Raw genomic sequence first — 57,671 nt, 5'->3', positions numbered from 1 at the left:
GCAATGTGCGCGACGTCGAGCGCCTGTGGTTCGACGGAGCCGACGAGCAGCATCTCGTGCAGCTCGGTCGACCAGAGCGAGGCATGCGGGAAACTGTCGAGGAAACTGCGCACGAGCGCGCGGGTGTCCTCGTCGTTCTGGGTGGAGATCGGCAGCCATTGCGCAACAAGACCGTTTGGAGCGAGGCGTTGGCGGGCCAGCCGGTAGAAATCGGACGAATAGAGATTGACGACGCCAGCGGCCGATGGTGGTGGTGGTTCCAGCGTGATGAGATCGTAGCGCTCCGCGCTGCGCATCAGCTCGCGGCGACCGTCTGCAACGCGCACTTCGAGGCGGCTATCCCCTGCCGCGTTGAAATTGCCGGCAAACAATCGAGGCGCGGGCGACCGACGGCAGCAGTTGGGCAGCGACGCGCCGGTCGAGCCCGGGATAGGCGAGCAATGAGCCGGCGGTAATGCCGGTGCCAAGCCCGATGACGAGCGCCGATTTCGGCTCGCCCTTGTGGATCATGAGCGGCAAGAGCGCCTGTAGCCGCATGTAGCGCAGCGACGGCATGGCGTCGCCGGTGTTGGAGACGCCCTGGATATAGAGGCGGCGGAAGCGCCGGTCCGGCTGGCCCTGTTCGATGACGGCGACCGTCGCACCGAGGCCCTCCTCATAGGAGACGATCGTGCCATTGCCGCGTGAGAGATTGAGCAAGGTGGCGAGCCGGTCCGATGGCACCATCACGGCGATCAGCACGGTGACGACGGCGAGCGCTGGCGCCGCAGGCCGCAAACAAATCGCTCTCGGAATGCAGGCAAAGTTTCGAATTTACCGATGCAATCTCCGCGCGAACGCGCCCTCAGGTAAGTACGTAACAGTTACGAAGGCAGGCAGGACGCGTAACGCGCCGCCTCACACGGCTTCAGCGGTTCTGCCGCAAGGCGCTGTCGAACACCGGGTTGAGCTTGGGCAATTCATCAAGCGCTTCGTCGCCGTCGTCGGAGAATTCGTCCAGCCAGCGTCGCCGCGCCGACTTCAATCCACTTCGCAGCCGGGAGAAATCTGGCCGCTCGTGATGGGATTGCGGAGTGCCGTAGCGGCTCTTTCGGTGCCGAGCGAAAGCGACCCTCGTCTCCGGGTCGGCAAATCGCTCAAACCATTTCGCAAGCGGTACATTGCCGGTCTTGCGAGACCAGCGATCGAGTGCCACGTCCAGCCGCGCTCTGTCGTGGTCGCGGCAGGCGTCGAGAACATGGCGGAAGGCCGTCTCCTCCGACTGCGCCTTGCGCGTCATGGCCGCATCGATCCAGGTTTCCAGCCGTCCGAACAGATTGGCGGCGAACTGGATGACAATGGCGACGGCGAGGACAGTGGCCGTCGCAATGCTCCACCAGAGCCAATCTAAGGGTTCTTTTGTCTGCGGAGGAGCGGGTGGCGCGATGGCAACCTTCGTTGCCGGCCCGGCACCGACGACCACTTCCGCGCCATCGGCCTCTGCGGTTTCGGTCTTTCCGGTCTGAGGATTGAACCACTCCAATGTGATTGCCGCCAGAGAGAAGGTGCCCGGCTCGGCAAAGACGTAGGTTGCGGTGTCCTTGCGCAGTCCCGCGGCGATCTCGCCCCGCGGCGTGCGCTCCTCGGAGAGTACCGGATCGTGCTGATAAACCTGCACGCCTTCCGGAGCCTTCAAGCTGGGCTCGGGGATCATCATGGATGCGAGGCCGGCCGCGCGGGTGGTGACCGTGCGCACCAGCGCGTCGCCCGCAAGCAGGCCGGCCGGGTCGCGGTTGAATGTCTGCGTGATGATGATTTCGCCAGCGGTGACGCCGGGCGTGCCGCCGGCACTTCCTGGTACCGCTTCCACGGTAAATTTGAGCCGCGGCACGGTTACCTTACCCTGTGTCACTTGTCCCGGCACGGCGGCATAGCCAAAGGGGATCACGATCGTCGGCAGGGCGTAATTACCTGCCGCCTGTGGTGTGATCACATAGGTTTTGCGGATTCCGGAAAAGGCCTCGCCATCGACAGTCTCGTTGAGGTTCAAGCCGCGGTCGTCGGGCATGGTGACCTCCGCACCCCTAAGATCGAACAGCGGAAACTGCGGCGGCGTCAGGAAGTAGTTCGGCACGAAGACGTCGATGTCGATCTCTATCTGTTGCCCGGCATAGATCGTGCCCTTTGTCGCGAGCGTGGCGCGCGCGAAGGGGTTGGCGGCGAGCGCATCGCCCGCAAGCCAAAGCGACAGGCCGACGAGCCAGACCAGCAGCCGAGGCATTCGGGACAAGGCGCTCACGGCGTCGCCTCCTTTGCCTCGATCGCGAATTTTCGCGCGAGCAGCTCGGCGGGCGAGACCTGGATGTTGCGCATCCACATGTCCGCCGTCTGTGGTCCACCCTGGATCGTCGCCTCCGTGCCTTTCTTGCCCTTGTCGTCGAACTGCACCTGGTCGGGGTCCATGCCCGCCTGTTCCTGCTGTGCGTCCTGTTCCTGCTTGTCCTTGTCGGCCTTGAATTTTTCGGCAGCCGCCAGGTTCCTTTTCGCGTCCGGCCAGTCGGGGCGGCGTTTCAATGCCTGCTTATAGACGGTAATCGCCTCTTCCGCCTTGTCGAGGTGCATCAGGGCGTTGCCCTGGTTGTAGTAGCTCTCGGCCGTATCGGTTTCGGCAAAGGCGTCGATCGCATCCTGGAAACGGCCGGCACGGTAGAGCGCCGCTCCGCGCCAGGTGGGATCGGCGAATTTTTCGGCCGCACCCTGGAAGTCGCCCTGCTCGAAGACGCGACGGCCCTGCTGGTCCGGCGTCAGCCAGAGATCGAGGAAGCGGTTATCGGCCGCCTCCGCCCGCTCGTTGCTCATGAGCAGGCTGATGGCGAGCAGATAGACGGCCCAGCGCACGGTCCAGCCGCGCCGGAACCAGAACAGCCCGAAGACGGCGATCGGGATCGTCAGCCACCAGCCGGCATCGTGCCAGCGGGTCAGCCCCTCGGCGGTCTTTGCGGCAAAATTGGTCTGGATGCGCCTGACGATCCAGCGCACATCCGCATCATCCGATGTGATGGTCGCGACCTCGGCAGTAGATGCGGACTGCAACGCCTTGAGGCTGTCGACATCCAGCTTGGAGCGAACATGACCGCCCGTCGCGTCGGTCAAGAACCCGCCGTCGGCTGTCTTCACCGGGCCGCCTTCTACCGTGCCGATGCCAAGTACCATCACCGCGTTGCGGCCCTGATTCTGGCTGAACGCCTGAAAGGCGGAGCGCTCGACCCCGTCGGTCATGAAGAGGATCGTGCCAGGCGCGGTTTCATTGGCCAGGGCTTTCTCGACCTCCTGCAGGGCCTTTGCCGTATCCTTGCCTTCTACCGGCATGATCTGAGGCGAGAGTGCCGCGAGATAGGTCTTGACCAGTGCCGCATCGTCGCTCAGCGGCAGCACCATATGGGCGGAGCCGGCATAGGCAAAGAGCGCCGTACGCGAACCTTTTCTGAGGCTGAGTATATCCTGGACCTTGAGCTTGGCGCGTTCGAGCCGCGTCGGCGAGATGTCCGTCGCGTTCATGGTCGGGTTGAGGTCGATGGCGATCGCCAGCGGCGCGGTGTCCTCGACGAAGGGCGGGCGCTCGCGCTGCCAGGTCGGACCGGCGGCAGCGATGGCGGCAACGGCGATCAGCGCTGCGGTGATGTGCACGGGCTGGAGGCGCCGCTTGCCACACTTCTCGATCAACAGGTGATCGAGAAGATGCGGCGCGATCATGCCTTGCCATTGCGAGCGGACATCGCCGCGCCGGCTGACGAGGTAGATGAGCAGGGGGACGGCGAGCAGTGCCAGCAGCCAAAGCGGTCTCAGGAAGTGGAAGTCCGAGATCATGGCGCCGTCTCCTGCCGCCGGCGGCGCTCGGCAAGCGAAGAGAGGAACCACATGATGGCGTGGTAGGCGAGGACGATAAGCAGTGCTGCGCCAAGCGGGTAGTGGAACAGTTCGATGCGCGGCCGCCAGGAGAGTGTCTTCTGGTTCGCCGGTGTCAGTTGATCGAGCAGTTCATAGATGTTCTGCAGGCCCGCCTGGTCCTGGCCGAAGAAGTAGCGGCCCTTCGTCGTCTCGGCGATACCCTGAAGGGTTACCGTATCGAGCTTCTGCTCGCCTTGCGCACTGGGGTCACCAATCCCCACGGTGTGGATCACCACGTTCCGGTCGGCGGCGATGCTGGCGGCCTTGTCGGGCGGCATCTTGCTGGCGGTATCGTTGCCGTCGGTCAAAAGGATCATCACCTTGTCGGGCGCGGTGCTGGCGTCGAACATCTTGATCGCGAGCCCGATCGCGTCGCCAACCGCTGTGCGCGGGCCCGCCATGCCGGGCAGGCTGTCGGCCAGCATCAACTTGACCGTCTTGTGGTCGAGCGTGAACGGTACCAGCGGATAGGGCGCGTCACCGAAGGCGATCAGGCCGAGCCGGTCGTCCGGCCGCCGGTCGATGAAGTCGGCGACAACCTTGTGCACCGCCTCGACACGGGTCTGAAGGTTGCCGGAGGGATCGCGAAAATCCCGCGTGTCCATCGACTGCGAAAGATCGATCGCCAGCATCAGATCGCGCTGCGGCTCGGTCTTTTCGATCGGCGGCTCGACATATTGGGGTCGCGCCAGTGCCATAACGATCAGTGCCCAGCAGATGGGCGCAATCACCTTCTGTCCGAGATTGGTCCTTGGGACGACGGAGCCCTCGGTCGGCCCGAGATTGGCGGTGGCCGTAATGTCCTTGAAGAACGGTATTCTGACGGCGGCCGATTGCTCGCGGTAGGGCGGAAGCAGCCACCAGACGACGAAGGGCAGAGGCAGAAAGATCAGCGCCCAGGCGTGGTCAAGCACGTACATGGTGCGCCTCGATCCAGTGACGTGCCGCGGCGGCATAGGCCCGCGCTTCGGGTTCCGGGACGGCGCAAAGCGCCGCGCTGCCACGATATTCGGCTTCCTCGAAGAAACGCGCCGAGGCGATCGGGAACACCGGGCCGCCGGAATGGGCATCGAGGAAGCCGGTCCATCCCGTGCCATGGAGCCCGGCTATCGTTTCGCGCGGCCAGAGCACCAAGGCGGTGCGCTTCAAGAGGACGGGTAAAGCGACGAGCGCCTCGCCGCGGGTACCGGACGCGGCGAGGCGTCCCTCGATTTTCTTGAGGTCGGCGAGCGCTTCGCGACGGTAACGATTGGCCTCCCAGCGCTGGTACCAGCGCCAGCATGCGAAGGCGATCAGCAGGAGTATGACGCAGCCGAGCGCCGTCCAGGCCCAGGTCTGCGGCATCATCGAGACGGGCTGAGGCATGGCAATGTCCGCGAGCTGCCGAAGGGTTGCCTCGAAAAACGGGTCTTTCGCAGGGGCGGCCGTCGCCATCGCTATCGCCTCCGTTGCCGGCTGGCGAGCTGGCCGAGCATGGTGCGCAATTGCGGCGCGACCTCTTCGGCGGCCGAAATCGGCAGCATCGGCAGGCCGAGTTCTTCCTGCCAGGCGCGCAGTGCCCGTCCGCGTTTTCTGGCGAAGCTGTCGATCGCCTCGCGCACATTGCCATGGCCGAGTTGCACTTCGGCCTGAAGCAGGCCGCCGCTGAAGACGATATCGCCCTTGCGCGGCAGCTCGAGCAGGAAGGGATCGTAGATGAGAACGGATATCACATCGTTGTGGGCCGAGAGCTTCAACAGCATGTCGCGGGTTTCGAGGCTGTAGCCGTCGAAATCGCTGATGACGATGACCAGGTGATCGTGCCGGGCAATGTTGGCGACGGTGGTGAGAACGACGTCGAGCTGCTCTGCGCCATGCGGCGCCCGCGAACCCGCCTGCAGTGCAGTATTGTGGCACACGATGCTGTCGGCAAGGCGGATCACCGCTTCGCGGCTCCGGTAAGGGCGCACCTCGGTAACCTCCTCGTCGCCGAAGACGAAGCCGCCGACACGATCGCCGAGCGCCAGCACGCGCCAGGCTGCGAGCGCCGCGACCTCGGCCGCGGCGACCGACTTCATGGCCCGGCGGCTGCCGAAGAACATATTGATGCGCTGGTCGACGAGGATCAGGGCCGGCCGGTCCTTCTCTTCGTCATAGATACGGACGACCGGCTTGCCGGTGCGTGCCGTCACTCGCCAGTCGATCGCGCGGATGTCGTCGCCCGGGAGATAGTTGCGTAGCTCCTCGAAGGAGAGGCCGCGGCCGCGCATGCGTGATTCATGGCGGCCGGCGAGCAGGCGCTGCACCGGCGCCTTGCGCAGGAAGGTCAGGTCTCGGGCCATGGCCTCGAGGCCGACGAGCGTGTCGACCGACGTGTAGACGCCGGTCGTATCGACCTGGCGGGGTTTTACGATGCCGCGGGAGCGGGCGAGAGCCGGCAGGGATATGGCCATCGGCAAACCTCCATCCTCAGGCGACCGCGACGAGTTCGACGATACGGTCGATCACCTGGTTGGCGGTGGTGCCGCCGGCATGTGCTTCGTAGGAAAGCACCAGCCGATGGCGAAAGACGTCGTGCACGGTGGCCTGCACATCGTCGGGGGTCACGAAGTCGCGGCCGTTCAGCCAGGCGTGGGCCCGTGAAACCTTGTCGAGACCGATGACACCGCGCGGGCTGACGCCGACCTGCAGCCATTTGGCGAGATCCTTGTCGACCTTGTCGGGATAGCGGGTCGCCATGACGAGCGCGACGATGTAGTTCTCGATTGCTTCTGAAACCGTGATCGCCGAAATCTCCTGGCGCGCGGTAAACACTGAATTCTGGGCGAGTTTTTCCGTGGCGTGATTGTTGGGTTTCGCGTGAATTTCCTCGGAACGCACGAGCCGCATGATGTCGGCTTCCGAGGTGGCGTCGGGGTAATCCACCTGGATGTGCATGAGGAAGCGGTCAAGCTGTGCCTCGGGCAAGGGATAGGTACCTTCCTGCTCGATCGGATTCTGGGTCGCCATCACCAGGAACAGATCCGGAAGCGTGTGGCTCTTGCCACCGATGGTGACCTGGCGTTCCTCCATCGCTTCGAGCAGGGCCGACTGCACCTTCGCCGGCGCACGGTTCACCTCGTCCGCGAGGATGAGGTTGGCGAAGATAGGGCCTTCCTGAAAACGAAACTCGCCTTTGCCGCCGTCGGAAAAATAGATCTCCGACCCGGTGATGTCGGCGGGCAGGAGGTCGGGCGTGAACTGGATGCGCGACAGCTCCGCGTCGAGGTTCTTTGCCATGCTCTTGATGGCCCGGGTCTTGGCGAGCCCCGGCAGGCCTTCGACGAGCAAGTGGCCGTTGCTGAGCAAGCCCAGCAGCAACCGCTCGATCATGCCCTCCTGGCCGATGATCGCTTCGCCGATGCGCTTGCCGAGTTGCTCGATATCGTCGCGTGCACCCATGAATTCCTGCTCCCTCTGCCTCTCCGGCAGCATCAGTCATCATGAAATTTCGGCAGAGCTTATTGTTAAATCAGGCCAATTGGAAAGAACGTAACAGTAACGAAGACCCCCGCAAGCACCACATTTGGCCGATTTTCATCGTCACCACGAGGTTTTGTTTGCCATCGTAACGGTTACGTACTTTGGGCGGGCGAAAAATGGCGTTAGCTTGGACCGGTTTGGTGGCCGACCCACCCTCGGGAGATGGAAGCCGCATGCACGTGTCGCCGAAGATACCGCTTCTCAACGAAACGCCGGCAGCAATCAGCGCGCGCGAGCCGATCTGGATCGAAGGCGGCACCTTCGTCATGGGCTCGGACAAGCACTATCCGGAGGAAGCGCCGGCGCATCCGGTCAAAGTGGACGGCTTCTGGATCGACGTGGCGCCGGTGACCAACCGGCAGTTCGCCGCATTCGTCGAGGCAACCGGCTACGTCACCGAGGCGGAGAAGACGCCGGACCCCAAGGACTATCCCGGCGCCCTGCCGGAGATGATGCGTGCCGGCTCGGTGATCTTCGATCCGCCGAAGCGGGTTACCAGCAACAGCCCGTCGCAATGGTGGAACTTCAAGTTCGGTGCCGATTGGCGGCGGCCCTATGGGCGGCAGAGCAATATCCGCGGCAAGTTCGATCATCCGGTCGTCCAGGTCTCCTATCTGGATGCCAGGGCCTATGCGGAATGGGCGGGCAAGGACTTGCCGACGGAGGCAGAATGGGAGTTCGCGGCAAAGGGCGGGCTTGAGGGCGCGGAATTTGCCTGGGGTGACGAGCTGGTGCCGGAGGGACGTTTCATGGCGAACACCTGGCACGGCATGTTCCCGACAGAAAATCTCAGACCCGACGGCTTCGAACGGACCTCTCCGGTCGCAAGTTTCCCACCGAACGGCTACGGCCTCTACGATATGATCGGCAATGTCTGGGAATGGACGCGCGACTTCTGGTCGACCAACCATCCGGCGCCGGCGCAAAAGAGCTGCTGTATCCCTTCCAATCCGCGGGGCGGCGACAGGGAAGCAAGCTTCGATCCGAGACAACCGACGATCCACATCGCCCGCCGGGTGGTGAAAGGTGGCTCGCATCTCTGCGCGCCCAACTATTGCCGCCGCTACCGGCCGGCGGCGCGCCATGCGCATGAGGAAAACGCGGCGACCACCCATATCGGGTTCCGCTGTATTCGGCGGCCCTGACCTTGCCCGGGGTTACAATTCGTTCCCGCAAGGAGGATGCGTGATGACTGCAATTGCGATGCGATCCAATTCCTCGCCGAGCCGGCGCCGTTCGCGGCTCGTCGGACTCCTGCTCCTGCTTTCCACGGCGTTCGCCGTTCCGGCCGCCGTCGTCGCGGCCGATGCGCCGGCCGACAATCTTCCGTCCTGGAATGATGGCGAGGCAAAGACGGCCATCGTCGATTTCGTCACGCGCGTGACCAGCGAGAACGGGGCGGACTTCGTGGCGCCGGAGGAACGGATCGCCGTCTTCGACAATGACGGCACGCTCTGGTCTGAGCAGCCGAACTATTTTCAGGGCATGTTCGCTATGGATCGCGTCAAGGCGATGGCGCCGGAACACCCGGAGTGGAAGGACAAGGAGCCATTCGCATCGCTGCTCAAGGGCGATATGACGGGTGTCGCCGCCGCCGGCGAGAAGGGCATCGTTGAACTCGTGATGGCGACCCATGCCGGCATGACGACGAATGCGTTTACCAAGACGGTCAAGGACTGGTTTGCGACCGCCAAACATCCGCGCTTCAACCGTCCCTACAACGAGGTCACCTACCTGCCGATGCGTGAACTGCTCGATTATCTCCGGGCAAACGGCTTCAAGACCTACATCGTCTCCGGCGGCGGCATCGAATTCATGCGGCCGATGACCGAACAGATGTACGGTATCCCGCCTGAACAGGTCGTCGGCAGCAGCATCACGACGAAATATGACCTCGACGGCGATACGCCGGTGCTGACGCGTGAGCCCAAGATCGACTTCATCGACGACGGCCCGGGCAAACCCGTCGGCATCAATACGTTCATCGGCCGGCGGCCGATCTTTGCGGCCGGCAACTCCGACGGCGACTATGAGATGCTGCGCTGGGTAACAGCGGGCTCCGGTCCACGCTTCGGCCTGATCGTGCACCATACGGACGGCGAGCGCGAATGGGCCTATGACCGGCAATCGCCCGTCGGCAAGCTGGACAAGGCGCTGACCGAAGCCGAACAGAGAAACTGGCTGCTGGTCGACATGAAAGAGGACTGGCGCAGGATCTATGCTTTCGACAAGTAGCGTGCGGACTCGCGTTGCGCGCCCATGTCGGTCGAGTTCGCCTGCGATGTTCCGGCCGACGGATTCTAGTCTTTGAGGAGTTCCGGAGACGATGACCTACGGTTCGACAAAGGCGTCCAAACCGGTCTGTCATCGATAGGGATCGCCTTGGCGATACCGGGACCTGCTGAGGCATAAAGCTTGTCGTATCCAAGGACGAACTCGGACGATCATATCGTCGACGTCAAGACTATCGGGGCAAAGTTACTGTTACGTACTTCCGAAACGGAGCGTCTGTTGTCACGTTAACCATCGAGGGAGAGGTCCGGTCCGGCTGCCAGTTTTGGTTGAGCGCTCGGCGGGCTGATGTGTCGTCACGGTCCCGGATAAAATGATCCTTGAGAAATGGTGCGCCAGCGTATCGGGCTGGCGGCAAGGTCATCGATTGTCGATCAGGCGGGTAGAAAACAATGCCCAACGCGGCCGTACAGCGCGGACTTCTGAAGCTCATGCTGAAGCTTCCGGCGTTGCGCGGTCAACTGCAACTGCTGAGCGTCAAGAACCTTTCTCTTTCCAGCCTCTGCGAGGCCTATGAAGAGGCGAGCTCCATGCTCGACCGGCAACGTAAGCTCGATCCTCTGGATCATTCGATGATCTCGGAGTATGAATTGATCTGTCGCGAGATCGAAGAAGAGGTAATTTCCATCTGTATCATCGATTCAGGCCGCGAACCTCGTCCATTGTGATTAACAGATAGCCTTCTTGGGTTCATACATTTCATGTAAATCCCGTGAAAATTCTGTGGGATTTTCGGTTGGTTCTTGCTCTATTTTAAAATGACTCATTTCCTTCGTGAAAATGTTTTGTGATGGCGCAATATTTTTCTTTTCGCCACTGCGGCTCTCGTCTAGAGTTCGTCTCGCGTTTGCACTCTCTTTGGGGTTGTGGGCAGTTGGGAGCGCATCATGGAAGCCAGAAATGCGGGTCAAGCAGCTCATTGTGCCGTTGCCGAATGTGACGCACGCCCTGCACTTGATCGTATTCTTGCCGATAGTCAGTTTCATGCCACTGAGCGCCACCGGAAACTCCTGCGCTACCTGGTCGATGAATTCTTCGCTGGCCGCTCGGGGCAGGTCAAAGCCTATACCATCGCGATCGACGTTTTCGGTCGGCCGGCTTCCTTTGATCCGGCAACCGATCCGATCGTGCGTGTTGAAGCCTCGCGCCTGCGCGCCGCGCTGACGCAATATTACGAGACGGTCGGCGATAAGGCGAGGCTTCGCATCGAGCTTCCCAAGGGCAATTACGTTCCGCATTTCGCGGTGAGCGACCGCTCACCGGACCCGTCGGAAATCGCAACGGCTCCCACGCAGATGGCGAACGAGTCGGAGGAACTGGTCGCCGTCATTCCCGCCATCGTCCAGCCGAAGCGTCGGCCGTTCGGTCTGATCGGCGCCGCTGTCGCAGGGACGGCGGCAATGGCTGGAGCCTTCTATCTCTCCGTCGTCGAGCGCCTCCCGTGGCAACCGGTGCTTTCCGCCAAGCCGACGATCGTCATCGACGTTCCGGCGGCCAGCGGAGCCGGTGCCGAAGAGCAGAGGAGGGCGGGCGATTATCTGGTCCACGCGCTGTCGCAGTTCTCCGCGGTGCGCACTTTGGCGCAGGCGCCGGCGCCGGGCGTCGATGTTGCATCGGTCACCGGCTGGGTCACGTCGGCACCGCCGGTGAAGCTGCAGGGGAGCAAGGAGTACCGGCTCTCGGTCGCTTACAGCGCTGACGTCAAGGAGCATCAGATCTCGTGGCAGGTTGTCGATGCGCAAAGCAACGAGGCGCTCCGAGCGGGTACTGCGAAAGCCGATATCGACAGCGGTGACGCTCGAGCAGTTCAGGAAAAACTGCTGGCTCGGCTTGCCCGATCGCTCGCCGGCGAAGAAGGTGTCATCGTGAGCCTGGAGGCGGCGCGGCAGCTCGTGTCACCGTCGTTCGGTTACGGTTGCGTGCTTCTTGCCGATGTCGCGCTGGCGCGGATCGACCCGGAAGGATTGGCTTCGGCACATGCCTGCCTGGAGCAATCGGTGACCTATCAGGCGACAGACCCTGACGTCCTTGCCAGCCTGGCCACGGTGCTGGTGGCGACCGGCGAGGCAAGCGCCTCGCCGACGGTGGCGGCGCGGGCGGTGAAGCTCGCGGATAAGGCCATAGCTCTCGCACCGCAATCGAGCCAGAGCTACATCGCTCAGATGCAGGCGCGCTTCGCCACCGGCGACACGGAGGCCGCGTTCATGTCCGGTCGCCGCGCCGTTGCGCTCAATCCGCTCGATGATGCCATTCCCGCTCGGCTCGGTCTGCTGCTCTTCGTCAGCGGGCAATATTCGGAGGGCGTGAACCTTGCGCGGGTGGCGGAAGTGGGCTGCGAATATGTGCACCACGACGCGGCGCTCACGCTGGCGCTCGAAGACTACCGAAACGGCAAATACCGCGAAGCGCTGACGCGTGCGCGCCAGCTTGCCAATCCCGCCGACACTGCCGTCAACCTCCTGCGGATGGCGGCGGCAGGTCAACTCGGCCTAACCAGAGAGGCCACGAGTGCCCTTGACGGCTTACAGCGCAACAAGGCTGGCTCGATTGAGAGCGAACTCGCCGCGCGTGGTTATACGCCCGAACTGATCGCGCTTCTCGATGATGGTCTTGGCAAGGCCGGCGTCCGCCTCGCCGGCCTGCACTGATCGCTCGCGAGGCGTGGTTTTCAGTTCTCGGCGGCCACCCGCACGACCAGCTTGCCGAAGTTGCGGCCTTCGAGCAGCCCGATGAAGGCATTCGGGGCGTTCTCGATGCCATCGACAACGTCCTCCTTGTACCGAACCTCGCCGTTGGTGATCCAGCCCGCCATCTCCTGGTAGAAAACCGGACGCTGATCGGCGAATTCGCGCTGGATGAAGCCCCTGATCAGCAGGCTCCTGCTCAGAACCTCCCGCATGACGCCCGGCAGCCTGTCGCCGCCAGCCTGCGGACCGCCGGCCTGGTTGTAGTGCGCGATCAGCCCGCAAATGGGCACGCGGGCGAAATCGTTCAACAGCGGAAACACCGCGTCCCAGACATGGCCGCCGACATTCTCGAAATAGACGTCGATGCCCTTGGGGCACGCCGCGGCGAGTTGCTCGGCGAAATCCGGAGCGCGGTGATCGATCACCGCATCGAAGCCGAGCGTGTCGCGAACGAAAGCGCACTTGTCCGCACCGCCCGCAATGCCGACGGCGCGCGCACCCTTGATGCGGGCGATCTGGCCGACGGCCGAGCCGACGGCGCCGCTTGCGGCGGCCACGGCGACCGTCTCGCCCGGCTTCGGCTTGCCGATCGTCAGCAGACCCGCATAGGCGGTGAAGCCCGGCATGCCCAAAATGCCGAGCGCGGCCGACAGAGGTGCCGCCGACGGATCGAGCTTGCGCAGATCCGCACCGCGCGACAGCGCATAGCTCTGCCAACCGGAATGGGAGAGCACGAAATCACCGTCGCTGAAATCCGGGTGGCGCGAGCGCACGACGCGGGCAACTGTGCCGCCCTCCATAACCGCGCCGATCTCCACCGGCTTGGCATAGGACCGGCCGGTGTTCATGCGCCCGCGCATGTAGGGATCGAGCGAGAGGTAGAGGATTTTGAGCAGAACCTCGCCTTCGGCCGGCTCCGGGATTGCCGTCTCGACGATGCGGAAGTCGCTCGGCGTCGGTCGCCCCGATGGCCGGGCGGCCAGCAGAACCTGGGTGTTCGTGCTCATTGTCTTTCCTCCCTATGCATGGCCGGATCTGCGCCGGGGTGCCATCCGACGGACGCTCGATTAGAGCATGTTGTGGCATGAAACCGAACGGAGGCCTACCGGCGCGTTCGGACGCCAAAATGGCGCCGCGGGCCGGACCCTAAAGGGCGAGCCCGCGGCAACTCCTGCAAAAGCGTTCGATCAGGCGGCGTCAATCGCCTGCTTGATGTCGGCGATAATATCGTCCGGATGCTCGATGCCGATCGAAAGCCGGACATAACCCGGTGTCACGCCGGTCTTGAGCTGATCCTCCTCGGTAAGCTGCGAATGCGTCGTCGTCGCCGGATGGATGGCAAGCGAGCGCGCGTCGCCGATATTGGCGACATGGTAGAGCAGCTTCAGCCCGTCGATGAAACGGCGTCCCGCCTCGCGTCCATCCTTCAGTTCGAAGCCGACCAGGGCTCCAAAGTGTCCATTCCGGAGATACTTCTCGGCGCGAGCCTCCGCTTCGCCCTCCTGGAATTTTGGAAAGATTACGCGCGCCACTTTCGGGTGGGTGCGGAGGAACTCGGCCACCTTGATCGCATTCTCGTTGTGCTGGCGGATTCTGAGCGGCAGCGTCTCCAGGCCCTGGATGAACTGGAAGGCGTTCAACGGACTGATGGCGGCGCCGAGGTCGCGCAAGAGAACCGCGCGGGCACGCAGGATGTAGGGATGGAAGGCGATCGCCTCGGCCTTTTCCAGCCAGGTCTTGCCCTGGTAGCTCGGGTCCGGCTCATGCAGGTTCGGGTGCCGCGCCTCATGGTCGTGCCAGGGGAAGCGGCCGCTGTCGATGATCGCGCCGCCGATCGAGGTGCCGTGACCGCCGATATACTTCGTCGTGGAGTAGACGACCACTGCGGCGCCGTGATCGAAGGGGCGGATCGTCAGCGGTGCGGCCGTGTTGTCGACGATCAGCGGAATGCCGAAGCGCCGGCCCACCTCGGCGACCTCGGCAATCGGGAAGACGTCAAGTTTCGGGTTCGGCAAGGACTCGGCATAGTAGGCGCGTGTCCTATCGTCCGTCGCCCGGGCGAAGGCCTCCGGGTCGGCGGCATCGACGAAACGCACCTCGATGCCGAAGCTTTTGAGCGTCGCGGCAAAGAGCGCCCAGGTTCCGCCATAGAGGCCGGCGGCGCTGACGACGTTGTCGCCGGCGCGCGCAAGGTTCAGCAGGGCGAAGGCGGATGCCGCCTGTCCCGAGCCGAGTGCCAGTGCTGCTGCCCCGCCTTCGATTTCCGCCAGCCGCTGCTCGAAGGCGTCCTGCGTCGGGTTGGAGACACGGGTGTAGAGATGCCCCGGAGCCTCGAGCGCAAAGAGCTTGTCGGCGCCATCCGTGCCCGGCAGCTGATAGGAGGTCGTTTGGTAGATCGGCACGGCGACGGCGCCGCTTGCCGGATCGAAGCGATAGCTGCCGCCATGGAGCGCCAGCGTTTCCGGATGCAGCCGTCCGCCGGTCTCGCGCAGCCCTGTCGGTGCCTTGATCTCGGCTGCTGGTTCCTCCGGCTTCTGATGGATCGTCATGCCATTTCTCCTTGGCTCTCGGGTTGATCGGCGCTGTCCGGTCAATCAGGCGGGCACGGCCGCCTTCTGTTGTTCCAGCAGGTCTGCGTGGTGCTCGGCGGCGACATCGGGATGCGAGCGCAGCCGGGATTTCAGCACGTTGCGGCCGACCTCATGGAAGAGCGGGTTCTGCGGATCCTGGGTGACGCCGCGGACCTCGGCCGCAAGCTCCGGCGGCAGGTCGAGCACCGGGATGGTGGAGGCGAGGTTGGCGCCGAGGAAGAAGGCGACGGAAAGCCGGTCGCCGCCTGCCGGTGGCGTGACCACGCGGTGGATGTTGGCGAGCAGATAACCGTTCGATGCCAGTTCCAGCAGTTCGCCGACATTGATGACGAAGGTGCCGCGTTTCGGCGGCGCGTCGATCCAGCCGCCCTTGCCGTCATCGACCTGCAAACCGCCGACCACGTCCTGCAGCAGGATGGTGACGAAACCGCCGTCCTTGTGGGCGCCCACCCCCTGGTCGCTTTCCGTCTTGTCGCGGCCGGGATAGCGGATGATCTTCAGGAGCTGGTTGGGGCCGTCGCGGTAGATCGGCCCGAAGACATCGGGCTGCTGGCCGAGCGCCTCGGAGAAAATCTCGATCAGGCGGATGCCGAGCCCGGTGACGGCGTCTATGTAGGCGAGGATCGCCGGCTTCAACTCGGGCAGGGCTTGCGGGAACTGGTTGGGGCCGACCAGCCGCTTCCACGGCGCATCCTCCGGCTCGACCTCAAGGCTCTGGCGCTCGGGGCCGAAATCGACCTGTTCGCGCCAGTCCTGGGTGCCGCGGGTATATTCGAGCCCGGCGCGATTGTAGCCGCGGAAATGCGGCGACTTGCGCATCTCGATTGCCAGCTTGTCATCCTCAGGCAGTGCGAAGAAACGCCGCGAAAGCGAAAGGATACCGTCGATCTCTTCCTGCGGAATCCCGTGGCCTTCGAGATAGAAGAAGCCCACCGAGCGGGCAACGCTGCGCAATTCATCGAGCGCCGTCGCCCGCTCGGGGTGGCCCGCCGCAAAGCGCGAAAGGTCGAGGACGGGTAGGGTAGGGGTGGTCTGGCTCAAGATAGTCTCCGTTGTTTCGTTAGGCGTGCCGCTGGCTCCCGAAACCCGCGGATTAAGCGGAGCGAGCAGGGGCACATCGAAGGACTTCAGGTGAGGCCGGCGGATGCGGCAGCCGCCGCAGTGCCTATTGGTCGCAAGAGGGTGCTGCGCGACAAAACGCTGGTCGTTGAACGGCGTTGGCTCATGGCATCCCCGCTTGTGTCGAGTGGTTCAAGCCTAACCGGCGGCGCTAATTATTCAATAATATCTATGGAAATTATGGACTAAATACCGCGCGTCAGGCGAAGCAAACATTCGAACGGGCTGAGGTTCCGGGGAAATTCCGTCCGTCCTCTTCCATCTCGCCCTGGCGAGCGTCGTCGCGTCGAAATTGAAATATCCGACAACTGCACGGTGACGCAGCGGCGGAGCCGCAGTGCCGTCACCTTAAGCCGCGCCGTGCACATCGCAGCAGGCGAACTCGCTTGCAGGCGGAAAATGAAAAGCCCCGTTTTGCATTTCTGCAAAACAGGGCTTTGTAACGATTGGGTTGATCAGATCATTCCATCGTCCCGGAAGACGGAGGACGATCCTTCACGACTGCGCAATTCTGGACGCAGAACGCCCGAACTTGCTGGCCTCAGCAGCGGCCGAGGCTTGGCCGCGTCAGCAGTTCGTTGGTCAGATGTGCGCGCTTGTCTCCGCATTCCTCTGCCTCCTTGAGCAGCGATGCGAGCGCCAGTTCGAGGCAGTATTGCACACCTTCGACATTGAGGGTCTTGGCGGAGTCTCGCGCATAGGTGACAAGGCGAGCCAATGCCAGAAGCTCCTTCTCCTTGTCTTCCGGTTCCACCGGTACAGCAAATGAAGACAGCATGATTTTCCCCAGCTCCCTATGGATCAGCCAGATCCAGTTCAGCGTGACCAATCATAGCCTGACTGCGCGGCAGTGCGCGTGACATGAGCGTGACACACGTTGTATGGGAAAACCACGCGCTTAAGATGAAGCGTCAGGTTGACCGGACAACCTCTTCCACATGCTGGTAGAATTGAATTTCCAGTCTCGTGCCACAACCGTTCGTTGGTTTGGCGCGTTGTGTAGTGCGTCGAGCAAAAGCAGCGCATCGATACGTTTCTGATCGACGAATTCGGCGGCAAGCAGGTCTGCGAGACGCGTGCGGTCTATACCGGCAGGAAGGCCCGCGCGCTCGACAACCGCGGCCCAGGTGCGCTCCTTGTAGAAGACGCCGGTTGCCGCGGCGCCGACCGCCGCCACCGCTTCAACAGAAAGCAGCTGGCGATCCGCCAGGCGTCTGAGGGTCACGTCCACATTGACGAGCGGCAAGGTCAGCGGCAGGTATCCAAGCTCAGCCGGACCATGGATCAGGGCGACATCGGCATCGTCCACTCGCTCGCCTTGCGCATATTGCCGATAGATCTCGCCGATACCCGTCATGCCGAAGGGAGCGCATTCGGCAGCGCGAAGCGCGCCCATGCTGGCTGCCCCGAAAACCTGAACGCCTTGCGTCAGCGCGTAGAGGATCTCCTTGTGCCAGACCGGGGCGACCTGTTCGAAATTGCCATCGACCAGACCGATAACCGTCGCACCACGCTCGGTCGCGCGGAGAATGTCGCCCTGCACGGCAGGCGGCTGGAGAGTGATGGCGGCGCCCGCAACGCGGCGCGCGTCCGGCAGGGTCGGTCCGACGAAGGCGACCTTCATCCGACCTCCAGTGCGCGTGCCAGCGCCCGTTCTCCGAAACGGCGCTTGCGCAGCCCGTCGGGGTTCTCGAGGCCCGGAACGAGAACCTTGACGACAGAGAACGGCACGGCGCCTTCCTCCACCAGCGGTACGACCACAACCGAGCGGATACGCGCCTCCTCGAGCCGCTGGATTGCGAACCGCAGCAGCGCGTGCGGTCCGCCCTCGGCGCTTGATGGCGGCGGTGGCTTCCTTTGCGGGACCGCCTCGAACAGGCGCTGCGTCTCGCCCGGAAGGGGGCGGGTAAAGGTCTCGGGAAAGACGTCGTCGCGGGCCCCGCTGATATAGGTGAGCCTTGACTGGGCCGCCTCCGTCACGGCGCGGATGGCGGCTCTGCGCGCCACCGGATGCGCTCCGTGGCCGATCGTCACGTCGTGGTACCGAGGTTGCCGCGCGTTCAGAATGCCGGCATCGGCTAGTGTCGTGGCATAACAGGGGACGGCAATGTCGCTGGTCATGTCGAAGAGGCGCAGTTGCAGTCCGCAAGTCGCGATCTGCCGCGCCATCCGGTCGAGGATCGGGTCCTCGAACGATGCCGGATCAATGCAACTCCTGAGCTTTCCGCTCAGCGGCAGCAGACGCCAGAGCGTTTCGGCGTCGCGCTCGATGCGCTCGAGCAGACCGTGCAGAATGGCTTCGGTCTCGGTGTTGCCGGAGGCAAGGCCATCGGAGGATAGCCAGTACCGGCAGCCCTCGATGGTTCTGTCGAGGGTGGTCGCATGAAGCGGTACCCATGTGGTGGCTTCGTCTGCGAGATCGAAGCCGCGAAGCCAGGCGACCGTCTCATCGTCGCCGAGGTCCGGCTGGCCGGTGGCCACCAATCCTGGGAGCGTCAACGCCCGATCGCCGTTTTCACATAATGTCCGTCGGCTCGCCATCCGGGTCGGCACTGCCGGCGCGCAGGCAACGGCGCGTTCGATCGCCTCCATGGCGGCCGAAACCTTGGCGTCATTGTCGGTGATGCCTTTTCCTTGATTGATGACGATCGACCGCGCGTTCGGGGAAATGGCGCTCCAGACCGGGATCCCGATCTTGTCGAGCCCGGTCAGGCGTGCAAGCCTGCTGACGCCGAATGTCGGCAAAAACGGTTCGATGCGCCGAAGGGTCTCTTCGGGCGAACAGGCGCGGTCGCTGTATGAAAGCACGCCGGCCGTGGGATAACCGAAACAATCATCCGACGGCCGGTCAATTCCGGTGACTTGCGCCACCTGTCGGCGCTAGCCGTCCATGAACCCGCCGGAAACCGAACCGGACGAGGCCGCCACCACAGCGAGGTTCACGCCCTTGTGCACTGTTGCGCCACCGTTGACGCGCAGATCGTTGGCCGCTGCCAGCGGTCCTTGGGTCGGCGTCGGGATTTGCGTCACCGTTCCCGCGTCCAGATCCGCCATCCAGAGCCTGTCGTCGCCTGCCACGCCAATTACCACCACTTTCGCCATTTACCCCTCCTGGCTTTCGTTGAATGAAGACGTCAAAAACCTGCCTTGCGCAGGCCCTCGCAATAGTGGACCCGCTGCCACTCTTCCCTGAAGGGAACGATGGCCATCCATTTGTCGAGATCAAAATCCGGGTGTACGTCGAATGTTTTGCGGACGAATTGGCGGGCCTTTTTCTTGTTGCCAAGCATGCCCCAACTCGCGGCCGACAACCGGTCTGCAGGCGTCGGATCGCGCATACGCTCGATATACGCGATCGCCTGCTCGTACTGGCCAAGCGAATAGCTGGCGCCGGCTGCAGTCCAGAAATATTCGTCCGGTGCGATCGGGTTGAGGTCGAGTGCCGCCTGGATCTTGCGTAGACCACCTTCCGGACGCGAGGCCTGCACCAGCGTGTCGGCATAGCTTGCGATCACGTTGGCATGCTGGGGGCTGAGCGCCTCCGCCTTGTCATGGTACTCCATGCTTTCATCGAACTGCCTCAGATAGAGCTTGACCACACCGAGCTCGCGATAGCCCGTTGCCAGCGTGTCGTCGGCCCCCACCGCGTCGCGCGCATGCCTTTCCGCAAGCGCCAGCAACTCGCTGTCACCACGCGCCGTCAACAGCCACTCGAAGAAGTAGCTGCGCGCCAGCCCGCTCATCGCCGGCGCAAAGTCGGAATTCTCGTACAGCGATTCACGGAAACTCTTGCGAGCGCGCCGCACTTCCGGAAGGTTCAGCTGCTTGAGATAGCGCTGCCCCAGCAGGAAGCTGCGATAGGAGCCGACATTGGTTTCGTAGGTCTTGCGATGCGCCTCGTTGCGTTCCACCTGGCTGGCGATGGCATAGGCGATCTGGCGTGCGATCTCCCGCCTGGACGTCATCAGCCCGTCGCCGTCGAGATTGAAGCGGTCAGCCCAGATCACTTCGTCATTGGCAAAGAAGATCAGCTGCGTGAATAGAGTCAGCCGGCTGCCCTCGTCCGTCAGGCGAGTGTCGAGGATGTAGCTGATGGCGTGCTTCTGGTAGGTGTTTGCCTTGTCGGCCTGGAGGCTGATTTGTGCCGCCGTGTAGGGGGCGATGACCGAAACCGACCGGAGCGCGCAAAGGCCGATGGTGACGTCCTCGATCAAGGCGCCAGCAAACTGGGTGGCGGGACTGTCGATTGCTCCGTTGCTCGGCGGCAGCAGCACGACGCGCGGTGGACGCAAGTCCGCGGCCGCCTCGGAGGCCGGCGCAAAGATCGTCGAGGCTGGCCGCCATTCCGCGATGGCTGGAGCAACCGGCGCATTGCTGTGTGCAAGTGCTCTCGCTTCCAGGTGATTGCCTTCCAGCTGAAACACCTGGGTCAGGATCTTGCGCACGTCCTCGTCGAGCGGATTGCGCTCGAGGAGCCGCGCTGCCGCGGCCTTGACCAGCTTGCGATGGCTCTTCGCCGCTTCCGGCGCGGCTGCGATCAGGCTTTCGCGCAAGAGCGTCATGTGTTCGCCGCGCTGCCGTTCGATCCAGCCGTGCAGCGCTTGCCCCTGGGACTTCAGATCCTTGAGAAAGTCCTCCTGGAATGTCGTTGCTGCCAGTTGGAAGCGGTTGAGCGCATCGCCCGGATCACGACTGATTTCATCCAGGTCGCTCTGCAGTCGATCGACGTCGAGTCCGACCGACGATGGAGAGAATCTCAGGAAATGACAGCCGAGTTCGCCCTGCCGTGCACTAATCCGGGAGATCGTCTTGCGCAGATTGACGAAGGCCTGACTGGGAACGACTTCGTCCCACAACAGCTTGGCGATATCGTTTCTCGATTGTTCGCGATATCCGCCGACGATCAGATAGCAAAGGATAAGCAGACCCTTCTCCGGGAACGTCACTTCGCGCCCGTCCTTATCGACGAGACGCAAGCGCCCGAGGGTCTGCAGTCTGAATGTCATCCGGTCATTCCTGTCGGGTGCAGGCGCTTATCCGTGCAGATCCTGGGCGTGGCTGGTCCCTGTACGGGTGCTCTCCGTCTCGGGCGTCTGGGCGACGGCGGCGACGAGCGAGATGATCTTCTTGCGCAGCACCGGATCGGTGATCTTCAGGAAGGCGCGATTGAGAGCGATGCCTTCCTTCGACGAAACGAAAGAGGAGATTTCGCTCGGCTCGCGCGTCGTGTCGCCGTTGCGGGCAGCGGCGTCGTCGCCTTCCTGGAAGAAGAAGCTTGGATGCACGCCGAGGATATCGGCGATCGCCTGGAGACGGCTGGCGCCGATGCGGTTGGTGCCTTTTTCGTACTTTTGAACCTGCTGGAATGTGATCCCGAGACCGTCGGCCAGCTTTTCCTGGCTCAACCCGGCCATCAACCGACGCATCCTGACGCGGGAACCGACAAAGACATCAATCTGGCTGGGGGCTTTTGTGTTCACTTGTATTTCCTCCGCACGTAGGAATGGTCAAATCATACATATGAGTTTGCTTGAATAAATCCCCCGATGCAATCACTACGGGCTAAAACGCGGAGATTTGCGGCGCCGTCCCGGTTTTCCAGGGGATGAGCCGGACGATGCTGCCGTCATCGGGGCGCAAGCGCGCGAATTGTGACGGGTCGAGTGCGTCACGTTGCCTCGATCGCGGCCAAAATACGAAGGGCCCCGCGCGAATCGATCCTGCGTCAATCTGCGTTCGGCGGCCCGAAGGGAGGCTCATGGCCGGGCCTCATCGTCCCTTTTCAACGGCCTGTTACGGTCGCCGTTACTGTTACGTACTTGTGCTGCCCCCGATGCCGAAGATGCTGCGATCATACCGGTCCGATGTCCGCTCCTCACCTGCCAACAACGTGGCACAGGCGGCGACAGCACGGTGCCGGTTCGGATTGATGCTAGACGCCGGAGAACCGTGATGCGCAGATTGACCCTGGCCTTGACCCTTTTCGCGATTGCCTCCGTTCCGGCCGAGGCCGGTCCGGCTACGACAAACGCGTCCGTCAATTTCCGGGAAGGGCCGGGCACCGGCTTCGACAGCCTCGGCACGATTGCGGAAGGCGCGGAAGTCGACGTCAAGGAATGCGACGATGGCGGCACATGGTGCGCGGTGAGCTTCAATGGCCAGAACGGCTTCGTCAGCGGCAAGTATCTGAACGATGCCGATCCCAAGGGGCTCGGCTGGCCACGCGCCTTCAAGACCGACAGCGGCGCGACCATTACGCTCTACCAGCCTCAGATCAACGCTTGGAAGGACTTCACCGATCTCGATGCGTTGATCGCCGCCGAATACAAGCAGTCCGACGATGCCAAGCTGATCTATGGCGTCATCGGGGTGACAGGCAGGACCGACGCCGACAGCGCATCCGGCCAGGTCGTCGTATCGGACATCAAGATGACGGAGATCAATTTTTCCGTCCTCGACCGGAAGGAACTGGTGGATCTCGCCCTCGAGGTCGGCAAGCTGATGCCGGTCGGAACCATCACGGTGTCAGAAGACAAATTGACGGCGAGCTTGGCGGACTACGAGCGGCTCGGCAATGTCGAGGGGCTGAAGGCTGACGCGCCGCCGATTTTCGTCAGCAAGGCGCCGGCGGTGCTGCTGCAGACCGACGGCAAGGCGGTGTTCGCGCCGGTCAAGGGTGTCGAAGGCCTGTCCTTCGCGGTCAACACGAATTGGGACCTGTTCAAGTTCGATGCGGACAGCAGCTATTATCTGCGCAACGACAAGGCGTGGCTGCAATCGAAGGACCTGGCCTCGGGGTGGCAGCCTGCAGCGTCCCTGCCGGACATTTTCGGCAAGCTTCCGGACGACGACAACTGGAAGGATGCCAAGGCGGCTATTCCGCCGCAAGCGGACAAGGCCGTGGCGCCTGACGTCATCTACTCGGACAAACCCTCCGAGTTGCTTGTCTTCGACGGCGAGCCGAAGCTGGAGCCGGTGCCCGGCACGGGCCTCAAGGTCGCGACCAACAGCGAGAGCGACGTCTTCTATCGCGATGCGGATTCCAACTGGTACATCCTCGTCTCCGGTCGCTGGTTCTCGAGTTCCTCCCTCGACGGTCCGTGGACCTTCGCAACGCGCAAGCTTCCCGAAGATTTCCAGAACATCCCGCAGGACGCGGCCTATTACACGGTGCGTTCGTCGGTTCCCGGCACATCCGAAAATGCAGAGGCGCGGCTGAAGGCAAGCATCCCCGAAAAGGCGCGTGTGGCGCTCGACGGTTCGGTCAAGGTGGACGTGGCCTATAGCGGCGATCCGAAATTCGAGAAGATCGACGGCACCTCGCTCGCCTACGCCGTCAATACCAACGAGACGGTCATCAAGGTCGGTGACAAGTATTTCGTGGTGAAGGACGGTGTCTGGTTCGTCGGCGATACGCCGACCGGACCCTTCAGCGTCGCTAAGGCGGTGCCCGACGCGATCTACAAGATCCCGCCATCCTCGCCCGTCTACAACGCCACCTATGTACGGATCTACGAGACCGAGCCCGACGCGGTCTGGTTCGGCTACACGACGGGCTATCTCGGTGCCTATCTCGCCTGGGATACCTTCGTCTACGGCACCGGCTGGTACTATGACGATTATTGGGACTATGGCTGGGCTGGCGGCGGCTACTGGCCCTATTATCCGCGTCCCGTGACCTATGGCGTCGGTGCGTTCTATAACCCGGCTGTCGGAACGTTCGGCCGCTACGGCTATGCCTATGGGCCTTATCGCGGCATCGCCGCCGGTGCGGCCTACAATCCGCGCACCGGTACCTATATGCGAGGCGCCGTCCGCTACGGGCCGAACGGTGACCGAGGCTTCGTCGCCGCCTACAATCCGCGCACCGGCAACGCGGCGATCGCCCGTGGCGGACACAATGTCTACGGGAGCTGGGGAACGGCATCCGTCAAGCACGGTTCCGACTTTGCGCGCGTTTCCGGCGGTTCGACTGCGGCCGGAGCGGTGGCCCATTGGCGCACGTCAGACGGCAACCATGGTTTCGTCGCCGGTGGCAAGGGTGGCGACGTTTACGCCGGGCGCGACGGAAACGTCTATCGCCGCGACGACGGGCAATGGCAGAAGCACACGCCTGACGGCTGGCAGCCGATCGACAAGCCTTCCATCCAGGACAGGGCCAAGGCGGGCGAACAGTTTTCCGCCAGGCATCCGGACGCTGTCCAAAACCTGAACCAGCGGATCGAATCCGGTCAGGGAGCACGAACGCTGGACCGCGCGCCCGATCATCTGGCCATCGACAATATCGGCCGACAGCTCGGTAATCAGCGTTCCTTCGAGCGTCAGTCCTTCAATCAGCGGCCGCTGAACTTCCCGAGCGGTGGAGGCGGTTTCCACAGTGGCGGCGGCTTTCAGGGAGGCGGTGGCTTCCACGGTGGGGGAGGCTTCCATGGGGGCGGCGGTTTCCGGCGCCGTTGATCCGCGGCGAAAGGGCGTTGGTAGAACCGCCTACAGGTATGTTAGCATTTGTAAAAGTTGAGAATCATGCCGGTCGGGGCCGGCATGATCCCTGGGGGTGGTCACAATGGGCTGTGTCGGGTCGTCGCGTCGTTTTCTGGGGCCGGTCTTCGGCCTTCTCGCGTTTCTTTCAATTATCTTCGGTCCCGTTTCCAAGGGGTTTGCGCAGGAGGCGGCGCCCGCCGCGCCGCCCGCCAAGGTCCAGCAACTGATCCAGCTCCTCGACGATCCGGAAGTGAAGCAGTGGCTTTCGACAAAACAGGCGCCTGCCGCGGCGGCGACCGAGGCGCCTGCGACGGGGATTGTCGCCCGGTCGACGGCCCAGATCAGGCGCCATCTGACAGGCATCACCAATGCGGTGCCGCGCGTTATGCCCGAGATGCAAGCCGCGCGGGATCGCCTCGCCGGCGACATGGAAAACCACGGTGCCGCCCCGATCCTCAAGGGGTTCTTCTTCATCCTGCTGATCGGCTACGGTGCCGAGTATCTGCTGCGTTGGGTGCTGGGGCGCAGCCTGAAGGGTGCGGTCCTGACGGGGCCGGCCCGAACAATCCTGACACGGGTTCTGCCGCTCATCGTTTTTGCGGCCGCCAGTATGTCGGTGCTCGCCATTGCCGATTGGCCGAGGCGGCTGGAGACCACGATTGCGCCGTTGCTCGGGGCCTGGATCGGCGCCCGCCTGCTGATGATCATCGCCTCGGCTGTGCTGACCGGTGGACCGGCCAGCGAGGGGAGTGCAGATGGGCGGGCCGGCTATATGTCGCTGACGGCGGATGAGGCCCGCTTCTGGCACCGGCACTGGTTGTGGCTGATCGGCGCTGCTGCCCTGGTGTGGGGTGTCGGCGATGCGATGCACGCTCTTTCCATTCCCCCCGATGTGCACGATCTCATCGCCGCGGCTCTCGGCCTGGTGGTCCTGGTGCTCGGGATCGTGACGGTGGTGCGCCGGCCAGTCGGCGCGGTCATCGGCTCACGCCGCATCGTCGGTAACGTGTTGTTGATTGCCTTCCTGATCGTGCTGTGGATGCTTTGGGTCGCCGGCATGGACGTCCTGTTCTGGATCGGCCTCTACGTGATCGGCATACCGCCGCTGCTGCGCTTCACCAGCGCCTTCACCAAGACCTTGCTGGATGCCTCCGCCGAAGACGATACGCGTGTCATGCGCAACATCTTCATCGAGCGCGGCGCGAGGCTGCTGGTTATCGCTCTGGCCGCCGGCTGGCTGGCACTCGTCTTCAAGGTCAGCGCCACTGCCATGATGCACGACGACGCCTTCAATCGGGTTGTCCGAGGGGCATTGGCCGGCATCGTCATCCTGCTGGCGGCCGATCTGGTCTGGCAGCTGGTGAAAGGTTTCATCAATCTGCGTGTCAAGCAGGCCAATCATGCGACCGAGGACCCGGCCGAGCGCGCCCGCAACACCCGTCTGATGACATTACTGCCGATCCTGCGCAATTTTCTCGCGGCCTTCATCGCCATCGTGGCGGTGCTGATGGTGCTCTCGGGTCTGGGAGTGGAAATCGGTCCGCTGATTGCCGGCGCCGGCGTTTTTGGCGTCGCGATCGGCTTCGGTTCGCAAACGCTCGTCAAGGATGTCATCAGCGGTATCTTCTATATGATGGACGACGCTTTCCGCATCGGCGAATACATCCAGAGCGGCAGCTACAAGGGCACGGTCGAATCCTTCAGCATCCGCTCCGTCAAGCTCCGGCATCACCGTGGCCCGGTCTTTACCGTGCCTTTCGGGTCGCTCGGCGCAGTCCAGAACATGAGCCGTGACTGGGTGATCGACAAGTTCCTGATCAACGTTTCCTTCGATGCCGACGTCGCTAAGGTGAAGAAGGTGGTGAAGGGCATCGGAGCCAAGCTTCTCGAGGATCCGGATATCGGACCTCTGATCTTGGAAACGGTGAAGATGAAGGGGGTCGAGAATTTTGGCGACTACGGTATGACCTTGAGTTTCGCCATGAAGACGAAGCCGGGAAGCCAGACCCAGGTGAGGCGTCGGGCTCAGGTCATGATCAAGGAAGCCTTCAAGGAAAACGGCATCAACTTCGCCTCTCCGACGGTGCAGGTGGCGGGCGACGAGCAGCAGCAATCCGCTGCGGCCGCTGCCGCGACCCGCGATGCCATCGAAAAGAAGAAAGCTGCGGCCGTCCTTGCCGAAGGCGGTGCGCCACAGGAATAGCCTTTATCATCGAGGTTTCTCGGGGGCATGGGAGGCCGGTCATGAAACGCCTGCTTTTGGTGGCAATGCTCCTCGTATTTTTCGGGGGGGATAACGGCTGGGCGCAATCGAACGAGCAATTCGTTCGGTCGATGTTCGTTCCGCACACGGACGACTTCGACGGGATGGAAAAGCGACGCGTGATCCGTATCATCGTACCGTTCAGCAAGACGATCTACTTCATCGACCGTGGCCAGCAGTTGGGTACGGCCGTCGAATTCGGGACGGCGCTCGAAAACGAGCTCAACAAGGGCCGCAAGAAGCAGATCGACAAGATCCGCGTCGGTTTTGTACCGATGCCGCGGGCGAGACTTCTGTCGGCGCTGGAAAAAGTCTCGGCGATATCGTCATGGCGAACCTGACGATCACCGAAACACGGCTTGCCGAGGTGGATTTCACGGCGCCGCTCTACGACGAAGCCAAGGAGGTTCTCGTCACCGGCCCATCCGCGCCCGCAATCGCCAGTCTTGTTGCCTGAGCGGACAGGAAATCCATGTGCGCCGCTCGAGCAGCTACTTCGAGCACCTGGCGGCCCTGAGTGCCGGTTTCGAAAAGTCCGGCCGCCCGACTGTTGCTGAAGGACATGAATGAGAACCTGGAAGACGAAGACGTCCTGGAGATGATCAATGCCGGCCTGCTGCCGTGGACGGTCGTCGATATGTACAAGGCGAACATCTGGTCGAAGGTCTTCACCGACCTCAAGGTGCGGGAGGACATCGCTGTGTCCGATCACGGCGAAATTCGCCTGGGCGATCCGCAAGGACAGCCCGAAGCTCAAGGCGTCGGCACCACCTTCGGCAACATCTTGAAGAACACCTACTACAAGGGCGACAAGATGCTGAAGCGTGCCTATGATCCGGCGGATGTCGAACGCTTCAAAGTGCTGGTCGAGATCTTCCGCAAGCACGGAAAGACCTATTCCTTCGATCACCTGATGCTGATGGCGCAAGGATACCAGGAATCACAGCTCGATCAGTCCAGGCGCAGCCATCGCGGTGCTGTCGGCATCATGCAGCTCCTGCCGTCGACCGCAGCGGACAAGGCGGTCAACATCCACGGCATCGACAAGGACGAGAATCTGAATGTCGAAGCTGGATCCAAGTATCTGCGCTTACTCGTCGATACCTACCTCAACGACCCGGCCGTGACCCCGCGAGATCAGTTGCTGTTTGCCTTCGCGGCCTACAATGCCGGGCCCGGGAACCTGCGCAAGTTCCGGGCAAAGGCCAAGGATATGGGGCTCGATCCGAACCTCTGGTTCGGCAATGTCGAAAATGCCGCCGCCGCGATCGTCGGGCGCGAGACGGTTCAATTTGTCAGCAACATCTATAAGTATTATGTGGCCTATAGCCTGCTGGACGCCCATGACGCTGACGCAGCCGCGGCGAAAGTCGAAAACAACTCGGCGGCCACCGCGCCATAGGCGTGCGGCGCACGTGTTCTCGCGAGATGTGGAGGTCTCGAAATGGTCGCGATGAAAAGCAACTCGCCTGTGAGGCGGTCGGCTGCCCTTCTTTGCCTTTTCGCTCTGATGCTCGCCAGTTGTACCACGCCAGATATCGAGCCGATCCCGGGCAGCATCACCTATGGTGGACAGCCCCGCACGAAGCTGACGAAGGCGCCGGTGGGCAGCATCGTCCCGCACCGCTTCACGAGCGGCAACAGTTTCGTTCAGGAGACCTACGTCATTGAACCGGATCGCACGCTTAGACTTATCCGACGCGACTACTATGATCTGCCGATCGATTGACGAACCGGTTGTGCGTAGGGAAACCCGTTGGTTGACAGTCTCGGGCGGAGGCGCGATAGCTCGCTGCGGATGAAGATCGCCTTTTATGCACCGCTGAAATCCCCCGATCACCCGGTGCCGTCAGGCGACCGGCTGATGGCCCGCATGCTGATCGCGGCACTGCGGATCGGTGGGCACGAGGTTGCAATTGCATCGGACCTGCGCAGTTTCATGGCCAAGCCGTCGGATCAGGATTTCCGGGAACTTGAGCTTGCGGCGGAAGCCGAAACCGCGCGCCTTCGGGCACTCTGGCAGAGCGAGGGCGTTCCCGATCTCTGGTTCTGCTACCATCCCTATTACAAGGCGCCCGACTTTCTCGGCCCCGGGCTCGCGGTCGAGTTCTCCATTCCCTATGCGACGGCGGAAGCGTCATACTCGATGCGGCGGAATGAAGGTGTCCGCGCGATTGCCCAACGCCATGTTCTTGCGGGGATTTCGCAGGCGGCCGTCAACATCTGCCTGACGCGCCGCGACCGCGACGGCCTTCTTGAAGCCGCTCCCTCATGCCGCCACGCGATGCTTGCGCCGTTCATCGACGCTGCGCCGTTCATTGAGAGCAAGCCATCAGCCGATGCCCCCTGCCGGCTGGTCGTGGTCGCGATGATGCGCAGCGGCGACAAGATGAACAGCTACCGCATGCTGGCGCAGGCGCTGACGCGTGTTGCCGACGCCGCCTGGACCTTGACGATCGTCGGCGACGGACCTTGCCGCGACGAAGTCATGGGGGCCTTTGCGACGTTGCCTCCCGAGCGATTGATGTGGCTTGGCGAAAAGGATGCAGCCGACCTGCCGGATATTCTTGCCAGCACTGATCTCTACGTGTGGCCCGGCTGCGGCGAGGCCTACGGGCTTGCCTATCTCGAAGCGCAGGCTGCCGGCCTGCCGGTCGTTGCGCAACGAACGGCAGGCGTGCCGGAAGTGGTGCGGGACGGCCAGACCGGGCTGCTGACGCGGGAAGGGGATATCGGCGCCTATGCGGCGGCGATGCGCGACCTGATCGAGGATCCGGCCAGCCGCAGGCTATTGGGCGCAGCCGCCCGACGGTTCGTTCATGAGGAGCGCTCGTTTCCGGCAGCCGCCCGACGGCTTCGCTCGATTTTCGATGAATTTCTGGAGACGCAGAAATGACCGAGGAAATCCATTGGCAACGCCTTGCCGCGGAGCTCGATCGCCTTGAAGCGTCGGGACGGCCGGTGGATTTCTGGCTGCGTGACGACGACGCAGCCGAGCCGACGCGGGCGCTCGATCGGCTGCTGTCGCTGGTCGACCGACACGCTCTTCCGGTCGTTCTGGCCGTTCCGCCAGCCCAGACCGGCGACGCGCTCGCACGCCGCCTTGCCGGGCTCGAAGATGTCAGCATTGCCGTGCACGGGTGGGCGCATCGCAATCATGCGCCGCCTGCGGAAAAGAAGCAGGAGCTTGGCGCGCACCGGCCGCGCGCCACGGTGCTTCACGAACTCGAGCTCGGCTATGACCGCCTGCGGACGCTCTTCCCGGGCGGCTTCGTGCCGATGCTCGTTCCCCCGTGGAACCGGATCGACAACACGCTTCTCGACGGCTTGCCCGACATCGGTTTCAAGGTGCTCTCGGTCTTCGGGCCGGAGAAACCATCGCCGTTCAAGCTCGTCAACACGCATGTCGATGTCATGGATTGGCGCGGGACGCGCGGTTGCCGCGACCATGCACTGATCGTCTCCGACATCATTGCGAGGCTTCGGCAGGTGACCGGCGATGTCGAGGAGAGAGCGGAGCAGAAGGGCCGCACGATCGGCGTGCTGACGCATCACCTCGTTCACGACGAGGGCGTCTGGGCGTTCCTCGAAAAGCTCTTTGCGGCGACCAGCAGACATCCGGCCTGCCGTTGGCTTGCCGGCCGCGAGATTACAGTTCGATGATCTGTCCGTCGCGGGCGGCAAAAGCGCCGGCGAACGTCGCCTGAACGTCGCGTTCCATTGCGGCCAGCGCCTCGTCGGTGCGGGACGGATCGTGATGGAACATGGCCAGATGTTTGACACCGGCGGCCATCGCCAACCGGGCGCCATGCATGCCGGTCGAGTGCCCGAAGCCCTGAAAATGATCCATCTCGCTTTCGAGATAGGTGCAGTCGTAGACCATCAGATCACAGCCGGCGATCAGATCGAGAACCGCAGGATCGAGAATGCCGGGCTCGTGCTCGGTGTCGTAGACGAGCGCGACGGCCCGCCCGTTCCATTCGACGCGGTACCCGACACAGCCGCCCGGATGCCTGAGGCTTGTCGTGCGGACCGTGATCCCCGCCCGTGGCGTCAGCACGTCACCGGGTTTGAAATCCAGGCCGTCGAGGCTTGCCTGACAGATATCCGGGTCCACCGGGAACCACGGCGGGCGCATAAAGTCGCGGATCATTTCCTTCGTGGTCATCGTGCCGTGCAGATGGCCGGACCAGAAGCGTACCGAGTTCTGACACTTGTAGATCGGCTTGAAATAGGGAAGGCCGATGATGTGGTCATAGTGGCTGTGGGTGAAGAAAAGGTCGAATTGGTCGACGCCTTCGGCGATCAGCGAGTAACCGGCCTCGCGCAGCCCGGACCCCGCATCGAAGAGCAAAACATCCTTGCCGCATCGAATCTCGATGCAGGATGTATTTCCCCCATAGGTGAGGTACTGTTCGCCGGATACCGGCAAACTTCCTCTTACGCCCCAGAACCGCACTCGAAAGTTGTCGTCACGCATTCAGTTTTGGCTTCACTACGCACGCTCGGACCATTTTGATCCTTGTATGACTGTTAAACAAGCACAATGGCCACACCCCTGCAATGCCATGGGTTATTATTTGGAAAGTAACCTTAGCGTCGCCAAGAGCGCCCGGTTGGAAATCGTCCGACGGAACCGCATTTCAGCGGGGGGCGCCGGACCGATGGCGAGGCCTTAGCAGCATCATATGAAACTTTTCCTTGCGCTGTTACGTGGATTATTTATCGAACGCAGTAACGTAGGGAACAGGTTACCCATGGTTGAGGCAACAGACGGACGGTTCTACGACAGCGTACCTCTCTTCGATGCGTTTGAAGGGGTCGCGGACGAGGCGAATTATCGCCCGCTGCCGGACGGCTGGCTTCTCGCTGTCGCCGACATCGTCGACTCCACCGGCGCGATCGCCGAAGGCCGCTACAAAACTGTGAACATGGCAGGCGCAAGCGTCATTTCGGCGTTGATGAACGCGCTCGAAGAAAAGTCGATGCCCTTTGTTTTCGGAGGGGACGGCGCGCTCGCCGCGCTGCCGGCGCCGATGGCGAACCGTGCACGCGACGCACTCGCCGCCTTGAAGACCTGGGTCGTTGAGGAGCTCGGGCTCGAATTGCGCGCCGCCCTGGTACCGGTCAGCGATATCCGCGCCAACGGCCTCGATATGCGCGTCGCCCGCTTCAAGGCGAGCGAAGAGGTTTCCTACGCGATGTTTGCGGGCGGCGGCGCCAGTTGGGCCGAAGCGGAGATGAAGGCGGGACGTTATCCCGTCGGCGCCGCGGCGGCCGGCAGCCGGCCCGACCTCACCGGGCTTTCCTGTCGTTGGAACCCGATCGAGTCCCGACACGGCGCCATTGCCTCGACCATCGCCGTGCCGGGAGCGAAGGGCAATGGACCGGAGTTTCAGGCGCTGATCGCCGATATCGTCGCATTGGCCGACGAGGAAGAACGCAATGGCCATCCTGTTCCCGAACTTGGGCCGCGGCCACGTTTCTCCTTCAAGGGCATCGAAGCCGAGGCGCGGGCCGCGGCGCCGAAAGGACGGCGCTTTCTTCCCCGTTGCTTCATTACCGTGCAGACGCTGGTTCTGTTTGTTTGCCTCCGGCTGGGCTGGAATCTGGGCTCGTTCGACACGAACCGCTACCGCCGCGACCTCGCCGACAACACGGATTTCCGCAAGTTCGACGACGGGCTGAAAATGACGATCGACATCAGCACTGAACGGCTCGAACGGATCGAGGCTCGGCTGAGACAAGCAGAGGCGGCAGGTGTTGGGCACTATGGCTTGCATCAACAGGATTCGGCGCTGATGACCTGCATTGTTCCGACGCCGATGACACGGGACCACATGCATTTCGTCGACGGTGCGTCGGGCGGCTACGCAGTGGCCGCAAGCAAGCTCAAGGCCGCCCTGGCGCGCGTGCAGGCCGCATAGCCAACACAAGCGAGAAGCCGCCGGTTTGCAGCCTTTGGCGGGCTCGGCGGACTAAGCCTTGACGATATGTTCGCCGGTCAGCCCGTTGCGGTAGAACACGTTGCGCGTATCGACGACGAGCGAGGCGGAACCGGCGAGGGCCACGTAATCCACCTGGTCGTGATCGGTGGCAATCAGCACGGCATCGAACGCCGCGACTGTTTGCGCGTCGAGAGAGACCGAACGCCGGCCCTTCAAAGCACCATGTTCGCGTGTCGGTGGGATCTCGGCGACGTAGGGGTCGTGATAGGAAGTGCGTCCGCCGCGCTCTTCGATCAACTCGATCAGGCGCAGCGACGGGCTCTCGCGAATATCCGGAACGTTCTTCTTGTAGGCGAGGCCGACGACGAGGACGTTGGAACGGCTGAGCGCCTTGCCAGCCTTGCGGTCGAGTGCCTCGGCCAGGCGGCTGACCACATGGCGCGGCATGGCCGAGTTGATCTCGCCAGCAAGCTCGATGAAGCGTGTCGGCAGCTCGTATTCCCGCGACTTCCAGGTGAGGTAGAAGGGGTCGATCGGAATGCAGTGGCCGCCGAGGCCCGGTCCGGGGTAGAACGGCATATAGCCGAACGGCTTGGTCTTCGCCGCTTCGATCACTTCCCACACGTCGATGCCCATGGCCTCGTAGACGATCTTCAATTCGTTGACGAGGGCGATGTTGACGGAGCGGAAGATGTTCTCGGTGAGCTTCACGGCCTCCGCCGTGGCGTTGGAGGAGACCGGCACGACAGTTTTCACCACGGCTGCATAGAACCGCTCCATCAGGGCCGAAGCCTGCGGTCCATCGCCGGCGACGACCTTCGGGATGCTCACCGTCTCGTAGGTCGGATTGCCGGGATCCTCGCGTTCCGGCGAAAAGCCGACGAAGAAGTCGCTGCCGGACCTGAGTCCGGTTTCCTCGAGGATGGTGCGTACGACGCCGTCGGTCGTCCCGGGATAGGTGGTCGATTCCAGGACGACGAGTTGTGCAGGCCTGAGGGTCGCCGCGATCGCGCGTGACGTCTTTTCGACGAAGGAAAGATCCGGGTCGCGGTGTTTGGTAAGCGGCGTCGGCACGCAGATGATGATGACGTCGCAGTCCGCCAGCTCTTGAAAGTCCGTCGTCGAGCGGAAGCGGCCGGCACCGCTCTCTTTCGCGAGCGCGGCGTCCGATACGGCGGCGATGTAGGACTTGCCCGCGTCGAGCGCGACGATCTTGGTGGGGTCGATGTCGAAGCCGGTAACGGCAAAACCCGCGCGAGCAGCGGCGATGGCGAGCGGCAGGCCGACATAGCCAAGACCGATGACGCCGACCTTGGCGCTCGAGGCGGAGATGGACGAGAGCAGGCTTTCGAAATGAGGTGAGGTCAAGTTTGCTTTCCGGATCTCGTGGACAGACGCGTGACGCCGCGCGAACATGTCGTGGTTTGTTGGAGAGAAACAAGCCCCAAGTCAAGCGAGGCACTGCGTCACGCCGAAGGACAGGCCTTTGAGCCCTCTATCAAAACATCATGCGAGAAAAACTTTGCACGGCCTCTGGAAATCGCCGGGTGGCATCAATATCTGCACCATATAAGTGCCGCATTCCGGGTGCCTGCACGTCATCGACGCCGGAATCGGTTGGAGCATTTTCTTAACGGGCACGGCTCATCATCATCCACCGCGAACATGGATCGGCAACTTGCCGGGGCGTTCGTCGTCTCCGGATGCTGACGCGGGACGGTCTGTCATGGTGAGGACGCGAAATGGCCCCGACGAACGACAACGTATCCGAAATCCTCATCGACAGGGTTGCCGACTGGCTGATGCGGACGTCGCTCAGCGACGCGCCGCTGGAAACGATCGTCAAAGGCTTTTGCGAGCGGCTCGCTGCCGCCGGCCTGCCGCTGATGCGCGTCCATCTCTCCTTTTCGATGTTGCATCCGCTTTATGATGCGCTTGGTTTTACCTGGATCCGCGGCAAGGGCGTCGAGGTAAGCGGCCTTCGGCACGAAGAGCTGGCGCTCAATCCCGAGCGTTTCCTGCAGAGCCCCTACTACTATCTGCTCAACAACAATCTCGAGCATGTCCGGCGGCGTCTTTACCAGGATATGCCGTCCGAGTTCCCGATTTTCGACGATCTCAAGGAGATGGGCGCCACGGACTACCTGGCCTTCATGCAATCGCTCGGCGCCGATTCGGGGCATGGCATGGTCGGATCCTGGACGACGGATCGCCATGGCGGCTTCACCGATGATGTGATCGGGGCGTTGCTCAAGCTTCAGCACCACCTGGCGGTCGCCGCGAAGATGGCGGTGCTCGGAAAGCTCGCCGACAATATGCTGACCACCTATCTCGGCTCCAGCGCCGGTCGGCGCGTGATGAGCGGCCAGGTCCGCCGCGGCGACGGCGAAACCGTGCGCGCGATCCTGGTCATGGCCGACATGCGTCGCTCGACGATGCTGGCGGAGAAGGAGGGGCGGCAGTCCTATATCGAGACGCTGAACACCTATTTCGACGCGATCGCCGCGCCGTTCAATCGCAATGGCGGCCATATCTTAAGCTTCGTCGGGGACGGGTTCATCGCCGTCTATCCGTGTGGGCGCCATAAGGAGCCGTCCGAATTTGCCGCCCGCGAGGCCTTTGCCGCCGTGCGCGCAGCAACGGCGCGCATGGAGATGCTGAACGGCGAACGGCGCAAGCAATCCCGCGATCCCATCGGCTATGGCATCGGGCTGCATGTCGGCAACGTGATGTTCGGCAATGTCGGCCTGCGCGACCGGCTGACCTTCTCCGCCTTCGGCTCGGCCGTCAACGAAGTGCAGCGGTTGCAGAACCTCACCAAGAAATATGCGCATAGCGTCGTCGCCAGCGAGGCCTTCGTCAATTACTGCGGCGGAGATTGGACGGCGCTCGGCCAGGAAAAACTGCGCGGAGTGCGGCAGAAATTCACGATTCTCTACCCCAACGATGCAGCGTTGCTTGCCAGAGCAGATGAGCGCTTCGACGATGTGTTGCAGGATGGACTTTCCGAGGCGGAACATGTCATGCTGCTTCACCGCAATACTCGTCCGCTTCAGCCGCCGCGCGGCCTTATCGACAAGATGCTTCAATAGGGGGGAGAATGTTCCGAGCCGTGTTTGTCGCCGCCAGCATCGCCATGGCCGGAGGCGCGATGGCGCAGCCGTGGGAAAGCAAACTGTCAGACGGCTTCGAGGGACAGAATTTCGCACCCGAAGGCGGGCTCTACTATCGCGATAACTTCGAGCAGAGTGCGGGCACGGTGGAATTTCAAAACCAGGTGACGCACACCGGCAAAGGCGCACTCAAGCTGAGCGTCGTTCCGACCTGTCCGGATTCCCTCGACGGTTGTAGCGAGCGAGCCGAGATCTGGGAGAAGACGGCGCTACGCGTGCCCTACGACCAGGGGGTCTGGTATGGTTTCGCGGTCAAGTTCGCCGATCCGGTCCCGAAGGAGGATCATCGCTATCTGATCGCCCAATGGAAGCGTGAGATCGATCCCGGCGCCGAAGGTGATTTCAGTCCGTTCCTTGCTTTACGCCTCGAGGCGGGCAAGCTCTTCGTCACGGTGGAGACGAATTACATCGCGCCGCTGTCATCCGGCCCGGAAGGTACGCCGGCGAGCTGCAAACCTGGCGAAATCCCCGTGTGGGGGCGGCCTAGCGTCAACCAGATGCGTATGCTGGTCGCCGCCGACAGCAACTGGAAACCGGAAGACGGCAGTCTGTTCAACGCCTGCACAGATGCCATCAAGGTGACGAACCATGGCAACCCGCTGCCCGATCCGAAGTCCGGCTGGATCGACTTCGCGATCTACACGCTGCCGGGGGCCGGTGGCACGGGACGCATCGAACTCTTCGCCAACGGCAAGCCGATCATCACGGTGGCGGGGCATGTCGGCCACGCCGACAAGGGGCTCGGCAAGAACCAGTACTTCAAGTTCGGCCCCTATCGGGCTGCCGATACGACCGACTGGTCGCTGTTTTATGACGACTTCCGCCGCTCGCCGAATTGCGCCGACGTGCTGAAGGGCGGGACGTGCCCCGCGCTCTAACCAACTGAAGATGCACGGGGCAATGCTCCGGTTGCAGTTGGCCATGCTGGACAGCCCTCTGAAGCTGCGCTAGTCTTTTTTTAGAGGCGGCGGATAAAAAGCAATGAGGGAAGCGTGCTGCTATGACATCTGGGGCGGACCTGCTTCGAGTTGAAGGTCTGCGGATCACATTCTCGGTGCTTGGCGGCGAAGTTCAAGCCGTCAATAATGCGAATTTCAGGATTTTGTCCGGCAAGGTCACGGCGCTCGTTGGCGAGTCGGGATCGGGCAAGTCGGCAATCAGCCAGGCGGTGATGGGCATCTTGCCCAACGTCGCCAGGGTTGGTGGCAAAATTCTGTTCAACGATCCCACCACGGCGGCAAAGCCCATCGACCTGCTTTCGCTGGAGCGGGAAGGTGATGAGATACGTAGCCTGCGCGGCACGCGTATCAGCAAGATCTTTCAGGAGCCGATGACGTCGTTGTCGCCGCTCCATACGATCGGAAACCAGATTTCCGAGGTGCTGAAGATCCACACGGATGCGGAAAAGGCTGAACGCCGGGCACGGACCGAGGAACTGCTCGGCTATGTTGGCTTTGCCAATCCGAAGCGCGCCTACGAAATGTATCCGTTCGAGCTTTCCGGCGGCATGCGCCAGCGCGCGATGATTGCGATGGCGCTGATCTGCCGGCCGGCCCTCTTGATCGCCGACGAGCCGACGACCGCGCTCGATGTGACGGTGCAGGCGCAGATCCTTAAACTTCTGCGCGAGCTTCAGGTGAAGCTCAATATGGCAATGCTGCTGATCACCCACGACCTCGGTGTCGTCGCCAACATGGCCGACGAGGTTGTGGTGATTTATCATGGGCAGATCGTCGAGGCTGGTCCTGTCGAGGCCATCTTCCGCAACCCGCAGCATCCCTATCTCAAGGGCCTGATGGCCGCCGTTCCGCATTTCGACATGAAGCCCGGCGAACGGCTGAAGGCGCTGCGCGAAGTGCCGGTCAAGGCCGGGTCAGTGCTTGGGACTTCGGTGGCCAACCGGCGCGCTGGCCCACAGGTGCTGCTGTCCGTCCGTAACCTCTCGAAGACATATGGAACGCGAAAATCGTCCTGGTTTGGTGGGGGCGAAAGTTCTCATCACCGCGCCGTCGACGATGTCAGCTTTGATATCCGCCGCGGCGAATGCCTGGGCCTCGTCGGCGAGAGCGGCTGCGGCAAGACGACCGTCAGCAAGATCCTAATGCGGGCGGTAACGCCGGACACCGGCTCGGTGACCTTCGACAACGGCGAAGGTCCGGTCGATGTGCTGAAGGCTCAAGGCGACGAACTGAAGGCGCTCCGGTCGAAGATCCAGATGGTGTTTCAGGACCCGGTTTCGTCGCTTTCCCCGCGCATGACCGTCAAGAACATTCTCAGCGAGCCCCTGGAGATCCATGGGCGCGGAACGGGCAAATCGCGCGTCGAGACCGTGCGCGAACTGCTGCAAGCCGTCGGGCTCGACCAGCGCTTCATCAACCGCTATCCGCACAGTTTCTCGGGCGGGCAGCGTCAACGCATCGGCATTGCGCGGGCTCTCGCGCTCGTGCCGGAGCTGCTGATCTGCGACGAGCCGGTATCGGCGCTCGACGTCTCGGTCCAGGCGCAAATCCTCAACCTTCTCAAGGATTTGCAGAAGGAACTGGGACTGACCTGCCTGTTCATCTCGCACAACCTCGCTGTCGTGGATTACATGGCGGACCGTATTGCCGTCATGTGCGCCGGCCGCATTGTCGAGCTCGCCCCGCGCGAGGTGCTGATGCGCAAGCCGGTTCATCCCTATACCAAGTCGCTGTTGGCGGCCGTTCCCTATCCGGATCTCGATCGGCCGCTCGACTTTGACAGGCTGAAGGACAGCGAAGGATCGGATATGCGGCGCTGGGGACCGCAGTTCCGTGTCGACGACGCTGGCGACACGCTCATCCCCGCCGATCTCGGTGGCGACCACTTCGTGCTGGCGCGCCGGTCCGTGGATGCAAGGGAGTTACGGCCATGATCACCCGCCGAACTGTACTGGCATTGCTTGCAACCGTGGCATTCCCCATGCGGCTCCTGGCTGCTGGGGGTGAACCGGCGTTTCTGGAAAAGCTGATTGCCGACGGCAAGCTTCCGCCGGTCAGCGAGCGCTTGCCCAAGACGCCGCGTGTCATCAACGTCGCGGCGCTGGGGCGCACGCCCGGCAAGCACGGCGGTGACGTGACGATGATCATCGGCAGTGCCAAGGACATCCGGCTCATGACCGTCTACGGCTATGCCCGACTGGTCGGCTATGATGAAACGCTGAAGCTCGAAGCGGATGTCCTCGAAAGCTACGAGACGGTCGAGGACCGCATCTTCACCTTCCACCTGAGAGAAGGGCACAAGTGGTCCGACGGGACGCCGCTGACGGCGGAGGACTTCCGCTATTGCTGGGACGATGTGCTCAACAACGAGAAGCTGAGCCCCGCCGGTTTGCCGACTGCGCTGGTGATGGACGGCGAAGCCGGAAAGTTCGAAGTCATCGACGAACGAACCGTTCGCTATACTTGGTCGACGCCGAACCCGGACTTCCTGCAGAAGCTCGCCGCACCGCAACCGCTGGTGGTGGCGGTGCCTTCAGCCTATCTCAAGCAGTTCCACGAGAAATATCAGGAAGAAGACAAGCTCAAGGCTTTGATGAAGGAGCAGCGCGTCAAGAAGTGGAGCCAGCTCCATATGCGCATGGCTCGCTCCTATCGCCCTGAGAATCCTGAGCTTCCGACGCTCGATCCATGGCGCAACACGACGCCGCTTCCTGCCGAACAGTTCATCTTTGAGCGCAACCCCTACTTCCACCGCGTCGACGAGAACGGGTTGCAGCTTCCCTATATCGACAAGTTCGTGCTCAACGTCAGCTCGTCGGCGCTGATCCCGGCGAAGACGGGCACGGGTGAAAGCGACCTTCAGGCGACGGGCATCGACTTTGTCGACTATACTTTCCTCAAGGATTCCGAGAAGCGGTACCCGGTCAAGGTGCTTCTGTGGAAGAAGACGCAAGGCTCGCGCCTGGCGCTGTTGCCGAACCTCAACTGCTCCGACACGGTCTGGCGGTCGTTGCTGCAGGATGTGCGCGTTCGCCGTGCGCTCTCGCTGGCCATCGACCGCACCGAGATCAACAAGGCAGTCTTCTACGGCTTGACCAAGGAGAGCGCCGACACGGTTCTGCCGGACAGCCCGCTGTTCCGTCCGGAGTTCGCCAACGCTTGGGTGGCCCACGATCCAGCTCAAGCCAATGCACTGCTCGACGAAGCGGGCTTGACGCAACGCGATAGTGACGGCATTCGCGTCCTGCCCGATGGCAGGGCCGCGCAAATCGTCGTGGAAACGGCCGGCGAAAGCACGCTCGAGACGGACGTGCTGCAGCTCGTCACCGACTACTGGCAGAAGGTCGGGATATCGCTTTTCATCCGCACCTCGCAGCGCGACACGTTCCGCAGCCGTGCTGTCGGCGGCGAGATCGTCATGTCGATGTGGTTCGGGCTCGACAACGGCGTTCCGACGCCGGGCATGAACCCGGGGCAACTGGCGCCGACGGCTGACGACCAGCTGCAATGGCCGGTCTGGGGGCTCAACTACCTGTCCCATGGCGAAATGGGCCAGCCGCCGGATCTGCCTGCCGCTATTGAACTGACGGAGCTGTTGCAACGCTGGCGGCATTCGGCTGAAGACGCCGAGCGCACGGAGATTTGGACCCGCATGCTGTCGATCTACACAGACCAGGTCTTCTCGATCGGTATCGTCAACGCCTCGCTACAGCCGATCCTCGTGGCGAAGAAGCTGCGGAATGTGCCGGAAACGGGGCTCTACGGCTTCGATCCCACGTCATATTTTGGTGTTTACAAAACCGATACCTTCTGGATCGAGCAGGAAGCCTGACATGCTGCGATATATTCTCTGGCGTATCGCAGCGATGGTTCCAACCCTCCTCATCATATCGGCACTTGTCTTCACCATTATCGAACTGCCGCCCGGCGACTACTTCGAGAGCTATGTCTCCGAGATCAAGGCGCAGGGCGAAGGCGTCGACATGGAGCAGATCGAGGCGCTGAGGAAGGAGTACGGCTTCGACCAGCCACCGGTCCTGCGCTACGTCTACTGGCTCGGCGGCATTCTGCAAGGCGATTTCGGCTATTCCTTCGAATACGAACTGCCGGTCAGCGCCGTCGTCGGCGACCGTCTGTGGCTGACGATCCTCGTCTCCTTCGTCACCATCATCTTCACCTGGCTGATCGCCTTTCCGATCGGCATCTATTCCGCGACCCACCAGTATAGCTGGGGCGATTACGGCCTGTCGCTGGTGGGTTTGATCGGCATTGCCATTCCGAATTTCATGCTGGCGCTGATCCTGATGTATTTCGCCAATATCTGGTTCGGGATTTCGATCGGCCACCTGATGGACCAGAAGTATCTGGCCGAGCCGATGAGCTGGGCCAAGGCGAAGTCTATCCTCGAACATATCTGGATCCCCGTCGTTATCGTCGGCGCGGCGGGCACAGCCGGCATGATCCGGCGTCTGCGCGCAAATCTGCTCGACGAGCTGCAGAAGCAGTATGTCGTAACGGCCCGCGCCAAGGGCCTTTCGCCGATGCGCACGCTGGTCAAATACCCTCTGCGCATGGCGTTGAACTTCTTCATATCGGATATCGGCTCGATCCTGCCGGCGATCATTTCCGGCGCTGAAATCACCGCGATCGTGTTGTCGCTGGAAACCACCGGGCCGATGCTGATCAAGGCCCTGCAAAGCCAGGACATGTATCTCGCTGGTTCGTTCCTGATGTTCCTCGCGTTTCTGACCGTGATCGGCGTGCTGATTTCCGATATCGCGCTTGCCATTCTCGATCCTCGAATTCGGCTGCAAGGCAGGAGCACCAAGTGACGTCATTTCTTCCGGCGCCCGGCGAGCCCTTGCCGCATTACGTATCGACTGCTCCCTTCGATCCCTATTCAGTCGAGGCGATGACGGACGAGCAGGTACGCGTCAACCAGGCTTCCCAGCTTCGCCTGATGTGGTGGAAATTCCGGCGCCACCGGCTCGCGCTCGTCTCCGGCATCTTCCTCGCCGTGTTCTACCTCACGATCGTCGTCTCTGAGTTTCTGGCGCCTTACAACCTGCATACCCGCAACATGGATTACATCTACGCACCGCCGCAGGCGGTGCACCTGTTCCATGAGGGCCAGTTCGTCGGTCCCTTCGTCTATGGACGGACCATGACGCTGGATATGGAAACGCTGAAGCGCAACTATGCCGACGATGTCACGGACGTGCAGCGACTGCGTTTCTTCTGCCGGGGCGACAGCTATCGTTTCTGGGGCCTGTTCGACAGCAACGTGCATCTCGTTTGCCCGGCGAAGGACGGTCAGGCGTTCTTCCTGGGGACGGACCGTCTCGGTCGCGACGTGCTGTCGCGCATCATTTACGGTGCCCGAATTTCGCTGACGATCGGACTGCTCGGCATCACCGTCAGCTTCGTGCTCGGCATCGTCATCGGTGGCCTTGCGGGTTACCACGGCGGCGTCTTCGATCTCATCGTCCAGCGCGTCATCGAAGTCCTGCAGTCTATCCCGAGCATCCCGCTCTGGCTGTCGCTCGCAGCGATCATGCCGGCGACCTGGAGTCCGATCCTGATCTATCTGGCGATCACGATCATCCTTGGCCTCCTGGACTGGACGGGGCTTGCGCGCGCGGTGCGCTCGAAACTGCTGGCGCTTCGCGAGGAGGATTACGTGCTTGCGGCCCAGTTGATGGGCGCAAAGAGCAGCCGCATCATCGGCCGGCATCTTGTGCCTGGCTTCATGTCGCATCTGATCGCCACTGCGACGATCTCGATCCCCGGCATGATCCTCGGCGAGACGGCTCTGAGCTTCCTCGGTCTCGGTCTCAGACCCCCCATCACCAGTTGGGGCATTCTCTTGACGGAGGCCAAGAGCGTCAGCGTTATTGCTTTCTACCCCTGGCTCCTATTTCCCACAATTCCGGTCATTCTTGTGATTTTGGCATTCAACTTCTTGGGAGATGGGTTGCGTGACGCCGCCGATCCCTACAAATGAAGCCCGATTTGAAGCTGACAATCGGTCAGCGCCAAACGGTTCATTGATCCTGAGCGAAAGGTTTCTTGCATGATGCGGCGTTTTGAAGATGCCCGGATCCTCATGTATAGCCATGATACGTTCGGGCTCGGGCACCTCCGGCGGTGCCGCACGATCGCGCATTCCCTGGTGGAAGACTACCGCGGTCTGAACATCCTGATCATCTCCGGCGCAACGATCGCCGGTGCGTTCGACTACCGTGCGCGCGTCGATTTCGTGAAGATTCCAAGCGTCATCAAGCTGCACAATGGCGACTACACCTCGCTCGACCGTCATATCGAGCTCGACGAGACGCTGAAGATGCGTCAGGCAATCATTCGCCACACAGCCGAGACCTTCAAGCCGGACATCTTCATCGTCGACAAGGAGCCGATGGGTCTGCGCGGCGAGGTGGAGGAGACGCTGACCTATCTGAAGGCGCATGGCACGACGTTGGTCCTGGGCCTGCGGGAGGTCATGGATGCGCCACACCTGCTGGAAGCGGAGTGGAAGCGGCGCGACACCATGCGCAAGATCGAGCAGTATTACGATACGATCTGGGTTTATGGCCCGCCGGATTTTTACGATCCGCTGACCGAGCTCGAAGTGCCGCCGGCTGTCCGCGACCGGATGAATTTCGTCGGCTTCCTGCAGCGTAGCGTCCCGCGGGAGGAACTGCCGGGCCACAAGCCGCAGGGCGATTATATCCTGGTCACCACAGGGGGCGGCGGCGACGGTGCGGACCTGATCCACGATGTCATCCACGCTTACCAGCAGGATCCGGAGCTTACGCATAATGCGTTGATCGTGCTCGGGCCCTATATGCCGGTCAAGAAGCGGGAAAAGTTGATCCGTAAGGGCAGCAACATCCCCTATATCAAGATCATCGAGTTCGACAATCGCATGGAAGAGCTCATCGCCGGCGCAAAGGGCGTCGTCGCCATGGGCGGCTACAACACCTATTGCGAAATCCTCTCCTTCGACAAACCGGCGCTGATCGTGCCGCGCATCCAACCGCGCGAGGAGCAGTTGATCCGCGCCCGCCGCGCGGCCGAGCTTGGGCTCGTCGAAATGCTGTTGCCGGACGAAGCGGAAGATCCGCTGCGGTTGGCGGCGGCGCTGAAGGCGATGCCGTCCCGGGCGCCGCCTTCGAAAAGCACCGCCAACGGCCTGCGGCTGGAAGGGCTCGTGCATATCTCCGAGATCGTTGGTCGGTGGCTCGACCGGCCGTCGAGCGACCACTTGAATATCGTGAAGAAATCGAGCTGAAGCATTGCCGACAGATCGCAAGATTGCAGTCGTGCTGAAGGGCTATCCGCGTCTTTCGGAAACCTTCATCGCGCAGGAACTGCTTGGCCTCGAGCGGGCCGGACTAGACCTCGTACTGATCGCGCTTCGCCGTCCGACCGACAGCAAGCGCCATCCGGTGCATGACGAGATTCGTGCCGATGTTCACTATCTGCCCGAATATCTGCATGAAGAGCCGCTGCGGGTGCTGCGCGGTCTCGCGCGTTCTCTGCCGAAGCCGGGTTTCTTCCCGGCATTCGGGCTATTTCTGAAAGACCTGCGCCGCGATTTCAGCCGCAACCGCTTTCGCCGGTTCGGGCAGGCGGTGGTGCTCGCTTCGGAATGGCCGGGCAATCCGCGCTGGCTGCACGCGCATTTCATCCATACGCCTGCCTCGGTGACGGCCTATGCCAGCGTGATCGCCGGTACGCCCTGGACCTGCTCGGCGCATGCCAAGGACATCTGGACGTCGCCGGACTGGGAGCTTTCCGAAAAGCTTGGCCGGGCGCGCTGGACGGTTACCTGCACGCGCATGGGCTACGAACATCTGAAGAGCCTGACGAGCGAAAAGGCGAGGGTGCATCTGAGCTACCACGGCCTTGATCTTGATCGTTTCCCGCGTTTCGAGGGCACGCATTCTGACCGCAATGGTTCCGACCCTTCGGATCCCGTCCGCATCGTCAGCGTCGGCCGCGCCGTCGACAAGAAGGGCTACGACGTCTTGCTGAAGGCACTCTCGCTGTTGCCGGCGGACCTTCATTGGCGGTTCGAGCACATCGGTGCCGGTGAGCTGACCAGCAAGCTCAAGAGGCTTGCGACCGAGCTTGGCGTTTCCGGCAGGGTTGCCTGGAAGGGCGCGCTCGACCAGACCGACGTGCTGGCGCATTACCGGACGAGCGATATCTTCGCGCTTGCCTGCCGGATCACCGCCGACGGCGATCGCGACGGGTTGCCCAACGTGCTTGTCGAAGCGTCGAGCCAACGATTGCCGTGTGTCTCGACGGCGATTTCCGGCGTTCCGGAACTTCTCGTCGATGGCGAGAACGGCAGGGTCGTCCCGTCGGAAGATCCGCAGGCGCTTGCACGCGCCCTGGAGCAACTCATCCGAGATCCCGCGCTTCGTCACTGCCTGGGCGGTGCGGCGGAGCGGAAGGTCCGCGCGCAATTCGACCACCACACCAGTATCGATCAGCTTGCCGCCCTGTTTGCCAGCGAATGGAGAGCCGCGTGATGCGTGCGCGCCGTGTCTTCTTCTACGTGCAGCATCTCCTCGGCATCGGCCATCTGGCGCGGGCGAGCCGGATCGCGAGCGCACTTGCTGCCAGGGGGTTCGAGGTGACCGTCGTGACCGGCGGCAGCCCGGTGCCGGGTTTCCCGGGGAATGACGTAAAGCATGTGGCCCTTCCGCCGGTGCTCGCCGGCGACAAGGGGTTTTCCGGCCTTGCCGACAGCGATGGAAATCCGGTGAGCGACGCCTTCAAGGATCGGCGCCGGGAGCTGTTGATCGAGGCGTACCTTGCCTGCGATCCCGATATCGTCATCTTCGAAGCCTTCCCTTTCGGCCGCCGGCAGATGCGTTTCGAGCTGATGCCCTTGCTCGAGGTGATCGAAAGGCAGACCCCCAGACCCCTTGTTGCCGCTTCGCTTAGGGACATCCTGCAGGAGCGGACGAAACCCGGCCGCGCCGAGGAAACACTCGACGTCGTCATGGCATACTTCGATCTCGTGCTCGTGCATGGGGATCCTGCCTTTGCGCGGCTCGAAGAGACCTATCCCTATGCGGCCGAGATCGAGGACAAGGTCGCCTATACGGGCCTCGTGGCGGGGAATGTACCGGACGCTCCGGCGGAAACGTTCGACGTGCTCGTTTCGGCCGGTGGTGGTGCGGTGGGCAAGGAACTGATCGGCGCGGCGTTGCAGGCGGCGAGCTTGCTGCCGCGCGAGCTGCAATGGTGCCTGGTCACGGGGCCGAACCTGCCGCAGCAGGACTATGACGCCTTCCAAGCCGCCGCGCCCGTCAACGTGCAGCTCTTCCGCTTCCGAAAGGATTTCGCGAGCCTGCTTTCGGGCGTGCGGCTTTCGGTTTCTCAGGCCGGCTACAACACGGTCTGCGACATCATCCGCGCCGGTTGCGGATCCCTGCTGATCCCCTTCGTCGCCGGCGGCGAAACCGAGCAGTCGACCCGGGCGGAACGGCTCGAAAAGCTCGGCCTTGCTGGCGTCCTGCCGGAGGCCGACGTGACGCCCGAGAGGCTGGCGCGCGATGTCGAAGCGATGCTGGCGCGACCGAAGCCGAACATTCCGCCGCTGGATCTGGACGGCGCGATGAAGACCGCCGAAATCCTGGAAAGCCGCACGGCTCTTTGATCGGTCTCCGCGCGGGCGGCGCCTTCTGCGAACGCGGGGCCGGTTTGCGGCGCTATTCAGATAGCTCGCTTCGCTGCGGCTCGCCAGCCGCTCTCAGACCGTACCGATCAGCATGTAGCGGGTATACTTCGTCGTCGGCAGGGCGCCGGCAAATTCGACTGTCGTCAGCGCCGCCTGTTTCCTGAACTCCTCGACGGAAGCCACGCAATTGATATGGGTGGGCTCGCTGAAATAGTTGTTGGATTGCAAGAGGACGCGCGTGCCAGCGGGAATGCGATCGAGCCACGATCTCAGATCGGCGATGTGTTCGCAGCTCGTGTTGATGACCAGGTCGGCCCCAAGCGTCGTATAGTCGATCGCATACATGTCGGCCGTGACCGCACGGAATTTCTCCGGGAAGGCAAAATTCAGGGTTCGCGCAACCGTTTCCACGTCCGGGTCGATGTCGAAGCTGTCGACCGCAGCCACGTTGAAGCGCGCATCCTCCAGCAGCATTGCGCCCAGGATGCCATACCAACCGCCCAGAATCGCAATCCTGGCGTAGGATGAACCAGCAACCTTCAAAAGCGTGTCGCGCGCCCAAACCTTGCAGGCAACCTGCTTGTGATTGAAGGCGTTGGCGATGTGGGCTTCGGGATGTTTGGCGATTACCTTCGCGACGCCTTCGACGAGGGGGCTCTGCGTATAGGCGGCGATACCGCGGGCCAAATCAAAGGCATGCTCGTACCAATCGCTGGTTTGGGAAGGAGGGTGGGTGGTGTGTTTCATGCGCTCGTTGTAAGCTGGGTGTCGGGCGAGTGCAATATCGGCGTGTGCTTCGGAGAGTGACATTCTCTGTGGTTGCCTTCGCGGCAGTGGAGTCGGAACCGCGTCCATTGCAGATTTCCCTCGCACCTGCATAATCGACAGAACCGGATTCGGCGCCGGACGGAATATGCAGGCATCCACTTCGCGATCGAGCGCCGACAGGCACCCATCCGGAGGCTCCGCCGAGGAATGATGCGTGGTGGGGCATACGGCGGCCCGCCACGCCAGCAGCTATCGTGTTCAATAAGGTCCTATTGCCAGACACATGGAACCACGCCTTTCCCGCTACATCTGGACCCACACGCGCAAGGATCAGCTTTGGATTCTGGTGATCGTCGCGCTGTCGATGATCCCCTATTTCCTGTCCTTTGACCTACCGAAGCAGATCGTCAATGGACCGATCCAGGGTGATGGCTTCGACAGTCCGGAGGCGACGCAGGCCTTCCTGCCGATTTCGTTCGACTTGCCGTATTTGGGAACGATCAATGTCTTTGACGGTTTCCATCTCGGTCGAGAAGGCATGCTGCTCGCGCTCAGCCTGGTGTTCCTGCTGCTGGTGGTCATCAACGGCCTCTTCAAGTTCTACATCAACACCTTCAAGGGTCGGCTCGGCGAGCGCCTGTTGCGGCGCATCCGCTTCGAACTCGTCGATCGTGTCCTCCGCTTCCCGCCAAGCCACTTCAAGAGAGTGAAGCCGGCCGAAATCGCAACGATGATCAAGGATGAGGTCGAGCCGCTCGGCGGTTTTACCGGTGACGCCTTCGTCTCGCCTGCGCTGCTCGGCGGCCAGGCGCTGACGGCGCTGGTGTTCATCCTGCTACAGAGCTTCTGGCTCGGTCTGATCGCGACGCTGATCGTCGCCGTGCAGGCGATCATCATCCCGCGCATGCGCAAGCGACTGCTGGTGCTTGGGCGTGAACGGCAGCTGACGGCGCGGGAACTCTCCGGTCGTGTCAGCGAAATCGTCGACGGTATCGGCGCCATCCGCGGGCACGATACCTCCAACTATGAGCGCGCCGACATCGCGGCTCGGCTCGGCCGGATCTTCAAGATCCGCTACGACCTCTACCAGTGGAAGTTCCTCGTCAAGTTCATCAACAATTTCCTGGCGCAGGTCACGCCTTTCCTGTTCTACGCGATCGGTGGCTATTTCGCCTTGCAGGGGCGCCTCGATATCGGTCAGCTCGTCGCCGTCATCGGCGCCTATAAGGACCTGCCAGGTCCGCTGAAGGAACTGATCGATTGGGATCAGGCCCGCCAGGACGTTCAGGTCAAGTACGCGCAGGTCGTCGAGCAATTCAGCATCGATCCGTTGCTCGATCCGAAGGTTCAGGCCGTTGCGGCGGGGGCCATCGAATCGTTGCGCGGTCCGCTGGCGGCGGTGAACCTGACGGTGGTCGACGACGGCGGCTCGACCGTGCTCGACCACGTGTCGCTTCAGGTGCAGCCGGGCGAGAAGGTGGCGCTGACAGGCGGTGGCGAGGTGCTGGCGGAGGCCTTCGGCCGGCTGGTCTGGCCGGCGAGCGGCAAGGTGGTCATCGGCGGGCAGGATATTCTGGAGATCCCGGAATCGGTTACTGGACGTCGGATCGCCTACGCTTCGTCCGATGTCTACGTGTTCCAAGGCAGCCTCGGCGACAACATCCTCTACGGCCTGAAGCACGCTCCGCTGACGGAAGTAAACTACGAAGGGGAGGGCGCTTCGCACCGGAAGTGGGAAGTGACCGAGGCGCGCCTGGCCGGCAATCCACATCTGGATGTCAACAGCGACTGGGTCGACTACGGTTCGGCCGGGGCGAGCGGTCCGGATGATCTGCTCGTGCAGATCCGCCCGGTTCTCGACGCCGTGCTGCTGACCAATGACGTGATGGCGTTGGCCGTCCGCTCGACGATCGACGCGAACCGCCATGCGGCGTTCGCAGCCGGCATCGTCGAAATGCGCAGCGCGCTCAGGCAGCGTCTCGAAAAGGAAAAGCTCAGCGATCTCGTCGTGTTCTTCGAACCGGGAACCTACAACATCGAGGCAACGATCGGCGAAAACATGCTGTTTGGCACGATCACCGATCAGGCGATGTGGGCGAACGCGCTTGAGAACCACCCCTTCTTCAAGACGATCCTGCAGCGGGTCGGCTTGCGTGACACCTTCTACGAGATGGGGCTCGAGATTGCGGAGAACGTGGTCGAACTGTTTCGCGACTTGCCGCCGGATCACCCGTTCTTCCAGCAACTGACCTTCATGACCGCCGAGGAAATACCTGTCTACGAAGCCATCCTGCAGAAGGTGCGCAGCCGCGGCAAGACCGAGGTTTCCGAAGACGATCAGATCAAGATCATCCGGCTGTGCTTCGATTACATCGAGCCGCGGCACCGCTTCGGTTTGCTGACGGATGAGGTGATGGCGAAGGTTGTTGCCACGCGCCGTGAGTTCGATGAGGGGTTGCCGGCCGACCTCGCTGGAATGATCGAGCATTATCGTCCGAACCGTTACATTGCCTCAGGCAGCATCATCGACAACGTGCTCTTCGGGCGTATTGGCCACAAGCATGCCGATGGGTCGGAAAAAATCCGGGCGATTGTCCGCGATCTCTTCGAAGCCGGCGGCCTCTATAACGAAGTCCTGGCCTTCGGTTTCGACTACAATGTCGGCGCGGGCGGCAAACGTCTGACGGCAGCGCAGCGACAGAAGCTCGATCTTGCGCGCGCGCTTATCCGCGCCTGCGATTTCTATATCTTCAACCAGCCGCTGCTTGCGCTCGATCAACGCGTCCAGGAGCAGGTCGTGCGCAACGTCTTCTCGATGCTTGACCGGGCCGGGCGCGATCCAGCGATCGTCTGGGTTCTTGCCAATCCCTCGTTGATGGACCTCTTCGACCGTGTCGCAAAGTTCGAGAATGGGCGCCTGATTCATGACACCGGTGCCGATGCCGCAGTGGATGACGGACGCGACTACAAGGAAATGGCATCTTGATGTAATATTAATGTCAGGGCACGAGCATATGGTCCCGCCGCGATGCGGGAGGCAGACTGCTCCCGACGGGAAATCGGAGACAAGGATTGTGATGTTGCTCAAGGATGAAGTTGAAATGCTGCGCCGGATAACCCTGTTTTCAGGATTGCCGCCGGCAAAGTTGAAACTTCTTGCCTTCACGTCCGACAGGGTCATGTACGGTGCCGGCGACGCACTGTTCTATCAGGGTGATATCGGTGATGCGGCCTATGTCATTCTCTCCGGCAAGGCGGAGGTACTGATCAACACCGCCGGCGGGCCTTTCAAGATTGCCGAGTTTGAGCAAAATTCGATTGTCGGCGAAATCGCCATCCTCTGTAATACGCCTCGCACGGCAACCGTGCGGACCACCACACCGCTCGAAGCCTTGCGTATTCGCAAGGAGGACTTCCTCAAGCTGCTGGCCGATTTTCCCGAGATGGCGGTGGAAATCATGCGTGTCCTGGCTGACCGCCTGGCCCAGACCACGGCCGAGCTCAGCGAAGCCCGTAACCAGGTCGAGCGGGTCGACGCCTGACGCGCCTCGCAACCCAAGCTGTACCATGTTGAGACATTCTCTCAGGGCATGTGAGCCTTTCGCAAAAGCGATTCCGCTTGGCGGTTTTATCGGCTAGACAGGCGACATGCGTTCGATCACCTATTTCCGCAAAACCGTTCAGTTTCCCGACAAGCCGGAGAAGAAGCGCTTCTTCGCGCGGCTGCAGAATGGCGATTGGGAGCCTTGTACGTTTCAGAACATCGAGCGCCTTGTCGATCGCAAGACGACCTTCATCGACATCGGCGGATGGATCGGGGTGACGCCCTATTGGGCGGCGCAGATCGCAGACAACGTCATCACCGTCGAGCCCGACCCCGTCTGCTTCAGTATACTCAAGGAGATGCAGCCGGAAAACAGCGGGGAGGTGCGCGTGATCAACGCCGCGCTTTCCGAGGACGAGGTGCTGGTGCTGCACTCCGTCGGCGGCGGTTTCGGCAGCTCGGAAACCTCCGCGCTGATTGCCGACGACAACGGCGAGGCGATCCGAGCACAGACGGTTAAGATAGCCGAGCTTCAGGCCATGGCCCGCACCGAGCGGCTCTGCTTCAAGATAGACATCGAGGGATATGAGTACCGCGCTCTGGATCAGTTCCGGGCTATCGATCCGCAACGCACCACCGGCGTCCTGCTTGCGGTGCATCCGCAAATCCTCTTTGCCTCGCTGAGCGGTCCTTCGGTGGTGCGCGCAATTCGCACGATTACAGCCACGATGCGCCTGATCCGCAGCCTGCGCGGCTTCCGCCTGGACAATCCCTCGGCGATCTGGGCGGCGCTGCGCAAATCGATTGCTCGCCGGGAGTTTCGGGGCTTCGACCTTTTGTTCGTTTCGAGACGGCACGACCGCTAGGCGGTTGCGACAACGGCAATTGGCGTTTTCCATCCACCCGCGTGTATCAGATGGCTGTCTCTTCGCGCAGACGCGCGGCTATAGGCGTTCAAGGCAGGTGCTGCAGGTTCATTCTCGAGCGAGACAGGCTCCAACCGGCAACAGCTACGAAGCCGGCATGGTTAACCATTCTTTAGAGAATGTTAATTCTTCGTTTTAAGACGTAATTTTCAGTGCTATAAATTTCTTGACTGCTATTGGCTAAAACGTCGCGCGTCACTTGAGACGCGCAAAGGTTGTTGTAGTACTTTGATTTGCTGCATGTCTTTGTCGTCAGATTGAGGTCGATCGAAGGGGTCATGCAGAAAGCTTGATGTTGTGTCGTGAGGGCGATCGCATGTCATGGGTGTATTTTGCGACTGCCGCCTATTGCCTGACCGCCTCGTTTCTCCTGGCGATGACTTATCTTGAAGGTTTACAGGCGCGTGCGCCTTGGAACATGTATCGTTTTGCCGGGCTACTCATCTGCATTCTTTGGCCGGTCCTGTGTCTCTATCTGATGTTTAAAATGATATCGAAAACAAGAATTTCGGAGCGTTAAGGTTAGACTTCCCTGCCTCTATGTCGGGTTTTGCGCCCGAACTGTGGCATTTACCATACAACCAGAAAATGCCGGAGATTTAACCCATGAGTCCCTCGTGCGGATTATGCTTCGGTGGTGATCGACCGGTGTGAAAGTATTTGAACATGTGCGGTTTCGGTGGCTATTTCGGCTCAATTCCAGACGCAAAGTACCTCCTCGAGAGAATGGTTTCCGCAATTGCGCATCGCGGCCCGGACGAGAACGGCGTCTTCGTCGACAAGGAGGCCGGACTTGGTCATGCTCGCCTGTCGATCGTCGGTCTCGGCGACGGCCAGCAGCCGATGTCGGACGAGAGCGGTGAGTTGACGATCGCCTTCAACGGCGAGATCTTCAACTATGTCGAATTGCGCGATGAGCTGCGTGCCAAGGGCCGGCGCTTCCGAACCTCAAGCGACACCGAAGTGATCCTTCATCTTTACGATGTCATGGGGGAGGAGTGTCTGTCCCGTCTCAATGGCGATTTTTCCTTCGCCATCTGGGATCGCCGCCGCCAGCGGATGATGCTGGCACGCGACCGGATGGGCGTACGCCCGCTGTTCTACATGAACCATGGCGGCACGTTCTATTTCGCTTCCGAAATCAAGGCCCTGCTTCAGGTGCCGGGCGTTTCTGCCGAACTCGATCCGATCGCGCTCGACCAAATCTTCACGCTCTGGGCGCCGATCGCGCCGCGCACCGGCTTTCGCGACATTCATGAGCTTGAACCGGCGCATCTCATGATTGCAGAAAAGGGCAAGGTTGCGATCCGCCCCTACTGGCAACTCGACTATCCCGACTGCGGGGCATCGCCGCTGCTCACGGACGAGCGTGCCGCTGCCGAAGAGCTGCGTGCGCTGCTCACGGATGCCACCCGGATCCGGATGCGCGCCGATGTTCCCGTTGGCTCCTACCTTTCGGGCGGGCTCGACTCCTCCATAGTCGCGGCGATGGCGACCGGCATGGCGCCGCAGGGGCTGAGGACATTCTCCGTCACCTTCGATAGCGTGGAGCATGACGAGAGCGCATTCCAAATGGAAATGGCGACAGCGCTAGGCACGCATCACAGCGCGGTTGCCTGCCGGGCGGGCGACATTGCGCGGTCTTTTCCGGAGGTGATCCGCTTTGCGGAGCGACCGATCATCCGAACGGCGCCGGCACCTCTCTATCAACTTTCGGGTCGCGTCCGGGAGCAGGGGCTGAAGGTGGTTCTGACGGGCGAAGGCGCCGACGAGGTCTTTGCCGGCTACGATATCTTCAAGGAGGCGCGGGTCCGTCGGTTCTGCGGCCGCCAGCCCGGGTCGCGCATGCGCCCGCACCTCTTCCGCAAGCTCTATCCCTACATCCCCGGCTTGCAGCAACAATCGGCGGAGTATCTCGCCGCGTTCTTCGGCGCCGGCGACGTGCCGCTCGACGATCCGCTGTTCTCGCACCGGCCACGCTTCAAGAGCACGGCGGCGACCAAGATCTTCTTCTCAGGCGATCTGCGTACGCGGTTGAGCAACTACGATGCGGCAGAGGATCTGGCGAGCCGGCTTCCGGCAGCCTTCGGACGCTGGCACCCCTTGCACCAGGCGCAATATCTCGAAAGCCGCTTCCTGCTGCCGGGGTATATCCTGTCAAGCCAGGGCGATCGCATGGCCATGGCCCACGGGATCGAAGGACGCTTCCCGTTCCTCGATCATCGCCTCGTCGAATTCGCGACCCGTCTACCGCCCGAAATGAAGCTGAAGGGGCTGGTGGAGAAGCATGTCCTGCGCGAAGCGACCAAGGATCTGTTGCCGCCGTCCATTGGCCAGCGGACCAAGCAGCCTTATCGAGCGCCGGACAGCCATTCCTTCACCGGAGTGGGCGAACTCGATTACGTCCGCGATGCCATGAGCGAGGCGCGCGTCAGCGACAGCGGGCTTTTCAATGCCAAAGCCGTGACGAAGCTTTACGAAAAATGCCAGTCGCAGCCGGTCACCGGCTTCCGCGACAATGCGGCTTTCGTCGGAGTCCTGTCGACACAGCTCTGGCTGCAAGCCTTTACCGGCACCAGCGTCCGCGCGGCGGAAGCAGCCTGAACCATTTAGGAAAGGGAACCACATGACGGAAACGATCAAAGACAAGGTTAGAGCCTTCGTCATCGAAAACTTCCTGTTCGGCGATACATCCTACGATCTCGCCGATACAGCCTCGCTCATCGAGAATGACATCATCGATTCAACCGGCGTTCTCGAACTGGTGGCCTTCATCGAAGACCAGTTCGGCATTGTCATGGGCGACGCCGACATCGTGCCTGCGAATCTCGATTCTCTTGCGCGCATTTCGGCCTTCATCGAGGCCCGGGTCGGGGCGCCAGCCACGGCATAATCAAGACGCGAGGGGGCGTCCATGCGGTTCGAGCAATTCCTTATTGGCAATGCCGCCAGGCAAGCGGCGAAAACGGCGCTGGTCACCGACCGCCGTCGCCTCAGCTACGGCGAATTCGACGATCTATCGGGCAGGCTGGCTGCCGCGCTGGCGCGGGCCGGCGTCAAACGCAACGATCGCGTGCTCGTCTTCATGGACAATTGCTGGGAAGCGGCTGTTTCGATCTTCGCGATCCTGAAGGCCGGCGCGACCTTCAGCCCGATCAACGCCTCGACCAAGGCGGACAAGCTCGCCTACATCATCACCGACTGTGAGGCGGCGGCGATCCTGACGCAGGCAAAGCTGATGCCGATCGTGGCGGAGGCGCAGGCGCTGAGCGACAAATCGGATCTCTTCGTTGCCTCGACGGCTGCGCCCAACGGCCAGACGCCGGCTGACGCGATCTCGTTCGAAACCTGCCTCGCGGAAGCGGCAACGCCTGTGCCGCATCGCGGCATCGATGTCGACCTGGCGATGCTGATCTACACCTCGGGTTCGACCGGTCGGCCGAAGGGTGTGATGATGACCCATCGCAACATCGATGCGGCATCGGAGTCGATTACCACCTATTTGCGCAACGAACCGGACGATATCATCCTCAACGTATTGCCGCTTGCCTTCGACTACGGGCTCTACCAGCTGCTGATGGCGATCCGGATCGGCGCGACGCTGGTGCTCGAAAAATCCTTCGCGTTCCCGCATGCGATCTTCGAGCGGATCCGGGAGGAGGGCGTTACCGGCTTCCCGCTGGTTCCGACGATGGCGGCGATGATCCTGCAGATGCGGGATCTGGAACCCGGCTTCCTGCCAAGCCTGCGTTATCTCTCCAACACCGCCGCTGCCTTGCCGCCGCCGCATATTGCGCGGCTCCGCGGGCTCTTTCCGGGCGCCCGACTCTATTCGATGTACGGGTTGACGGAATGCAAGCGCTGCACCTATCTGCCGCCGGAAGAACTCGACCGCCGGCCGGGCTCGGTCGGCATCGCGATCCCGAATACCGAGGCCTTCGTCGTCGATGACGTGGGAAAACGCGTGCCGCCGGGCGTTCCCGGCGAACTCGTCATTCGCGGTCCCCATGTCATGCAAGGCTACTGGCGCAACGATGCCGCGACCGAGCGCATGCTGCGGCCGGGGCCGAACCCTTGGGAAAAGGTGCTCTATACGGGCGACCTGTTCCAGACCGACGAAGAGGGCTTCCTCTATTTCGTTGGCCGCAAGGACGACATCATCAAGACGCGCGGCGAGAAGGTCGCGCCCAAGGAAGTCGAGACCGTGCTGCACGCGCACCCGGGCATCGCCGAGGCCGTGGTGGTCGGCGTCGCCGATCCGGTGCTCGGCCACGCGATCGCGGCGCTGGTGGTGCGTTCTGATCCCAGCCTGACGGACAAGGACATTATTCGCCACTGCACCCGCCATCTCGAAGATTTCATGGTGCCGAAGATTGTCGAATTCCGCACCGAACTTCCGAAGACGGATACTGGTAAGGTCAGCCGCCGCCTTGCAGCCGAGACAATGGAGCCCGCCCAATGAACATTCGAACGACTGAGGGCGCGCGCCCGTTTTCGGCCGAGACGCTGACGATCGATCATGCGGCCGAAACGGACCGGATCGTCGCCGGGCTGCGTGAGCAGTTGCGGACGATGAAGAAGCGCGGTCTGGTGCTCGGGCTCTCCGGCGGTATCGACTCGAGCGTTTCGGTCGCGCTGGCCGTGCGTGCCGTCGGCGCCAAGAATGTGTTCTGCCTATTCATGCCGGAAAACGATTCCGATCCGGAAAGCCTTCGCTTTGGCCGTCTCGTCGCCGAGACTTTCGGCGTCGCGGCAATCATCGAGGATATCGGTCCGACGTTGAAGGCGATGGGCTGCTATGAGCGTCGCGATGCTTTCATTCGCGAGCTGGTTCCGGACTATGGCGATGGATGGGCCTCGAAGATCGTGATTGCCAATGCGCTTGAAGGCGAAGGCTACAATATTTCCTCGCTCGTGGTTCAAAGCCCCGACGGCACGCGGTCGAAGCATCGAATGCCGCCTTCGGTCTATCTGGGTATCGTCGCCGCCACCAACATGAAGCAGCGCACGCGCAAGCAGGTGGAGTATTACCACGCCGACCGGCTGAATTTCGCGGTGCTCGGCACGCCGAACCGGCTGGAATACGACCAGGGTTTCTTCGTCAAGAACGGCGACGGGGCGGCCGACGTCAAGCCGATCGCGCATCTCTACAAGTCGCAGGTCTACGCGCTTGCCGCCTATCTCGGCATTCCCGAGGAGATTCGACGCAGGCCGCCGACGACCGACACCTACTCGCTGGAGCAGACGCAGGAGGAATTCTACTTCTCGCTGCCATACGACCGCATGGATCTCTGCCTCTACGGGCTCAATAATGGCATCGATATCGACGCCGTCGCGACCGCTGCAGGCCTGACCGTCACGCAGGTGGAGCGCGTCTGGGCGGATATCGCCGCGAAGCGCAAGGCGACGCGCTACCTGCATCTGGGTCCACAGCTGGTGCAGCCGGTGGAGGAGATCAAGGGCTGATCGCGAGCCTCGTTGCTCGGCGAGGTGCTGCGGTGGCTTCAAGGAATGCCGCAGTAACCGAAGCGCTGGTCAGTCGAACTGGCCGGCGATCAGCCGGCACCAGTGTTCTCCGGCAATGCCGTTGAAGAAGCCTTGCCCGTCCCGGCAGGCCTGGACGATCGCGGGGTCACGGGAGTGAAGCACCGTCGAGGCGACATGGACAAAGGCAATCCGACGTCCGAGCATCGCTTCCATAAGTACCGGCTGTGTCCGTCCCCGTAGGCCCGGAAGTCCACGCTTGGCGGCATGATCGACAAGACAGTCGATGACCGGGCCGGCCTGGCCCGGCT

The 57,671-nt window shown here is 62.2% G+C and carries 49 protein-coding genes and 1 pseudogene (1 of these 50 running past the window's edge); 29 read left to right on the top strand and 21 right to left on the bottom strand.

Annotation, left to right across the window (positions count from 1 at the left end):
- From ACTJKM_RS31100 to ACTJKM_RS31065, 8 genes are all read right to left on the bottom strand, one after another.
- A protein-coding gene (locus tag ACTJKM_RS31100) for a hypothetical protein (RefSeq protein WP_058328077.1) crosses the window boundary here: on the bottom strand, positions 1-326 show its 5' end (the start). Its footprint begins 424 nt before the window's first position; the window shows 326 of its 750 coding nt (coding positions 1-326); its start codon is at positions 324-326; its stop codon lies beyond the left edge, outside the window.
- Positions 327-336: 10 nt separating this feature from the next.
- A complete protein-coding gene (locus ACTJKM_RS31095; protein WP_058328076.1) occupies positions 337-777 on the bottom strand; it encodes a hypothetical protein in 441 nt (146 codons plus the stop codon).
- Positions 778-907: 130 nt separating this feature from the next.
- Complete coding sequence (locus tag ACTJKM_RS31090) at positions 908-2,278, bottom strand: BatD family protein (RefSeq protein ID WP_156436902.1); 1,371 nt, start codon at positions 2,276-2,278, stop codon at positions 908-910.
- The gene (locus ACTJKM_RS31085; protein ID WP_058328074.1) at positions 2,275-3,846 is read right to left on the bottom strand and encodes a VWA domain-containing protein; all 1,572 of its coding nucleotides are present in this window, start codon (positions 3,844-3,846) and stop codon (positions 2,275-2,277) included. The genes ACTJKM_RS31090 and ACTJKM_RS31085 overlap by 4 nt, the downstream gene beginning before the upstream one ends.
- On the bottom strand, positions 3,843-4,847 hold the full coding sequence (locus ACTJKM_RS31080) for a vWA domain-containing protein (protein ID WP_058328073.1): 1,005 nt from the start codon (positions 4,845-4,847) through the stop codon (positions 3,843-3,845). The genes ACTJKM_RS31085 and ACTJKM_RS31080 overlap by 4 nt, the downstream gene beginning before the upstream one ends.
- The gene (locus ACTJKM_RS31075; protein WP_245296167.1) at positions 4,834-5,292 is read right to left on the bottom strand and encodes a DUF4381 domain-containing protein; all 459 of its coding nucleotides are present in this window, start codon (positions 5,290-5,292) and stop codon (positions 4,834-4,836) included. Before ACTJKM_RS31075 ends, ACTJKM_RS31080 begins: the two co-directional genes overlap by 14 nt.
- A 71-nt stretch (positions 5,293-5,363) precedes the next feature.
- Positions 5,364-6,359: a DUF58 domain-containing protein gene (locus ACTJKM_RS31070; protein ID WP_058328071.1), complete on the bottom strand. Its 996-nt coding sequence runs from the start codon at positions 6,357-6,359 to the stop codon at positions 5,364-5,366.
- A 16-nt stretch (positions 6,360-6,375) separates the two neighbouring features.
- A complete protein-coding gene (locus tag ACTJKM_RS31065) occupies positions 6,376-7,347 on the bottom strand; it encodes an AAA family ATPase (RefSeq protein ID WP_058328070.1) in 972 nt (323 codons plus the stop codon).
- A 254-nt stretch (positions 7,348-7,601) separates the two neighbouring features.
- On the opposite strand from ACTJKM_RS31065, the gene ACTJKM_RS31060 reads away from it, so the two are divergent.
- The 4 genes from ACTJKM_RS31060 to ACTJKM_RS31045 all read left to right on the top strand — a co-directional run bounded on the left by ACTJKM_RS31060 (position 7,602) and on the right by ACTJKM_RS31045 (position 12,368).
- Positions 7,602-8,573: a formylglycine-generating enzyme family protein gene (locus tag ACTJKM_RS31060; protein WP_058328069.1), complete on the top strand. Its 972-nt coding sequence runs from the start codon at positions 7,602-7,604 to the stop codon at positions 8,571-8,573.
- 43 nt (positions 8,574-8,616) lie between these two features.
- On the top strand, positions 8,617-9,663 hold the full coding sequence (locus ACTJKM_RS31055; RefSeq protein ID WP_245296166.1) for an HAD family hydrolase: 1,047 nt from the start codon (positions 8,617-8,619) through the stop codon (positions 9,661-9,663).
- A gap of 449 nt (positions 9,664-10,112) precedes the next feature.
- Positions 10,113-10,388: a hypothetical protein gene (locus ACTJKM_RS31050; RefSeq protein WP_058328068.1), complete on the top strand. Its 276-nt coding sequence runs from the start codon at positions 10,113-10,115 to the stop codon at positions 10,386-10,388.
- Between the two features lie 219 nt (positions 10,389-10,607).
- On the top strand, positions 10,608-12,368 hold the full coding sequence (locus tag ACTJKM_RS31045; RefSeq protein ID WP_058328067.1) for a tetratricopeptide repeat protein: 1,761 nt from the start codon (positions 10,608-10,610) through the stop codon (positions 12,366-12,368).
- A 20-nt stretch (positions 12,369-12,388) separates the two neighbouring features.
- Here the strand turns inward: ACTJKM_RS31045 and ACTJKM_RS31040 are convergent, their stop codons facing one another.
- The 9 genes from ACTJKM_RS31040 to ACTJKM_RS31000 form a co-directional block, all read right to left on the bottom strand.
- On the bottom strand, positions 12,389-13,414 hold the full coding sequence (locus ACTJKM_RS31040; RefSeq protein WP_058328066.1) for an NADP-dependent oxidoreductase: 1,026 nt from the start codon (positions 13,412-13,414) through the stop codon (positions 12,389-12,391).
- 180 nt (positions 13,415-13,594) lie between these two features.
- Positions 13,595-14,956: an O-acetylhomoserine aminocarboxypropyltransferase/cysteine synthase family protein gene (locus tag ACTJKM_RS31035; protein ID WP_082663593.1), complete on the bottom strand. Its 1,362-nt coding sequence runs from the start codon at positions 14,954-14,956 to the stop codon at positions 13,595-13,597.
- 45 nt (positions 14,957-15,001) lie between these two features.
- A complete protein-coding gene (locus tag ACTJKM_RS31030) occupies positions 15,002-16,039 on the bottom strand; it encodes an isopenicillin N synthase family dioxygenase (RefSeq protein ID WP_058328065.1) in 1,038 nt (345 codons plus the stop codon).
- A gap of 619 nt (positions 16,040-16,658) precedes the next feature.
- A complete protein-coding gene (locus tag ACTJKM_RS31025) occupies positions 16,659-16,895 on the bottom strand; it encodes a hypothetical protein (RefSeq protein WP_058328064.1) in 237 nt (78 codons plus the stop codon).
- A gap of 120 nt (positions 16,896-17,015) precedes the next feature.
- Positions 17,016-17,741: a TfuA-like protein gene (locus ACTJKM_RS31020; RefSeq protein WP_058328063.1), complete on the bottom strand. Its 726-nt coding sequence runs from the start codon at positions 17,739-17,741 to the stop codon at positions 17,016-17,018.
- Positions 17,738-18,925, bottom strand: coding sequence for a YcaO-like family protein (locus tag ACTJKM_RS31015; protein ID WP_058328085.1), 1,188 nt, complete (start codon positions 18,923-18,925; stop codon positions 17,738-17,740). The genes ACTJKM_RS31020 and ACTJKM_RS31015 overlap by 4 nt, the downstream gene beginning before the upstream one ends.
- Positions 18,926-18,997: 72 nt before the next feature.
- Positions 18,998-19,219 carry a hypothetical protein gene (locus ACTJKM_RS31010; protein ID WP_057251314.1) on the bottom strand — a complete coding sequence of 74 codons (222 nt, stop codon included), beginning with the start codon at positions 19,217-19,219 and terminating at the stop codon, positions 18,998-19,000.
- 32 nt (positions 19,220-19,251) lie between these two features.
- On the bottom strand, positions 19,252-21,123 hold the full coding sequence (locus ACTJKM_RS31005) for a hypothetical protein (RefSeq protein WP_058328062.1): 1,872 nt from the start codon (positions 21,121-21,123) through the stop codon (positions 19,252-19,254).
- A 27-nt stretch (positions 21,124-21,150) separates the two neighbouring features.
- Positions 21,151-21,597: a helix-turn-helix domain-containing protein gene (locus tag ACTJKM_RS31000; RefSeq protein ID WP_057251312.1), complete on the bottom strand. Its 447-nt coding sequence runs from the start codon at positions 21,595-21,597 to the stop codon at positions 21,151-21,153.
- A 472-nt stretch (positions 21,598-22,069) separates the two neighbouring features.
- Between ACTJKM_RS31000 and ACTJKM_RS30995 the strand changes: the two genes are divergently transcribed.
- The 8 genes from ACTJKM_RS30995 to ACTJKM_RS30960 all read left to right on the top strand — a co-directional run bounded on the left by ACTJKM_RS30995 (position 22,070) and on the right by ACTJKM_RS30960 (position 30,524).
- Positions 22,070-24,574: an SH3 domain-containing protein gene (locus ACTJKM_RS30995; protein ID WP_440661581.1), complete on the top strand. Its 2,505-nt coding sequence runs from the start codon at positions 22,070-22,072 to the stop codon at positions 24,572-24,574.
- A gap of 106 nt (positions 24,575-24,680) precedes the next feature.
- The gene (locus ACTJKM_RS30990; protein WP_440661580.1) at positions 24,681-26,801 is read left to right on the top strand and encodes a mechanosensitive ion channel domain-containing protein; all 2,121 of its coding nucleotides are present in this window, start codon (positions 24,681-24,683) and stop codon (positions 26,799-26,801) included.
- A gap of 41 nt (positions 26,802-26,842) precedes the next feature.
- Positions 26,843-27,202, top strand: coding sequence for a hypothetical protein (locus tag ACTJKM_RS30985; RefSeq protein ID WP_063893374.1), 360 nt, complete (start codon positions 26,843-26,845; stop codon positions 27,200-27,202).
- Complete coding sequence (locus ACTJKM_RS30980; protein WP_245296165.1) at positions 27,190-27,318, top strand: hypothetical protein; 129 nt, start codon at positions 27,190-27,192, stop codon at positions 27,316-27,318. The genes ACTJKM_RS30985 and ACTJKM_RS30980 overlap by 13 nt, the downstream gene beginning before the upstream one ends.
- A 105-nt stretch (positions 27,319-27,423) precedes the next feature.
- Complete coding sequence (locus ACTJKM_RS30975; protein ID WP_440639065.1) at positions 27,424-28,263, top strand: transglycosylase SLT domain-containing protein; 840 nt, start codon at positions 27,424-27,426, stop codon at positions 28,261-28,263.
- A gap of 51 nt (positions 28,264-28,314) precedes the next feature.
- On the top strand, positions 28,315-28,590 hold the full coding sequence (locus ACTJKM_RS30970; protein WP_112996895.1) for a hypothetical protein: 276 nt from the start codon (positions 28,315-28,317) through the stop codon (positions 28,588-28,590).
- A gap of 69 nt (positions 28,591-28,659) precedes the next feature.
- Positions 28,660-29,757, top strand: a complete 1,098-nt coding sequence (locus ACTJKM_RS30965) for a glycosyltransferase family 4 protein (RefSeq protein ID WP_113514512.1) — start codon at positions 28,660-28,662, stop codon at positions 29,755-29,757.
- Positions 29,754-30,524 carry a polysaccharide deacetylase family protein gene (locus tag ACTJKM_RS30960; protein ID WP_440661578.1) on the top strand — a complete coding sequence of 257 codons (771 nt, stop codon included), beginning with the start codon at positions 29,754-29,756 and terminating at the stop codon, positions 30,522-30,524. Before ACTJKM_RS30965 ends, ACTJKM_RS30960 begins: the two co-directional genes overlap by 4 nt.
- On the opposite strand, the gene ACTJKM_RS30955 is transcribed toward ACTJKM_RS30960, so the two are convergent.
- Entirely contained in the window at positions 30,511-31,341 is an 831-nt protein-coding gene (locus ACTJKM_RS30955; protein WP_112996872.1) for an MBL fold metallo-hydrolase, read from the bottom strand. The genes ACTJKM_RS30960 and ACTJKM_RS30955 overlap by 14 nt on opposite strands.
- A 277-nt stretch (positions 31,342-31,618) precedes the next feature.
- Between ACTJKM_RS30955 and ACTJKM_RS30950 the strand changes: the two genes are divergently transcribed.
- The gene (locus tag ACTJKM_RS30950; protein ID WP_440661576.1) at positions 31,619-32,788 is read left to right on the top strand and encodes a DUF3095 domain-containing protein; all 1,170 of its coding nucleotides are present in this window, start codon (positions 31,619-31,621) and stop codon (positions 32,786-32,788) included.
- A gap of 51 nt (positions 32,789-32,839) precedes the next feature.
- Here ACTJKM_RS30950 and ACTJKM_RS30945 read toward each other — a convergent pair whose 3' ends face one another.
- Entirely contained in the window at positions 32,840-34,177 is a 1,338-nt protein-coding gene (locus ACTJKM_RS30945; protein ID WP_058328056.1) for a nucleotide sugar dehydrogenase, read from the bottom strand.
- 374 nt (positions 34,178-34,551) lie between these two features.
- On the opposite strand from ACTJKM_RS30945, the gene ACTJKM_RS30940 reads away from it, so the two are divergent.
- The 9 genes from ACTJKM_RS30940 to ACTJKM_RS30900 all read left to right on the top strand — a co-directional run bounded on the left by ACTJKM_RS30940 (position 34,552) and on the right by ACTJKM_RS30900 (position 46,617).
- Entirely contained in the window at positions 34,552-35,901 is a 1,350-nt protein-coding gene (locus ACTJKM_RS30940; RefSeq protein ID WP_058328055.1) for an adenylate/guanylate cyclase domain-containing protein, read from the top strand.
- 8 nt (positions 35,902-35,909) lie between these two features.
- Entirely contained in the window at positions 35,910-36,860 is a 951-nt protein-coding gene (locus tag ACTJKM_RS30935) for a polysaccharide lyase (protein ID WP_440639061.1), read from the top strand.
- 122 nt (positions 36,861-36,982) lie between these two features.
- Positions 36,983-38,875: an ABC transporter ATP-binding protein gene (locus tag ACTJKM_RS30930; RefSeq protein WP_058328053.1), complete on the top strand. Its 1,893-nt coding sequence runs from the start codon at positions 36,983-36,985 to the stop codon at positions 38,873-38,875.
- Positions 38,872-40,773 carry an ABC transporter substrate-binding protein gene (locus ACTJKM_RS30925; protein WP_112996869.1) on the top strand — a complete coding sequence of 634 codons (1,902 nt, stop codon included), beginning with the start codon at positions 38,872-38,874 and terminating at the stop codon, positions 40,771-40,773. The genes ACTJKM_RS30930 and ACTJKM_RS30925 overlap by 4 nt, the downstream gene beginning before the upstream one ends.
- Position 40,774: 1 nt before the next feature.
- The gene (locus ACTJKM_RS30920) at positions 40,775-41,773 is read left to right on the top strand and encodes an ABC transporter permease (RefSeq protein WP_058328051.1); all 999 of its coding nucleotides are present in this window, start codon (positions 40,775-40,777) and stop codon (positions 41,771-41,773) included.
- Positions 41,770-42,945 carry an ABC transporter permease gene (locus ACTJKM_RS30915; protein ID WP_440639058.1) on the top strand — a complete coding sequence of 392 codons (1,176 nt, stop codon included), beginning with the start codon at positions 41,770-41,772 and terminating at the stop codon, positions 42,943-42,945. Before ACTJKM_RS30920 ends, ACTJKM_RS30915 begins: the two co-directional genes overlap by 4 nt.
- 69 nt (positions 42,946-43,014) lie before the next feature.
- On the top strand, positions 43,015-44,232 hold the full coding sequence (locus ACTJKM_RS30910) for a glycosyltransferase family protein (RefSeq protein WP_440639056.1): 1,218 nt from the start codon (positions 43,015-43,017) through the stop codon (positions 44,230-44,232).
- Positions 44,233-44,236: 4 nt separating this feature from the next.
- The gene (locus tag ACTJKM_RS30905; RefSeq protein WP_440639054.1) at positions 44,237-45,481 is read left to right on the top strand and encodes a glycosyltransferase family 4 protein; all 1,245 of its coding nucleotides are present in this window, start codon (positions 44,237-44,239) and stop codon (positions 45,479-45,481) included.
- Positions 45,481-46,617 carry a glycosyltransferase family protein gene (locus ACTJKM_RS30900; RefSeq protein WP_440639052.1) on the top strand — a complete coding sequence of 379 codons (1,137 nt, stop codon included), beginning with the start codon at positions 45,481-45,483 and terminating at the stop codon, positions 46,615-46,617. The genes ACTJKM_RS30905 and ACTJKM_RS30900 overlap by 1 nt, the downstream gene beginning before the upstream one ends.
- Positions 46,618-46,710: 93 nt before the next feature.
- Here the strand turns inward: ACTJKM_RS30900 and ACTJKM_RS30895 are convergent, their stop codons facing one another.
- The gene (locus ACTJKM_RS30895) at positions 46,711-47,385 is read right to left on the bottom strand and encodes a class I SAM-dependent methyltransferase (RefSeq protein WP_113514540.1); all 675 of its coding nucleotides are present in this window, start codon (positions 47,383-47,385) and stop codon (positions 46,711-46,713) included.
- A 304-nt stretch (positions 47,386-47,689) separates the two neighbouring features.
- On the opposite strand from ACTJKM_RS30895, the gene ACTJKM_RS30890 reads away from it, so the two are divergent.
- The 7 genes from ACTJKM_RS30890 to nadE all read left to right on the top strand — a co-directional run bounded on the left by ACTJKM_RS30890 (position 47,690) and on the right by nadE (position 57,342).
- Positions 47,690-50,392 (top strand): ABC transporter ATP-binding protein, encoded by a 2,703-nt coding sequence (locus ACTJKM_RS30890; protein ID WP_113514526.1) that lies wholly within the window; start codon positions 47,690-47,692, stop codon positions 50,390-50,392.
- Positions 50,393-50,483: 91 nt separating this feature from the next.
- A complete protein-coding gene (locus ACTJKM_RS30885; protein ID WP_057251293.1) occupies positions 50,484-50,948 on the top strand; it encodes a cyclic nucleotide-binding domain-containing protein in 465 nt (154 codons plus the stop codon).
- 106 nt (positions 50,949-51,054) lie between these two features.
- Positions 51,055-51,816, top strand: coding sequence for an FkbM family methyltransferase (locus ACTJKM_RS30880; RefSeq protein ID WP_058328046.1), 762 nt, complete (start codon positions 51,055-51,057; stop codon positions 51,814-51,816).
- 726 nt (positions 51,817-52,542) lie between these two features.
- Positions 52,543-54,480 carry an asparagine synthase (glutamine-hydrolyzing) gene (gene asnB / locus ACTJKM_RS30875; RefSeq protein ID WP_440661574.1) on the top strand — a complete coding sequence of 646 codons (1,938 nt, stop codon included), beginning with the start codon at positions 52,543-52,545 and terminating at the stop codon, positions 54,478-54,480.
- 22 nt (positions 54,481-54,502) lie between these two features.
- Positions 54,503-54,769, top strand: coding sequence for an acyl carrier protein (locus tag ACTJKM_RS30870; RefSeq protein ID WP_057251289.1), 267 nt, complete (start codon positions 54,503-54,505; stop codon positions 54,767-54,769).
- Between the two features lie 21 nt (positions 54,770-54,790).
- A complete protein-coding gene (locus ACTJKM_RS30865) occupies positions 54,791-56,338 on the top strand; it encodes a class I adenylate-forming enzyme family protein (RefSeq protein WP_058328043.1) in 1,548 nt (515 codons plus the stop codon).
- A complete protein-coding gene (nadE, locus tag ACTJKM_RS30860; protein ID WP_058328042.1) occupies positions 56,335-57,342 on the top strand; it encodes an NAD(+) synthase in 1,008 nt (335 codons plus the stop codon). Before ACTJKM_RS30865 ends, nadE begins: the two co-directional genes overlap by 4 nt.
- A 69-nt stretch (positions 57,343-57,411) precedes the next feature.
- Here the strand turns inward: nadE and ACTJKM_RS30855 are convergent.
- Positions 57,412-57,671, bottom strand: a pseudogene (locus ACTJKM_RS30855) (hypothetical protein); the annotation flags it as partial.

The sequence above is a fragment of the Ensifer sp. 22460 genome, assembly GCF_052044935.1.
Taxonomy (GTDB): Bacteria; Pseudomonadota; Alphaproteobacteria; order Rhizobiales; family Rhizobiaceae; genus Ensifer.
Note: the sequence above shows the minus strand (reverse complement) of the source record. Positions and strands in the feature narration are given on the sequence as shown.

What these genes read in the sequence shown, in the direction of transcription:
- ACTJKM_RS31085 (WP_058328074.1), bottom strand. Translation starts at nt 3,846, where the DNA reads ATGATCTCGGACTTCCACTTCCTGAGACCGCTTTGGCTGCTGGCACTG.
- ACTJKM_RS31080 (WP_058328073.1), bottom strand. Translation starts at nt 4,847, where the DNA reads ATGTACGTGCTTGACCACGCCTGGGCGCTGATCTTTCTGCCTCTGCCC.
- ACTJKM_RS31075 (WP_245296167.1), bottom strand. Translation starts at nt 5,292, where the DNA reads ATGCCTCAGCCCGTCTCGATGATGCCGCAGACCTGGGCCTGGACGGCG.
- ACTJKM_RS31070 (WP_058328071.1), bottom strand. Translation starts at nt 6,359, where the DNA reads ATGGCCATATCCCTGCCGGCTCTCGCCCGCTCCCGCGGCATCGTAAAA.
- ACTJKM_RS31065 (WP_058328070.1), bottom strand. Translation starts at nt 7,347, where the DNA reads ATGGGTGCACGCGACGATATCGAGCAACTCGGCAAGCGCATCGGCGAA.
- ACTJKM_RS31060 (WP_058328069.1), top strand. Translation starts at nt 7,602, where the DNA reads ATGCACGTGTCGCCGAAGATACCGCTTCTCAACGAAACGCCGGCAGCA.
- ACTJKM_RS31055 (WP_245296166.1), top strand. Translation starts at nt 8,617, where the DNA reads ATGACTGCAATTGCGATGCGATCCAATTCCTCGCCGAGCCGGCGCCGT.
- ACTJKM_RS31050 (WP_058328068.1), top strand. Translation starts at nt 10,113, where the DNA reads ATGCCCAACGCGGCCGTACAGCGCGGACTTCTGAAGCTCATGCTGAAG.
- ACTJKM_RS31045 (WP_058328067.1), top strand. Translation starts at nt 10,608, where the DNA reads ATGGAAGCCAGAAATGCGGGTCAAGCAGCTCATTGTGCCGTTGCCGAA.
- ACTJKM_RS31040 (WP_058328066.1), bottom strand. Translation starts at nt 13,414, where the DNA reads ATGAGCACGAACACCCAGGTTCTGCTGGCCGCCCGGCCATCGGGGCGA.
- ACTJKM_RS31035 (WP_082663593.1), bottom strand. Translation starts at nt 14,956, where the DNA reads ATGACGATCCATCAGAAGCCGGAGGAACCAGCAGCCGAGATCAAGGCA.
- ACTJKM_RS31025 (WP_058328064.1), bottom strand. Translation starts at nt 16,895, where the DNA reads ATGCTGTCTTCATTTGCTGTACCGGTGGAACCGGAAGACAAGGAGAAG.
- ACTJKM_RS31020 (WP_058328063.1), bottom strand. Translation starts at nt 17,741, where the DNA reads ATGAAGGTCGCCTTCGTCGGACCGACCCTGCCGGACGCGCGCCGCGTT.
- ACTJKM_RS31010 (WP_057251314.1), bottom strand. Translation starts at nt 19,219, where the DNA reads ATGGCGAAAGTGGTGGTAATTGGCGTGGCAGGCGACGACAGGCTCTGG.
- ACTJKM_RS31005 (WP_058328062.1), bottom strand. Translation starts at nt 21,123, where the DNA reads ATGACATTCAGACTGCAGACCCTCGGGCGCTTGCGTCTCGTCGATAAG.
- ACTJKM_RS30995 (WP_440661581.1), top strand. Translation starts at nt 22,070, where the DNA reads ATGCGCAGATTGACCCTGGCCTTGACCCTTTTCGCGATTGCCTCCGTT.
- ACTJKM_RS30990 (WP_440661580.1), top strand. Translation starts at nt 24,681, where the DNA reads ATGGGCTGTGTCGGGTCGTCGCGTCGTTTTCTGGGGCCGGTCTTCGGC.
- ACTJKM_RS30985 (WP_063893374.1), top strand. Translation starts at nt 26,843, where the DNA reads ATGAAACGCCTGCTTTTGGTGGCAATGCTCCTCGTATTTTTCGGGGGG.
- ACTJKM_RS30980 (WP_245296165.1), top strand. Translation starts at nt 27,190, where the DNA reads ATGGCGAACCTGACGATCACCGAAACACGGCTTGCCGAGGTGGATTTC.
- ACTJKM_RS30975 (WP_440639065.1), top strand. Translation starts at nt 27,424, where the DNA reads ATGAATGAGAACCTGGAAGACGAAGACGTCCTGGAGATGATCAATGCC.
- ACTJKM_RS30970 (WP_112996895.1), top strand. Translation starts at nt 28,315, where the DNA reads ATGAAAAGCAACTCGCCTGTGAGGCGGTCGGCTGCCCTTCTTTGCCTT.
- ACTJKM_RS30965 (WP_113514512.1), top strand. Translation starts at nt 28,660, where the DNA reads ATGAAGATCGCCTTTTATGCACCGCTGAAATCCCCCGATCACCCGGTG.
- ACTJKM_RS30960 (WP_440661578.1), top strand. Translation starts at nt 29,754, where the DNA reads ATGACCGAGGAAATCCATTGGCAACGCCTTGCCGCGGAGCTCGATCGC.
- ACTJKM_RS30955 (WP_112996872.1), bottom strand. Translation starts at nt 31,341, where the DNA reads ATGCGTGACGACAACTTTCGAGTGCGGTTCTGGGGCGTAAGAGGAAGT.
- ACTJKM_RS30950 (WP_440661576.1), top strand. Translation starts at nt 31,619, where the DNA reads ATGGTTGAGGCAACAGACGGACGGTTCTACGACAGCGTACCTCTCTTC.
- ACTJKM_RS30940 (WP_058328055.1), top strand. Translation starts at nt 34,552, where the DNA reads ATGGCCCCGACGAACGACAACGTATCCGAAATCCTCATCGACAGGGTT.
- ACTJKM_RS30935 (WP_440639061.1), top strand. Translation starts at nt 35,910, where the DNA reads ATGTTCCGAGCCGTGTTTGTCGCCGCCAGCATCGCCATGGCCGGAGGC.
- ACTJKM_RS30930 (WP_058328053.1), top strand. Translation starts at nt 36,983, where the DNA reads ATGACATCTGGGGCGGACCTGCTTCGAGTTGAAGGTCTGCGGATCACA.
- ACTJKM_RS30925 (WP_112996869.1), top strand. Translation starts at nt 38,872, where the DNA reads ATGATCACCCGCCGAACTGTACTGGCATTGCTTGCAACCGTGGCATTC.
- ACTJKM_RS30920 (WP_058328051.1), top strand. Translation starts at nt 40,775, where the DNA reads ATGCTGCGATATATTCTCTGGCGTATCGCAGCGATGGTTCCAACCCTC.
- ACTJKM_RS30910 (WP_440639056.1), top strand. Translation starts at nt 43,015, where the DNA reads ATGATGCGGCGTTTTGAAGATGCCCGGATCCTCATGTATAGCCATGAT.
- ACTJKM_RS30900 (WP_440639052.1), top strand. Translation starts at nt 45,481, where the DNA reads ATGCGTGCGCGCCGTGTCTTCTTCTACGTGCAGCATCTCCTCGGCATC.
- ACTJKM_RS30895 (WP_113514540.1), bottom strand. Translation starts at nt 47,385, where the DNA reads ATGAAACACACCACCCACCCTCCTTCCCAAACCAGCGATTGGTACGAG.
- ACTJKM_RS30890 (WP_113514526.1), top strand. Translation starts at nt 47,690, where the DNA reads ATGGAACCACGCCTTTCCCGCTACATCTGGACCCACACGCGCAAGGAT.
- ACTJKM_RS30885 (WP_057251293.1), top strand. Translation starts at nt 50,484, where the DNA reads ATGTTGCTCAAGGATGAAGTTGAAATGCTGCGCCGGATAACCCTGTTT.
- ACTJKM_RS30880 (WP_058328046.1), top strand. Translation starts at nt 51,055, where the DNA reads ATGCGTTCGATCACCTATTTCCGCAAAACCGTTCAGTTTCCCGACAAG.
- asnB (WP_440661574.1), top strand. Translation starts at nt 52,543, where the DNA reads ATGTGCGGTTTCGGTGGCTATTTCGGCTCAATTCCAGACGCAAAGTAC.
- ACTJKM_RS30870 (WP_057251289.1), top strand. Translation starts at nt 54,503, where the DNA reads ATGACGGAAACGATCAAAGACAAGGTTAGAGCCTTCGTCATCGAAAAC.
- ACTJKM_RS30865 (WP_058328043.1), top strand. Translation starts at nt 54,791, where the DNA reads ATGCGGTTCGAGCAATTCCTTATTGGCAATGCCGCCAGGCAAGCGGCG.
- nadE (WP_058328042.1), top strand. Translation starts at nt 56,335, where the DNA reads ATGAACATTCGAACGACTGAGGGCGCGCGCCCGTTTTCGGCCGAGACG.